This window comes from Aquimarina sp. MMG015, assembly GCF_018100855.1.
GTDB classification, from domain to species: domain Bacteria; phylum Bacteroidota; class Bacteroidia; order Flavobacteriales; family Flavobacteriaceae; genus Aquimarina; species Aquimarina latercula.
This window is the reverse complement of record NZ_JAGJEB010000008.1, coordinates 173,015-223,083: the sequence shown is the minus strand read 5'-3', so window position 1 is coordinate 223,083 and position 50,069 is coordinate 173,015. Positions and strand designations below refer to the sequence as shown.

Genomic DNA, 50,069 nt, shown 5'->3' with positions numbered 1-50,069 from the left:
AACTATGGTTACACATGATAATAGAATGATATATAACTGAACGATTTTAGTGAAGATACATGTCATCAGTTATGAGATTATAGGACTAATTGATTAGACTTTTATGTACGATATATAAAGACACTAGGGTATAATAGAGAATTAATTATAATCTGTGTTTATATATATTCGATATACCAAAAAAATGTAGAGTAATGTAAGCTAATTCTTTAGCGTTATAATAATAAAACCTTCAAATCATTGATATACAATTCGAGGTTTTGACAGCACATCTTAGTATTTATTAGTTTTATTTTATAACTATAAGGAGGTGAGTTTGTATTATTAAGGGTAATAGTAGTTATGATGCTTTTGAAATGGTTCCGTTAAGATTTGTTTCAATTTTACTAAAAAACTCTTGGTTTTTGTATGGTTTTCTAAGAAAGTCACTGAAACCAGAACTTGGATTAAGGATTGCCTGCACAGTGTCTTGGGTATCTGATGCGGTTAACGCTATAATAGGAATGTTAGGATCAAATTCTCTAATTATTTTAGTTGCTTCCATTCCTCCCATATTAGGCATGTTTAAATCCATTAATATAAGATCATAGGAATTTGTTTTAGCCATTTCTATAGCAATAAGACCGTCATCTGCAATTTGCGATCTATATCCTTTTGTTTTTAATACGTTCTGGGTAACTATCTGGTTTATTTTATTATCTTCGACAACTAGTATAGTATATTCTTCTTCATTTAATAAAGGAATACAATCTTTGGTTTTGTTATTTGTTATGTTACTTTCTTTATTAGATGCATCGATTTCAAAAGAAATTGTGAAATAGAAATTGGAACCTTCTCCTGGTGAACTTTTAATTTGAATATCCCCGCCGTGTAGATTCACTAATTTTTTCACAATGTTTAACCCTAAACCTGTTCCAGTTGTATGATCTTTGGAATCTGCTTGAGAAAATTTGTCAAAAATTAATTCCTGCTTATCTATAGGAATTCCTCTTCCGTCATCTTTAATTTCGAAAGTGATTTTTACTCTATTATCTATTATAACTGGGTTAATAAAGTTTAGCCAAATGTTTCCATTTTTTGTAAACTTATTTGCATTGCTAATAAGATTAATAAAAATTTGAGATAATCTTACTTGATCTCCTATAAGAGAATTAGGAATATTTTTATCAAAATTAAGGTGTAATGTATTGCCGTTTTTATCCGCTTGATACTCAAAAGAATTTTTTATATCATCGGCTAAGTTTTTAATATTATAAGGCGCTTCATCAAGACTTATTTCATATGATTCCATTTTAGTTACTTGAAGTACATCATTAATTAGGTTAAGAAGATGATCAGCAGAAAATTTCATTAATTTTATAAATTTGTGATTTTCTTCATCCTTAATTCGTTCCATAAGAATAGATGACAAACCAACTACACCATATAAAGGTGTTCTTAGCTCATGGCTTACTGTGGATATAAATTTTGTTTTTACCGCTGCAAGACGATCAGATTTTTCTTTTGAAATTTTTAATTCTTTATTTCTTAACGCTAATGATTCTCCAAGTACCTTTGTTTTTCTATGATTATAAATGAAAAAACAAAATAGGATTAAGCATAATAAAAGTAGTGATAAAGTAAAAATAGATACAGTTTGTGATTGTTTTGCTTTTTGAGTTTGAATACTGTTATTTTTATTACTTACTACTAATTTTTCTTTGAATTGATTAGTTTCTAATTTCTCAGTTTCTAATGCTGTTTCGTGATGTTTGGTATATTTTTTAAGAATTGCGTACGCTCTATCTTGTCTTCCAATTTTTACAAGTAGTTCTTCATATTTTTTATAAATGGTCATTGCTTGTCTAAACATTTTGTTTTTTTCTGCAATGGTTGCAGCTTCTTCAAAATGCTTTATAGCACTATTATAGTTATTATGAATTTTGTAATATTCACCGAAGCTGAGATATGTTATTAGCAGTTCGTCAATATATTCGGAATTCTTACTGAAATATTTTTGGCATTTTTTTAATAACCGATAAGCTTTTCTATAATTTCGAGTTTTTAGATAGATATTGGCTAGATTTAATTCTAAACTGTATTTGTAGTGACTGTTTAGATTCTCGGAATTTTCATAAATATGCTTAATTCTTTTTAATGCTCTAGATGGCTTATTAAATCCTTCTAGATAGACTAAAGCTATATTGTTATTGACATCGATAGTTAATTCAGAATGACCTTCTAACTCTTTTATAAATAGTTCTGCAATTTTATATTCTTTTAATGCTTTTTTATATTCTTTGTTTAGAAAGTGTATTTTTCCTAAGAGATTATAAGAATATCCTTTTAGATAATATTCCTGTTGTGTATTGAATTTAGAAGAAATGTCAATAATATTTTCAATTAGCATTACGCTATTAGCTCTGCCAATTGAATTTAGGTGTTCTTCTGTATGAATAATGGTACACTCCAATTCTGGGAATGACATTTCTTCATATTGATAGGCATAAAGATTAGGGAAAAATAAGTTAAGACACAGGAAGCATATAAAATGCTTTACTATTTTAATACTTTTCATTATTCAATACGGATTTGGGGCGTTCAAATATATAAAAAAAAATGAAATTAACGGCTTAAATACATTTAATATACGTTTAAAGCTTATTATTTTTATTTTTAACTTAATAAAAATAAGTTTATTCCTACTTTTTTTAAAAATATTTAATATTAACTAATATTGGTTGCCCTCAAAATTGATCACTTTGTTATTTTTGTCATCTATGAAAGTACAATCAGCTGTAGAGGAAAGATGGAATTGGTTGACACACGCTGTTGGCTTTCTTTTTTCTTTTTTAGGTTTGATTTTATTGATGTTTAGTAATACTAACAAAACATCTTATAGTACATTTTCTGTTTTAATATATTCTATAGCATTGATAATTCTTTATTTTTCTTCATCTGCTTATCATTATACTAATGATATTATTCTCAAAAACAGGTTTAGAGTAATGGATCATGTTAGTATCTATTTATTAATAGCAGGAACTTATACTCCTATAACTTTGATTACTTTATTAAATAGTAAAGGATTGTTACTTTTTACCTTAGTATGGTCATTGGCTGGTTTTGGGACAATCTTAAAGCTTTTTTTTACAGGAAAATTCGAGATTGTTTCTGTGATGCTATACTTATTAATGGGATGGTTAATTGTATTAGATATATCTACTTTGATTGATATTGTTGGTTATGAGGGAATTATGTGTTTGATTTATGGCGGATTAGCTTATACTGTAGGTATAGTTTTCTATGCTTTTAAGAAGTTGTATTTTAATCATGTAATCTGGCATCTTTTTGTATTAGCGGGTAGTATATTTCATTATATATTTATTTTAGAGTATATCATATAAAAAATAGGATAAACCATATTTTTATGGTTTATCCTATTTTTTAAATCATCCTCTACATCCTCTGATTACTCCAAATACGTAATCATCAGCTGCTTCGTTAAATTCATCTCCACAGTTTCTATCACCACTTCCGCCGCTAGCATTATTTACATTACTGCATTGATCGTGATCCATGCAGTCTTTAGTCCATGCACTTGGAATCCACCATCTACCGCAATCTCCTCCGCATCTTCCCATACATCCGTAGTTGGTTCTTGGTTTACTTCCAACTTTAACTCTGTCTTTATGATTCCCTCTGGAATCGTCATATTCTGCATTTACATAGGTGTTTTTTCTTATACAGGTAATGCCTTCATTTCTGCTTTTTAGAGCATTAGAATTGGAGGTAGATTTAATCTCTCTTTTACTGTATACGTAATCTGATGGAGATTTACCCCAATACTCAATAAGAGCAAGTAATGTATACTCGGCCATAGATATTTCTCCTTTCTTTGTATCCAACAAATATTCAGAAATAACTCTTCCGGTATTTAATAAGCCTTCTTTTTGCGTTTCAGAAAAGTTGTTATTATGACCATCAATTGAGATACCTTCATTTTCATAGTTAACAGAAGCTTCGATTGTATTTTTGTCAATCATTAAGACAACCATAAATTGTAGTTCAGAAATTGCTTTTACTGAATAGTCGATGTTACTATTGTTGGTGTAAAGTTTACCCGAAAAATGATTTTCATTCTCAATTTCGAGCCCAATTTCTTGTGCTTGTGGAGAGATATTTTCTTGAGTACATTGTACAAATAATAGTGCACATAGCAAGATTGCTATAGAGCTAACATAATTTTTCATAATTATTGAGTTTGTGTTTTAGTTAATCCCAAGATATGAAAAACTATTCAAAATAATTATTTGATAATGTTTTAATGCTAAAACTAAGAATTTGTTATAAATTAACCTTTGTAGTTATTATTAATCTAACTTTTAATAAAATCTTTGTATTCCAAAAAGAAAGCTTCAAGTTTATCCATGTGATTGTTTAGAAATACCATGGCTTCTTCCCAAGTTTTTCTATTATGGATACTTACGTTAGCTAATTCAATATATACTCTAGAAATAATTTTACCATTTTCTAATTCATATAATTCATCAAAAATTATATCGTTAATATACTCTTCTTTAATTATATTTTTTAAACTTAAAAGTTTATCAAAATAGTAAGCTTTTATTATGTCATCATGTGGTTCAATATCAATAGATACTTGAGCAAATTTTGTGGTAAAGGTAAATTTAAGGGTTACATCTTTGATTTTTGTGTTATATAGCAACCACTTTCTTGGATAGTTAGTACCAAAAGTGGTCCAAAATTCTTGTCTTATTTTTTTTGATTCTTCTTTACTAAACATTTTAAATAAAATATGCGCTAGCTGTAGCGGCTAGAATAACCATAAGTTTGGTGATATTAAATTTATGTCCTTCATTGCTTTCAAAAAGTATTGTGGTAGAAACGTGCAAAAATATACCGATAACAAGCGCTGTGATTTCTTTATAAAAGTTTTGAAGAGTTTCAAAATGTTCAGAGAGAAATGTTCCTAAAGGTGTCATTAATGCAAAGAGAAGAAGGATCAGTAGGATAATAGGTTTTTTTATTTCAGTATTGATTAAAAAGGTAGTCAATATCATCGCTATAGGAATTTTATGAATGATAATTCCAATAAGAATACCTTCTGTATGATGAATAGGAAATCCTTCTAAAACTGCGTGGATTCCTAAGCTTATAAAAAGTAGTTTGGGAATTTGAGTAGTTTCTTTATGAAGATGTATATGACCATGTTCGGCTCCCTTAGAAAAGTATTCTAATACTTTTTGAAGTAAAATACCAATCATAATCCAAACGCCAGTTTGTTTGGCATATTGATGATCTTCAAATACTTCTGGTAACAGGTTGAATATGGTTATCGCTAAAAGAAAAGCTCCGCTAAAAGCTAAAAGTAATTTTAACTTTTTTTGATTATTAGGCCTAAATATATATACTATTAAGGAACCAATAAAAATGGCTGATATGGATAATATATAATTATACACTATTTAAATATAAGAATAAGTCGAGGAGAAGTGGTTTTATGAAATTTTTCAAGTTGGTAATTACCAAAGATATCTAATAGATCAACTTTAGCTTCTTCAAAATAATTTTGAAAATCATTTAAAGTTAATGCTTTTACCCTTTCTGTAAAGAAAAACTCTTCATTATTATCAGTGAACTTTATTTCTTTAAATATATATCCTTCTTTTACATATCGTTTTATATGAAAAACAATACCCGAAACCTCTTTGGTTTCTTCTGGGATAAGATGATCAATAACATAATCTACATTCATAAAATCTATAACCCCTAATCCTTTTTCGTTTAGATCAGATTTTATAGCTTTAATAGTATTAAGATTACATTCTTCTTTTTCAAAATATCCAAAACTTGTAAAGAGATTAAAAATAGCTGAAAACTCTTTATTAAAAGGTTTAGACATATCGTGTACTCTAAATCTTAATGTTTCGTTTTCGAATTGACTAGCGTATTCAATACTATTTTTTGAAAGATCTACTCCAGTAACATCAAACCCTAGTTGGTTTAAATAAATGCTGTGTCTTCCTTTTCCACAAGCTAGATCCAGAATTTTTTCATCTGGTTCTAAACTAAGATAACCACTTAGGTTATCCATGAATTGTTGCGCCTCCGTATGACCTCTGTCTTTATATAGTATATGATAATATGGTGTATCAAACCAAGATGCATACCACATTGTAGAATCTTTTAGCATAGGGCGCAAAATTAATGTATTTTTGCGGTTTAATAATAGCGAATTAGAATATAGTGAGTAATTCATTTAAAATGGTAGCCAAAACCTTTTTTGGTTTTGAAGAAGTATTAGCAAAAGAACTACGAAACTTAGGAGCTCAAAAGGTAGAAATAGGTAATCGTATGGTTAGTTTTTATGGAGATACTGGTTTTATGTATAAGGCAAATCTCTGTTTGAGAACAGCCTTGAAAATATTAAAACCTGTTGCTGCTAAAAAAATAAGAAATGAAAAAGATCTGTATTCTTTTATACAATCCATTCGTTGGGATGAATATCTTGACACCAATGATTCTTTTGCTATTTATGCAACTGTTAATTCCACAATTTTTAGACATTCACAGTTTGTTTCTTTAAAATCTAAAGACGCTATTGTAGATAAGTTTAGAAAAGAAACGGGGAAACGACCTAGTGTTGATACAGACTATCCCGATCTTACGATTAATATTCATATACAACAAGATTTGTGTACCGTTTCATTGGATAGTTCCGGAGGTTCATTACATCACAGAGGATATAGAACAGCCACTAATATTGCACCAATAAATGAAGTTCTAGCTGCAGGTTTATTATTACTGTCTGGATGGGATGGGCAGTGTGATTTTCTAGATCCAATGTGTGGAAGTGGAACATTGGCTATAGAGGCAGCAATGATTGCGTGTAATATTCCTGCTAATCTGAATCGAAAAGAATTTGCTTTTGAAAAATGGTTGGATTGGGATATGGATTTATTTGAAAAGATTGAAGCTGCTTCTTTAAATAAAACCAGAGATTTTAGTCATACAATTAAAGGGTTTGATAAAGCTCCTTCGGCTGTTAGGAAAGCAAAGAAAAATGTAGAAAATGCCAATCTTACTGATTTCGTTAAAATTGAAGATGCTAATTTTTTTGAAAGCTTTAAAGATGGAGATAATAAACTACATATGGTTTTTAATCCTCCTTATGGCGAACGTTTAGAATTGGATGAAGAGAAGTTTTATGCTCAAATTGGAGATACGCTTAAACAGAATTATCCAAATACTAATGCCTGGTTTATTACTTCAAACATTGAGGCGTTAAAATTTGTAGGGTTAAGACCTTCTAGAAAAATAAAGGTGTTTAATGGTAAATTAGAATCTCGTTTGGTTAAATATGAGATGTATGCGGGTAGTAAGAAAGCTAAATTTCAGAATAAACCTTAATATTTTTAGAAGTTAAATGTTACCTTTTTCTTTTAATAAAAGGAATCAAATAGCTTATCGTATAGGTGTAACCTACACCAAATTCACTAAAATCATTAGTCCTTCCGTATCCTGGAATAAATAGATTCTCAAAACCTGCAGGATCTTCTTCATTTACCAATCTTCTTAAGGAAACGCTCGCTCCTAAATAAAGATTGTTTAGTACTTCTACTTTAAGCCCTAAAACAAATTCTATCCAACCAGCAGTTAGGTCTTTGGATTCTCGTCTTTCATTTCTGAAATTTTCAGGATTATTATCTAGATCGAAGAAATCCGTTCCGGTAAATATGTTGTAATTATTTAAAGTTTGATCAAACGTTGTAAATCCGTATCGAAGTCCAGCATAGATGTTGTTCTGCATTCCATACCAATTTTTATAGGTATTATAGTCAATTCCAAGTCTGATATAACTTCCAGACCCTTCTACTTCTATATTGGTTTCATCTCTTAATAAGGATTCATTACCAATTTCTGCAGCCAAATAATAGTTTTTATAAACTCTATAATCTGCATTTATTTCAAACCCAGAATAATCGTCATTGACAGCAGTTCTAATTAATCTACCAATATCTACTCCAACCCTTAATCCATATTTTTCTGATGGGGGCAACGTGTCTCTTGCAGAAATATTAGTTTCTTCTTGACCTAAAATAGTACCTGAAACCAGGAGACTAATGAAAAATAAGTACGTGTGCAGCTGTTTCATCTGTTACATTATCTTCTTCTATGATTATACTTTTGATCCAATTTTCATCACCATCTTCTACGGCAACACTAGCAGTAAGTCCATTATAGTTAACTTTAAAACCGCAAGCACTACTAACATATTCTTCTACAGGTGTATATTGAAAACTAACTACATCTGTATTAGGAGTATCAGAATCGGAATCAATGATAAACTCAAAATCTGTTAATAAACCTCTTGTTCTTAGAGGAATCATTATGGAATCTTGATTCGTTTCGTAATCAATAATGTTAAGAAACCCAGGAGACCCTATTTGTAATTCATTTGGTTGTTTGATATCAGATACTGTACCGTCTTCAATAAATTTAATAATTAGTAGAGGGGTAGTTAATGTATCTTCGGCACAGATATCATCTCGTTCGCAGCTGAAACTAAGATATATACCAACGATTCCGAGAATAATAGGAATAAAAGCTTTATGTAACTTCATTTATGATCTTTTTTCTAATAAAACTACGTTTTCCACATGATGTGTTTGTGGAAACATATCTACAGGTTGTACTTTACTAACCTTATATGTACTATCTAATAACGACAAATCTCTAGCTTGTGTTGCACTGTTACAACTAACATACACAATCTTATTGGGAGAAATGTTAAGTAACTGTCCTACCACATCCTTATGCATTCCATCTCTTGGTGGATCAGTAATTACAACTTCTGGTTGTCCATGAGTAGCTATAAAATCCGAAGTAAATACTTTTTTCATATCTCCTACGTAAAATTCTACGTTATCGATATTATTATGCTTAGCATTTTCTTTTGCATCAGCAATAGCTTCTGGCACAGCTTCTACACCAATTACTTTTTTTGCCTTTTTTGCTACAAATTGAGCAATAGTACCCGTTCCTGTATATAAATCATATACTAATTCATTTCCCGTTAGACCAGCGAAATCTCGTGTTACTTTATACAATTCATAAGCTTGCTTGGAGTTGGTCTGATAGAAAGATTTCGCGTTAATTTTAAAACGTAAACCTTCCATTTCTTCTTCGATATGATCTTTTCCGTGATAACAGATTACTTTCTGGTCATAAATTGTATCATTTCCTTTAGAGTTAATTACATATTGTAATGATGTAATTTCTGGAAATTCAGAAACTATGTAATCTAATAATAAGGTTCGTTTTTCTACATCTTCATGAAAAAATTGAACTAACACCATAATTTCTCCGGTAGATACAATTCTCATCATAAGAGTGCGAAGGAAACCACTTTGCTTTCTCGCATTATAAAATGATAAATCATTTTCTGTAGCAAATGTTTTTATTTTATTTCGAATAGCATTACTAGGATCCTCTTGTAAATGACATTTGTCTATATCCAAAATTTTATCCCACATTCCAGGGATGTGAAACCCTAGAGCATTTCTATTTTTAATTTCTGTGTCACTTTGGATTTCATCTAATGTTAACCAACGACTATCACTAAAAGAAAACTCCATTTTATTTCTGTAAAGGAATTGATCTTCAGAACCTAGTATTGGAGTTACTTCTGGTAACTCAATTTTTCCTAATCTAGTTAGGTTATTTATAACTTCCTGCTCTTTATAGTTTAGTTGATGCTCGTACCCCATAAACTGCCATTTACACCCACCACAAGTACCAAAATGAGAACAAAGAGGTTGGACACGTTTGTCAGATTTTTTATGAAAAGTAGTTGCCGTTCCTTCATAAAAAGCTTTTCGTTTTTTAGTGGTTTGAATATCCACAACATCTCCAGGTACTGCGTTATTTAGAAATATGATTTTTCCATCAGGAGCTTTAGCAATACTTTTTCCTTTTGCACCAGCATCAATCACTTCTATATTTTCAAAAACTTGCCTTTTATTCTTTCTTGCCATAGCGCAAAAATAAGAATAGAAACTATATACTTATTAAATATTCAATATATCTTATGAAAAGAATAAAAAAAATGAACCAAATTGATATTTCCATGTCCATTATTCTAAAGACTTCTAGATTGTAAATTCTTCAATTAATAGCAATATTATTTTGAATAATTAAAAATAGAATCTATTCCAAGCCTTAAAATTAAATAATAAATAAAGATTTAGTAATTTGCGACTCTCTTAGGGATGATTTCTCTCCCACGCTGAATTTTCGAGTCTTTTCGAAAGGATAAAGGTATAGAAGGAATGGTTATTTTATCAATTTAAATTATTAAAAATGGCTGTTTTAGAAAAATTAACTTCTCAACAAGCAATCGATTTAGAAAACAAGTATGGAGCTCATAACTACCACCCTTTACCAGTAGTTTTAAACAAAGGAGAAGGAGTATATGTTTGGGATGTAGAAGGAAAGAAGTATTATGATTTCCTAAGTGCATATTCTGCGGTAAATCAAGGGCATTGTCACCCTAAGATAGTAGGAGCTATGATGGAACAAGCTCAGACATTGACATTAACTTCTCGTGCATTTTATAATGATAAGCTAGGAGAGTATGAGAAATTTGCTTCTGAATTTTTTGGTTTCGATAAGCTGTTGCCTATGAATACAGGTGCAGAAGCTGTAGAGACCGCTTTGAAAATTTGTAGAAAGTGGGCATATGAGAAGAAAGGTATTTCAGAAAATGAAGCTCAAATAATTGTTTGCGAAAACAATTTTCACGGTAGAACTACAACGATTATTTCATTTTCTAATGATCCAGTAGCACGTAAAAACTTTGGACCTTATACATCTGGTTTCATCAAAATTGAGTATGATAACTTAAAAGCATTAGAACAAGCGTTAGAAAATAATAAGAATGTTGCAGGTTTCTTAGTAGAACCAATACAAGGAGAAGCTGGAGTTTATGTACCTTCTGAAGACTATTTGTCAAAGGCTAAAGGTTTATGCGAAAAATACAATGTACTTTTTATTGCAGACGAAGTACAAACTGGTATAGCTAGAACAGGTAGGTTGTTAGCTACTTGCGGTAATTGTTCTTGTAGTGATAAAAACTGTTCAGGTACACCAAATGTTAAACCTGATGTCTTAATACTTGGTAAAGCACTTAGTGGTGGAGCATATCCGGTTTCTGGTGTTTTAGCTGATGATCATATTATGGAAGTAATCAAACCAGGTAATCACGGAAGTACTTTTGGAGGAAATCCTGTTGCTGCAGCGGTTGCTGTTGCTGCTTTAGAAGTAGTAAGAGATGAAAAGCTTGCAGAAAATGCTTTTGAACTTGGTGAATTATTCAGATCAGAAATGAATGAGTATATCAAAACATCGAGTATAGTAAATCTTGTTCGTGGTAAAGGATTGTTAAACGCAATTGTAATCAATGATGATGAAGAGAGTGAAACAGCATGGAATATTTGTGTAGCTTTAAAAGAAAACGGATTATTAGCAAAACCAACTCATGGTAATATCATAAGATTTGCTCCACCATTAGTAATGACAAAAGAACAATTGCTAGAATGCGTGGCAATTATAACAAAAACGTTAAAAGAGTTTGAGTAAAACTTTTTTGATTGAATTAAAATAATAAAAAGAGTAGGAACAAGTTTTCTGCTCTTTTTTTATGGAGCTAGATGACAAAAAGGTGCACTACTAACATTACGCAATATCCAATAGGAAATAATAGAAATAAGAATGATATATGTGAAGTATTTGTTATAAGTCCAATCTTCGACTTTTTTATTTAAAAATCGTTTAGCTGTATAGTTATATAGTTTTATAAATAAAACTATGGCTAATATTACAAATAATAAATTATGTTGTAAAGCATGTAAGATTCTACCATTTAATAAATCATGAATTGCTCTTTGACTGCCACAACCGGGACAGTGGTACCCTGTTAGAGAATGGAAAGGACAACTGGGAAAAAAACCTTCACCAGCACTAGAGCCAGGATCATTTAAGTAGTAATATCTTATTAAAAAAAATATAGGTACTAACGCTAGTAAGTACCCATATTTTAAATATTTGTAATTTGTTTTTTTAGAAATTTCCATTAGCACCTAGAACACTAAATAATGCTACTCCATATACTAAAAACATTACAACCCAAATTAGAACTCCACCTATAATCCCTATAAGTCCCCATAATTTAGCATTTTTTGAGGCGGCAACAGCTCCTTCATAATCTCCTGCATCATATTTGGAATTTACTTGAGTTGAATAAATAATACTTACAATACCTGTGATTAGACAACATAAAATTGTAGAGATAATTGCTAAGGCAAGGTGATTGTTAGGTCTTGGTTGATTAGCTTCCATATAAATAAACTTAATTAGTAATTAATTTGTAATAAAAAAATGTAAAATGGGGTATTCGATAAATTTACGAGGTACAATATACACAATTTGAGTATTCCAGAAATTAATGTTTAGAAAAAAACTAATATTTGATACTTTTGCGTTATGAATAAATTGAAATTGAAAAAGATTATAAGTTTTCTTTTAATTTTAATGGGAGCGTTTCTTTTAATAAGTGAAATAGCTTCTGTAAAAAAGAATTATTATCTACAGGCCGGTGGTATCATTTGTTTGATGAGTGGAGTGTTTTTAATTAATGCAAAAGTTACATCTAGGTTTCCAGAAAATACTACTGAAAATCAAGAAATAAATGAAAAGGAATAGAAGGATATGATAAAAGTTGGAGATGTAGTTTCAGTGTTGGATGAACCAATATCAGGCAAAGTTATTTCAGTTGAAGGAAATAATGTTACTATAGAATCTAATGACGGATTTGATATGATGTTTTCAGTAAATGAATTGGTTAAAGAAGAATCCGATAATTTGATCGTTCCATCTTATGAAGAAGTGCAAAAGAATCTTCAGCAAAAAGAGATTTTTAAAAAGAAATCTAAAAAAAAGATCTTAAAACCTAAAGAAAGAAGTGTTCCTTCGATGGAAGTAGATCTTCATATTCATAAACTAGTAAAGTCTACAAAAGGATTGTCTAACCATGATATGGTTACCCTACAGTTGGATACAGCAAAAAGACAATTAGATTTTGCTATAAACAAACGTATTCCTAATGTTGTATTTATTCATGGAGTAGGACAAGGAGTGCTAAAAGAAGAACTACAATATTTATTTGGCAGATATGATAATATACGTATTTCTGATGCAGATTATAAGAAATACGGGTTAGGTGCTATGGAAATATATATCATTCAAAATCCAAGAAATTAACCCTAGTTTGGTATTATGACATTGTCTAAACCTAGTGTTAAAGATTGTTTTCTTATAGCAATTCCATTTCCCTCTAAGGTGATATCTTTTAGTGTTACTGTTCGAGAGTATGTTGTCTCTGTAGCAGAAGTAGTAAGTTCTTCATAACTGATTTCTGCAGTTCCATTAGAACTTATTAGCTCTTGTGTTACAGTAATGCCACTTACAGGAATACTATTACAAAAATATTCATCTCCGTCAATAGAAGTGTTAAATTCTCTATATATAAACTGATTGTTAGTAGTATTTAGTGTAATTACTGTAGCTTCATCTAATGATATCTCAGAAACGGCTGTAGGATTAATTTCAAAACTAGTATCTGTAAAGTTTAGAGATAAAGATCTATTTATACCTTGATCAATTACAAAAAACACAAAAGTATTATCATTTTCATTAGAACAATTTTCTAGATCGCCAGTTAAATCATCAACAGAAACTTCTATTAGATCACCTTCGCTGCAACCGATTAATAGCAGTGAAAAAAATAAAAAATACAGTCTTTTTATCATCATTCTAATCTTCATTTTTTGGAGTGGTTATAGAGATGGTTTCATCTCTAAAACCAAAAGAGAATTCATCGTTAGTAAATTGGTCATTAACTTCATTTAGAATAAGATTATCTATTGATAATGTAGTTCTAAAAATAGTAATAACCGTATTGTCAAGAATAGATGGGTTATCCACGTTGGTATTTGCTTCGTCGTTATCAGGATTATCGGCATCGAGATAATTTGGGATTCCATCACCATCAGTATCTTCATTCAATGGGTCGTTATTTGTGCCACTAACTTCATCGCGAGTCAAAATACCATCATTATCGTCATCTGGATCTAAATAATTCGGAGTTCCATCTCTGTCAGTATCGTCATCTCTGGGGTTTCCATTGCCATCCACATCTTCATCTAGTGTGTCAATACCATCATTATCATCATCAGTATCAAGATAGTTTGGTGTCCCGTCATTATCAGTGTCTAGAAAACTTTCATCATTAGGGTCACTATTAATTAACTCTACACTCGTTAACACGTTGTCATTATCATCATCTTGATCTTTAAAATTTGCGATTTGATCTCCATCAGTGTCATATCCGTCCTCAATCCCTAAATCATCAGCTGTTTGATCTGTATTTCCAATAGCACTATCATCCATAGCATCATCAAGGTAATTGGGAACACCATCACCATCTGGATCTGCTTCTGGATCAATTCCGTTAGGAGATTCTTCAGTAGATTCTAGTCCGTCATTATCATCTTCACTAACAATTTGATTGATGATAGTGGCTTGACCACTTACGCTTAAAAGTTCTTCTGTTACTATAATGTTACTATCAGGAATATTACTACAATAATAATCCGAAGTAATCGTATTATTAAATTTCCTGTATATTAAACCATTATCAGTGTCTTCTAGATCAATAATAATAGGGTTTTCAGTTTCAGTAGTTTCAGAATATGTAGCATCAATAAAGTTATAGGATATAGATTCATTGATAGAAGTATTGATCTTAAAGAAAACAAACTCATTGGTTGTAGCTCCTTCACAAAGTTGAAGATCAACATCGTCAAATTCAAAACTTGTTACAATAATATCACCATCATCACAAGAAGCTAATACTAGAAAGGTAAAAATATATAAAAGCTTTTTCACTGTTTGCATTTTGAAAATTAATAACAAAGTAACGTTTCGTTATAGAAACAATAACGTATTAAAAGTTTTTCTTTTTTATAAAGACGAATGAAATTTATAAATGTTCATTCTAATATTATTTTTGTACGTTTCGACAAAAATAATGGAATTGAAAGATTATAACGCTCGGTGTGGAAAATAATTTTATTTGAATTAGATTTGCGGTGTTATAATAAGGATATAATAAAATGAGTACTCTGTTACTGTGATTATTGTATTTTTTCGCCAATCATCAACTAAATTTTTATATTTAATGCAAAAGGTTTATTTCGATAGTGCAGCAACTACACAGTTGCGTTCAGAAGTAATTGATAAAATGACTACTGTATTAAGAGAAGATTATGGTAACCCTTCTTCTACTCACGGATTTGGTAGGTCTGCAAAAAATCATATTGAGCAGGCTCGTAAGAATATAGCTAAATATTTAGGAGTGAAAGCTTCTGAAATTATATTTACTTCTGGAGGAACAGAAGCGGATAATCTTGCTTTGAACAGTGCGGTAAGAGATTTAAATGTAAAACATATTATTACTTCTAAGATTGAACATCATGCAGTTTTGCATACTGTTCAAGAGATACAAGCACATGCTGAGATTGCAGTTAGTTACGTAGATATTACGTCTGATGGATCAATAGATTATAAACACTTGGAGAGCTTATTGGCTAATGCTTCTGAAAAAACATTAGTTAGTTTGATGCATGTGAACAATGAGGTTGGAACAATTTTAGATATTAATAGAGTAGGTGGTTTATGTAAGGAACACGAAGCGCTTTTTCATAGTGATATGGTACAATCTATTGGGCATTTAGATGTAAATCTAGGTGATCTTCAGGTAGATTTTACTGCAGTAAGCGCGCATAAATTTCATGGTCCTAAAGGAGTTGGTTTTGCATATATTAAAAAGAATTCAGGGCTTAAACCATTGATTTATGGAGGAGAGCAGGAGCGTGGCTATCGCGGTGGAACAGAAGGAGTGCATAACATAGCTGGAATGGATGAGGCTTTGAGATTAGCGTATGCACATATGGATGAAGAGAAAGCATATATTTCTGATCTAAAACAATACTTTGTAGATCAATTAAAGGATCAGATAAAAGGAGTTAAGTTTAATGCTAATTGTTGTGATTTAGATCATAGTACTTATACCCTCATTAATGTTTGTTTACCTATATCACAAGAAAAAGCCGGTATTTTGTTGTTTCAGTTAGATATTAAAGGAATAGCTTGTTCTAAAGGTAGTGCTTGCCAGAGTGGAAGTGGAAAAGGATCACATGTACTTGCCGAAATACTTTCTGAAGAGGATATGCAGAAACCTTCCGTTAGATTCTCTTTTTCCAGATATAATACAAAAGAAGAAGTGGATTATGTGATTAGTGTACTGAAAGAGTTTTTGGAAAGTTAATAATATTAAATATGAAAAAGGAGCGTAGTATTACGTTCCTTTTTTGTTTTAAACTACTATAAAGGAGATCCTGGGGCACAAATATTCCATTGAGGCACCCAACCAATACATAAGTATAATTTACCATCTAAAGAGGTTGCTTCTTCACAAGAATTTCTGTTACTACCACTATTAATTGATTTCTGAGAAGTTTTACTAATAACCTTAAAACTATTGTTTTTTAATAACTTTTATGTGAATAAAATTTTTAATAAAATTACTAGAATCCCCAAATTTTAAATGCATTGGGAGTTCTTTTTTACTTAATAATGCAGAATATTCCCTAAATGTTGCTGTGTGGTTTGCTTAAATTTTTGTTAAAAAAAATCATCTAAAATTATTCTTTTGTTAGTTTTCTTTATTGATAATTACTTCTCTGCCGTCTTTAAGTTTTACTGTTCTCGGACGTTCTAGTTTTTCTTTTAATAATATAAAATCTTCTTTATTTAGAATATTTTCTTGAGATGGTTTACGAATTGGTGGTTTGGTATTAAGCTGATTAGTATAAGTTGTGAATATTAATAATTGGTTACCAATCTCTACCTGAACAATAAGACCTGGAAGCCCCCAGTAACTTCTAGGGCCTGCTTTGATTGGAACTTCATTGGTGAACCAAACTAAAACCTTTTTTCCATATTCGTTAATCGTCTCAGCTGATTTACAATTAAAACCAAAAATGTTTTGTGTTTTTTCTGATAACTTCCATTTATAATTAGGTAAAGAATCTTTTACTAGAATATCTTTTCCGTATAATAACCCCCTGTAATTTTTGTAGTCCAATAGCAGTTCTCTTGTTTTATGGTTTTTATATCTTGAAGAAACTCTTTCTAATTTTGAATCTTTGTTGTGATCAGAAACATTTAGTTTATCATATAATGGTAAATCTTCTGTTTTGATATAAATAGATTCTCCATCTCTATAACGCAATATGAAGTCCGGGGTGATTTTTTTCTTACTGTTATTAATTTCTTCTCTTACGATATCTAATCCGTGTCCAGCTAACGAATAATATTCTTTATAACCTATTTCGAATGTTTGAGCGGTCAAAAAGTAATTAGAAAAAAGTAAAAATATACTTGCTATTAATGTTGTATTCATTTTATTCGAGAATTGTTGTAAAATTTGTTTTAAAACTTCATCCCTAATCGTACGTTAAAAACCCTCTGAGTTAAAAAGTTAGGAATAGCAAATTGACGCTGAGAAGCTGCATCTCTTACAAAAGTATTGGTAATAGAGTTAAGGTTGTCAAAAAGATTGAAAATTTCGAATCCGACATTCAATTCTCTAAATTTATTAAAGAAACTCCCTTCTTTACGTCTTATTTTTTGATCCACAACTATATATGAGATTCCTAAATCAGCCCTTCTGTAATCTCGCAATCTAGTCTGAAATTCATATGGATCTGCATTAGAAGGAGACCCGCCAGGTACACCAGTTTGGTATACTAAATTAAGGTACATTTTTAGGTTAGGAATTGTTGGTACATAATCCTGAAATAAAGCTCCTATTTTTACTCTCTGATCCGTTGGTCGATCAATATACCCTCTATTGTCAAGATTTTCTTCCGTCTTTAGAAGACCTAAACTAAACCAACTTTCAGTTCCAGGAACAAATTCTCCATTTAACCTAAGATCAAATCCTGCAGCATATGCCTCTGCGTTATTATTAGCACGATATCTAATTCTAACATTTTCGATGGTATATGAATTTACATCAGTAAGTTTTTTATAGTATAATTCTGTAGTAAGCTTAAAAGGACGATCCCACATATTAAAACTATAATCATTTCCAGCAACAATATGTATAGATTGTTGCGCTTTTACATTAGGTTGAACAGTTCCTTGAAGATCTCTTAATTCTCTATAAAAAGGTGGTTGATGATACCATCCTCCAGAAAGACGAAATATCATGTCTGATTTCCAGTCTGGTTTAATGGCAACTTGTGCTCTTGGGCTAAATACTGTTTGAGAAGAACTACTTATACCATCCCCAGAGACATTCCAATTATGTGCTCTTACACCAACATTTGCCCAGATTTCATGCTCTTTTATGTTTGTTCTTAAGCTATATTGAGCAAATCCAGAAAATCTATCGATATTTACCATATTAGTTGCTCTTACACTCGTAAAAGGGACTATAGGGCTAGCATTAGGATTGTAGGGTTGATCATTTACAAAAGTCCCAGGAGGACGAATTGAAAAACCTGCCGAATCAATAACTTCATATTCCTGAATTCGATCTCTGATATCTTCAGAAGTGTATTTTATTCCCCAATCAAACTGATGTTCATCGGCAGTATAGGTTCCTTTATGTTCTAGGTTGAAAATTAAAGCATCAAGGTCATTTCTTGCGTGTGTTAATTGTGAGCCAACACCTTCGCTAAATTCTACTTCGCCTAGGTCCTCTCCACCAATATCAGTGTTGACAGAACCTAAGAAATATGCTGCAAAAATATCAAAGTGTTCTTGCTCTTGGGTGTGATAAGCGGAACCAATTAATTTTAAAGTTAAATTGTCATTTGCCCTATATGTTCCTTTTAAAGCACCAAAATATGTTTCATAACGATCTTCTTCTTGCCCGTCATAAAAAACCGTTAAGGCAATAGGGTCTGTGATAGGTCCAAAATTAGTTTGACGTGTTAGTGGTTCGTAATCATATCTGTTTATTGCAATATTACCTAAAAAACCAAGCTCAAACTTTTTAGAAAAATTATATGAAAGATATGTCTGAACATCCGCAAATCTTGGTCTAAAATTGGTTTCCGTTTGTCTAGCATCTACGAGTAGACTATTGTCTCGATATCTTACTCCAACGACTCCAGCGAATTTTTTATCTTTTGTAATTCCTCCTGCAGATATGCTACCACCCAATAAACTTAGATTAGCTGATAAGTCAAACCGTGTTGGTCTGCGATAGGTGATATCTAATACAGAAGAAAGTTTATCTCCATATTTTGCTTGAAAACCTCCTGCAGAGAAATCTACATTTCTAACCAAATCGGTATTTACAAAACTTAAACCTTCTTGCTGTCCAGATCGTATCAAAAAAGGTCTGTATACTTCTATCTCATTAACATATACTAGGTTTTCATCAAAATTTCCTCCTCTTACAGCATATTGAGTACTCAATTCATTATTAGAACTTACTCCTGGTAAGGTTTTTAGTAAGCCTTCAACTCCTGCATTAGCAGAAGGGGTGATGCGTATGGTCTCTGGATCTAAAGTAGTAATACCTTCTACTATTTTTCGTTCTCGACCGGAAATAACCACCTCACTAATTTGTTCAATATCTGTTTTTAATATTGGATTTAACTCGTAAGTCTGATTTTCTTTTAGGTTTATAGTAAACGTAATGTCCTTTAGCCCTACGTGACTTATTTTAATGGTAATATCTTGATTAGAGGGTATGTTTAAGATGTATACACCGTTTTTGTCTGTTCTAGTTCCAGAATTTTCAAAAGATACATTGGCACCAGATATTGGTTGGTTGGATTCGTCCAAAACCACACCCTTAACAATTGCGTCTTGTGCTAATATATATTGATTAAAAGAGACTAGAAAAAAAACAAAAATAAAGAGGAGATTTTTCAAAGAGTATATCTGTTTATGGTTTTCTAAAGAATATTGTTTCAAATGTAGTATTATTTCCTACTTTATCTAACACAATAAGTTTAAATTTATTTTCTGTTTCTGAAATTATTTTATCTTCAAAATTATAAATAAGCATTCCTGTTTTGTAATCGTATTCCATTAAAATGAACTTTCCGTTAATGGTAGCTCTGTAACTTTTGATACCAGAATCGGTATCATCAATTTTAATTTTTAAAAAATTCGCTTTAGACATCCATTTTTTATTGGCCACATTTATAGGAACGATTGTTGGTTTTTCTAGATCTGTAAATAAGGAGTAGCTACCTAATGTTCTAGTTCTAGTAGAAAAACGATTATTTTTTTTGTTTGTTCTAACGTGGTAATGTTTGTTGTTGTATCCTAATCTTCCAATATATAATTTCTTCTTATCAGCTGGACTATAATTGGTGACATCAAAAACAATAGTCATATTTTTATGTAATGGAATTTCATCTTCATGAATTTTTATGGTATCACCATTAGTCTCAATATCTAAATACGCTTTTTCGTACAAACTACCTTTTGGAATATATAGGTCAAAAATCCCAGAGTTATACGTAAAATTTTCTGTTGGTTTCACAAGATGAGGAGTTTTGATAATCTCTTCTTTGGTGATGTGATCTATCTGTTCTCCTTTTACCGGAATGCTAATTTCTGTTGTATTGTTTTTGAAATCTTTAACGAAGACTTTTAATGTGTATGATAAGCTATCTTCAATAGTAAAAAAACCTTTATTTGTTACATTTTTATAGATGGAAAGTGGATTGTTTTTTTCAATAAAAAGTTTGGTTATTCTACTTCGATTCTTTTTGTAGTGCTTATAATCAATTAAGCGATTGATATAACGAGTTTCAGAAAAAGAAAATCGTTTCATTTCCATGGAAAAGTTTTCTTGCCCATTTAATTCTGTTGTTATCTTATAAACTCCATTTTTATTGGCAGCTAGATTTTGTTGATCTATTGTAGAGACACCAATCCCTATTTTTCCTAAAGCTTTTATTCCTTCAGCCTTAAAATCACCATTATCCATAGGTATTAACCTTAATTTAGTTGGTTGTTGGTTTCCATTGGAGTGCGAAGTGTCGTCTAAACTGTAAACCCATACACCATTGATTGTTGGTTTTTTGGTATCTTTTATGTCAATACCAAAGGACATTGGGTTCATAGGTCTTGCTTTAGCATCTCTTATTTCAAAATGCAAATGTGGTCCACCACTACCACCAGTATTTCCACTAAATGCCAGCACATCACCTTTTTTTACAGATAGTGTACCTGCTTTAGGAAAAAGTTCTATTTCATAGGATTCTTTAGCGTACTGTCTTTTTTTTATGTAAGCTTCTATTTCTGGGGAGAATTTTTGTAAGTGCGCATACACTGTAGTATATCCATTAGGATGCGCTATATAAATAGCTTTTCCGTATCCAAAATGAGAAATCTTTATTCTGGTAACATTTCCCGTTGCTGCAGCATATACTTTTAATCCCTCTTGACCTTCAGTTTTTAAATCTAAACCAGAGTGAAAGTGATTAGATCTTAGTTCTCCATAAGTACCCGAAACAGCAAGTGGGATGTCTAGAGGGTTGATGAAATAATCAGTTGGAATGTCTTTTTGGCAATATCCAATCGTAAAATTGAAGATTAAAAATAATATAATAACTCGCATAGAAGGTAAATGTAAATATTTAGACATTAAAATTAAAGTGATGTTTAATTAAAAACTAAAAGGCTATAAACGAATTACTTGATTGACTAGATATTGTTGCTATAAAATTAGTTTAAAAACTATTGGGTTTTTTCAATTGGTATGTTAACTTTGTGTAACGAAGTATTGCGTAAAATTATAATGAGTGATTTAATTGAAATTGTTGATTCTCTTGAGAATAGGATAAGTAAGTTGCTTCATAAGTATGATTTACTTAAGCAGCAAAATGCCGATCTGAAGGGAAAGATAAAGAATTTAGAAGAAAATTCTGAACTCCAAGTTGATCAATTAAAACAATGGGAAGAGAAATTCAGTGCACTCAAAAATGCAAATGCGATGCTGGGCAGTGATAAATACAAAAGGGAAACCAAGCTCAAGATAAATGCCTTAATAAGGGAGATAGATGTGTGTATAGCGCAGTTATCAGAGTAATTAATACTATGGCGGATAAATTAAAAATCAAACTTTCGGTTGCGGATAGAGTATATCCATTAACGATAAATCCTGATCAAGAAGAGGGGTTACGTAAGGCAGCTAAAAAGATTGAGGCCATGATTAAACAGTTTGAGCAAAGTTATGCGGTGAGAGATAAGCAAGATGTATTGGCGATGTGCGCTTTACAGTTTGCTGCACAAGTAGAACAAAAGGTTATAGATAAAGATAGTGATGAAATAAATGTTTTGGGCAGATTAGGTGCTTTAAATGATTTGTTACAAGATCATCTATCTTAGACGTTCATTAAAATAAATAAGGTTACTGCCTGCACTAGTTATTATTTTTTGATAAACTCAACAAGAATTATTTTAAAAAGGGTGAGTTTAAGTTGTAAAAGCAAGCCGTGCTGATTTTTCAGTTTCACGGATCCTTGATCAGCTTGTTAGCCCTAAACCTGTTTTTACAGAGTTTATACAAAACCCAAACTAGTGCAGGCTTTTTTTATATATAAACACTAACTAGGATTATGGATAATATTATATTTTTGATTATTGCGGCAGTTGCGGGATTAGTGATTGGCTTTGTCATTGCTAAGGTATTAGAGCGCAATAAAGCTTCAGAAATTATCAAAAGCGCTAAGAAAACTTCTCAAAGTATTATAAGAGAGGCAAAGAGTGAAGGAGAGACAATTAAGAAAGATAAAATACTTCAGGCTAAAGAAAAGTTTATCGAATTAAAATCTGAGCACGAAAAAGTGATTCTGTCTCGAGATAAAAAGATGGCTGAGGCAGAAAAAAGAACAAGGGATAAAGAATCCCAGGTTTCTAATGAATTATCTAAAGGTAAGAAGCTTAATGCCGAATTGGACCAGAAGGTTAAGGATTATAATCATCGTAATGATTACCTTGAAAAGAAGCAAAGTGAATTGAAGAAACTTCATAAAAGTCAGGTGCAGCAATTAGAAGTGATATCTGGATTGTCTGCAGAAGAAGCTAAGGATCAACTTGTAGAGTCTTTAAAAGAGCAAGCAAAAACTGATTCTATGGCTCTGATTCAGGATACTATTGAAGAAGCTAAGCTTACTGCACAACAAGAGGCTAAAAAAGTAATAATAAATACTATTCAACGAATTGGAACAGAGGAAGCTGTAGAAAATTGTGTTTCTGTATTTAATATTGAGAGTGATGATGTAAAAGGTCGAATTATTGGACGAGAAGGAAGAAATATTAGAGCAATAGAAGCTGCTACAGGTGTAGAAATCATAGTAGATGATACTCCAGAAGCTATTATATTATCTTGTTTTGATTCTGTAAGACGAGAAGTAGCACGTCTTTCACTTCATAAATTAGTAACGGATGGTAGAATACATCCGGCACGTATTGAGGAAATAGTAAAGAAGACTAGAAAACAAATTGATGAAGAGATTATAGAAGTCGGTAAAAGAACCGTTATTGATCTCGGTATTCATGGGTTGCATCCAGAACTGATTAAAACAGTGGGTAGAATGAAGTATCGTTCTTCTTATGGTCAAAATCTTTTACAACATTCAAGAGAGGTTGCCAAACTATGTGGAGTAATGGCTTCTGAGTTAGGTCTAAACCCTAAATTAGCTAAAAGGGCTGGGTTGTTACATGATATAGGTAAAGTTCCAGATACGGAAACAGAAGTTCCACATGCTATTTTAGGAATGCAGTGGGCAGAGAAGTATGGAGAGAAACCAGATGTGTGTAATGCAATAGGGGCACACCATGATGAAATAGAAATGAATGCACTTATTTCTCCAATAGTTCAGGTTTGTGATGCAATTAGCGGAGCAAGGCCTGGAGCGCGTCGTCAGGTTTTAGATTCTTATATACAAAGACTGAAAGATTTAGAAGATATAGCGTTTGGATTTAATGGAGTTAAAAAAGCATATGCTATTCAAGCTGGTAGAGAGCTAAGAGTTATTGTTGAAAGTGAGAAAGTGAATGACGAAAGAGCGGCTAGTTTATCATTTGAAATTTCTCAAAAAATACAAACAGATATGACATATCCTGGTCAAGTAAAAATTACTGTGATCAGAGAGACTAGGGCAGTTAATATTGCAAAGTAGAAAAAAGTTTTATGTTAAAAAGAGCATCAATTGTTTTAATTGGTGCTCTTTTTTTGTTGGTTTATTAATAGTAGATCTTCTTTTTTTTGTCCTAGAATTTCATCTTTCCAAGTTAGTGCAGATTCTAAATTTTCAAATTGTTTAAAATCTTTTTTAAAAAAAGACTTTTCGTAACTAGTTAGTGTCTTTTGTTTTGGATCATTGGATACAACTGCAAACCCCATAAGATTGGTGACTTCGGCAGTTTTTATATAAATAATAGGGTCTACAGCATAGGAATGAACTCTATGGGTTATATAAACAAAAGGTGTTTTTTTAAAATGTTTCTCTGCTATTTTAATGAGAATTGAATTTTTTAAAGTACATACCACTATTCCTTCATTCATAACCGCAATCATGTAGTTATGATAAATATCCAGTTTACAAAAATCTAAATTATATGATCTAATCATTGGGGGAGTTTAGATGTTGGGTTTAACAAGGATAAAAGTATTTAATAAAATTTATTCCTTTTTTAATATTTCATTTTTCCACTCTAAAGCATTGTCGATACTGGAGAAATACTTCAGTTTCTTTTCGAAAAATTTACTTTCGAGTTCTGTTAATTTTTTTTGTCTATGATTTTTAGATACCACTGCAATACCAACAAGGGTATCTATCTTGGTAGTTTCATGGTAAACTGTGGGGTCAACTGCGTATGTGTTAACTCTGTTAGAAATATACACAAACGGTTTATCCTTGAAGTATTTTGTTACAAATTCCAATAGTAGTTTGTTATGTCTTGGCATAACTAAAAACCCTTCTGAAATGGTGTTTTTTAAATAATCTTCCCGGATTTCCACCAAAGCGAAACCTAAATCATAGTGTTTTGACATTTTAGGTAAAACGATACTATTATTTAAGTATGGTTAATTTTCCATTAAGTTACAATAAAAGTATTGTTTTTAAAAATTAAAATTTAACTACCCAATGTATCTTCGGGGAAATTTTAGTAAAATGATTTTTCGTATTTATCTAGTAATTCATTTTTCCATTGTAGCGCAGATTCTATATCATCAAAACGTCTAAGCTCTTTACTGAAGAAGGCTTTTTCAAGTTTTGTTTGTTTTATTTGAATGGGGTTATCTGACACAACTGCGAAACCGATTAAGTTTTCAATTTTAGCAGTTTCTAGGTATATGGTAGGATTTACTGAATAAGAATTGATTCGATGTGTTAAGTACAAGAAAGCTTTGTTCTTATAGTGTTTTTCTACCATTTCTAAAAGAACATCGTTGTGCTCTGGTGATACTGTTACGCCTTCGTTTATAGTAACCTTTATATAGTCTTCGAATATTTCTATAAGACCAAAATCCAATAAATAGGAAGTAATCATTTTGGGGTATTTTTTAGGTAGAGCAAATATATATTTTCAGAAATTAAAAAGTAAGTGTTTTTTAATTTTATTTGGGATTTTTCCCTTGTCATTTTGTTTCTAATTTGTTCTTCAGGTGAACTTCTTGTATCTCCTTAAGAACGTGCTGGTTTTTTAATTGATTTTGTTTGATAGAAGTTAGTTAGCTATGTTGTAATTATTCATAAAAAAAACTCTGATATATCTATTATACCAGAGTTTTTTTTATAAATAATTTTTAATTGTAACCTAAGATTCTGTCGACTCTTCAGCTTTCTTTATTTTTATAGTCAATTCATTGGAATCATCATCAAGATCCATAAATATACTGTCTCCTTCTTGTAGCTGAGCGCTAATAATTTCCTCAGCTAAAGCGTCTTCAATATATTTTTGAATAGCTCTTTTTAATGGTCTTGCTCCATATTGTTTGTCAAATCCTTTTTCCGTAATATAATCCTTAGCTTTTTCACTTAGAGATAGATCATATCCAAGACCTTTAATTCTTCCGTAAAGTTTTTCTAATTCTATGTCAATAATTTTATGGATATCCTCACGTTCAAGCGCGTTGAATACAATAACATCATCAACTCTATTCAGGAATTCTGGAGCAAAAGCTTTCTTTAAAGCATTCTCAATAACTCCTTTGGCGTAACTATCTGATTGAGTCTTCTTGGCACTAGTCCCAAAACCAACACCTTGTCCAAAATCTTTTAGTTTACGTGCACCAATATTAGAAGTCATTATAATGATCGCATTTCTGAAATCAATTTTTCGACCAAGGCTATCTGTTAGGTATCCGTCATCTAATACTTGGAGCATCATGTTGAATACGTCAGGATGTGCTTTTTCAATTTCATCTAATAGAATAACAGCGTACGGTTTTCTTCTTACTTTTTCGGTAAGTTGTCCACCTTCTTCATAACCCACATATCCTGGAGGTGCTCCTATTAATCTAGAGACCGCAAACTTTTCCATATATTCACTCATGTCAATACGTATTAGCGTATCTTCACTGTCAAAAAGTTCTCTTGCGAGTACCTTGGCTAATTGCGTTTTTCCAACACCAGTTTGGCCTAGAAATATAAAGGATCCAATAGGTTTATTAGGATCTTTAAGCCCTGCTCTATTACGTTGTATTGCTTTAACTACCTTAGATACAGCTTCGTCTTGACCGATGACTTTGCCTTTTATAAGATTTGGTAGTTCGGCAAGTTTATTGCTTTCGGTTTGAGCGATTCTATTAACTGGGATTCCTGTCATCATAGAAACTACATCAGCAACATTTTCTTCGTCTACAGTTTCTTTATGTAGTTTAGAATCTTTTTCCCATTGCTCTTGAGCTTGACTTAATTCTTTTTCAAGATTTTTTTCATCATCTCTTAATTTAGCAGCTTCTTCATATTTCTGCTTTTTGACTACGCTATTTTTTAACTCCCGTACTTCTTCAAGCTTTTTCTCTAAATCCAAGATTTTCTTAGGAACATCAATATTTGTAATATGAACTCTAGATCCAGCTTCATCCAAAGCATCTATGGCTTTGTCCGGTAAAAACCGATCAGTCATATATCTATTGGTAAGCTTTACACATGCTTGAATTGCTTCATCAGTATAACTTACATTATGATGTTCTTCATATTTTTCTTTGATGTTGTTTAGGATTTCTATAGTTTCCTCAATGTTAGTTGGTTCAACTATAACCTTTTGAAAACGTCTTTCTAATGCACCATCTTTTTCAATATATTGTCTGTACTCATCTAATGTAGTAGCACCAATACATTGAATTTCACCTCTAGCTAAGGCAGGTTTAAACATGTTAGAGGCATCTAAACTACCAGTTGCTCCACCGGCACCTACAATGGTATGAATTTCATCAATGAAAAGAATAATATCATCATTCTTTTCTAACTCATTCATTACAGCTTTCATTCGTTCCTCGAATTGTCCTCTGTATTTTGTTCCAGCTACTAAACTAGCTAGATCTAAAGTAACAACTCTTTTGTCAAATAAAATCCTAGAAACTTTTCTTTTAACGATTCTTAGAGCTAAACCTTCCGCTATAGCAGATTTTCCAACTCCAGGTTCTCCAATTAGTAGAGGATTGTTTTTCTTTCTTCTACTTAATATTTGAGAAACACGTTCTATTTCTTTTGTTCTTCCAACAACTGGATCTAGTTTCCCTTCTTCTGCCATTGCAGTTAAATCTCTTCCGAAATTGTCTAATACAGGAGTCTTAGATTTTTTGTTAGTTTTAGCACCACCAGTTGGAGAATTAAATGGATTCTCTTTTGAAGTGTCTCCAGCCATATCATCATCATCAGAAAATGATTCGGCTTTTGGGTTTTCTATAAATTCTTCTTCGTTAGCAATCATAAATTTAAATTGATCTTTAACATTATCATAATCTACCTTAAGCTTGTTTAAAAGTTTGGTAGTTGGATCGTTTTCGTTACGTAAAATGCACAGTAATAGATGTGCAGTATTAATAGAAGAGCTCTGAAACAATTTTGCTTCTAAAAAAGTTGTTTTAAGGGCTCTTTCTGCTTGTCTAGTTAGGTGTAAATTCTTTTTTTCATTTGTAGCAACTGCTACATTAGGATTTGCGGGGCTGAGAATTTCAACTTTTCTTCTCAAATTTGTTAAATCAATATCTAACGCATCAAGTATACTAATTGCTTTTCCACTTCCATCACGTAATAGTCCCAACATAAGATGTTCTGTACCAATAAAGTCGTGCCCTAAACGAAGTGCTTCTTCTTTACTGTATGCAATTACATCTTTGACTCTTGGTGAAAAATTATCATCCATATAATTAGTTTCTTTCTTTTTCTGTATTTCTTTATTACTAAATATAGTAATTTTTTAAAATTAAACTGACAAAAACTATTCCTTTTAACCATCATTAACAGGAAAGCTGACATAATAGCCCTTAATGTCATATTTTCAGTAAGTCTAAAAATAAAATTAAAATCTCCCTCGAAATTTAGTAAATATAATCTTGGGTATTCAGATTTTTGAGTAAATAGACAAAAAATGCATTAATAATCAAAATCTATATTTATAGACTTATTAACCAAATTGGTCGTTTAAGTTGTTAATAAATTACGTATATTAGGAAGGGTATTGCCTGTTAAAACCGTCTTAATTTACTTAAATTAGCGCGTTAAATAAAATCAATTTTAGAATAAAATAATTTTTATGGCAGAAGGAGAAAAGCTAATACCTATCAATATAGAGGATGAAATGAAGTCTGCGTACATCGATTATTCGATGTCGGTGATTGTATCACGTGCACTTCCTGATGTTAGAGATGGTCTTAAGCCAGTGCATAGGAGAGTTCTATATGGTATGTATGAGTTAGGCGTTAAAGCTAGTAGTGCTCATAAGAAATCAGCGAGAATTGTAGGAGAAGTTCTTGGAAAATATCACCCACATGGTGATACTTCCGTATATGATACTATGGTACGTATGGCTCAAGAGTGGAGTTTACGTTATATGTTGGTTGATGGTCAAGGTAACTTTGGTTCTGTAGATGGAGATAGTCCAGCAGCAATGCGATATACAGAAGCAAGAATGCGTAAGATTTCGGAAGATATGCTTGCTGATATCGAAAAAGATACTGTAGATCATACATTTAATTTTGATGATACACTACAGGAACCAACAGTATTACCAAGTAGGGTTCCGGGATTGTTAATTAATGGAGCATCAGGTATTGCTGTAGGTATGGCAACTAACATGCCTCCTCATAATTTAAGCGAAGTTGTAGATGGAACTATTGAATATATCAATAATAATGATATTGAAATAGATGAACTTATACAGCATATTAAGGCTCCTGATTTTCCTACAGGAGGTATAATTTATGGTTATGATGGTGTAAGAGAAGCTTTTAAAACAGGTAGAGGTAGAATAGTAATGCGTGCCAAAGCTAGTTTTGAAGAGGTTAATGGAAGAGAGTGTATTATTGTATCTGAAATTCCTTATCAGGTGAATAAGGCAGATATGATTAAGAAAACTGCCGATCTTGTAAATGATAAGAAAATAGACGGTATCTCAACTATTAGAGATGAGTCTGATAGAAAAGGAATGCGTATCGTTTATATTTTAAAAAGAGATGCGATACCTAATATTGTTCTTAATCTTCTTTATAAGTATACAGCATTACAATCTTCTTTTAGTGTTAATAATATCGCACTGGTAAAAGGAAGACCTCAGTTGTTGAACGTAAAAGAAATGATTCATCATTTTGTAGAGCATAGACATGAAGTTGTCGTGCGAAGAACGAGATATGAATTAAGAAAGGCAGAAGAAAGAGCACATATTCTAGAAGGATTAATTATAGCATCAGATAATATTGATGAAGTAATTAAATTAATAAGAGCATCTTCTAATGCAGAAGAGGCTAGAGAAAAGCTTATTACTAGATTTAAATTATCAGAAATTCAGGCAAAAGCGATTGTAGAGATGCGTCTACGTCAGTTAACAGGTCTGGAGCAAGATAAATTAAGAGCGGAGTATGATGAGTTAATGAAAACAATTGAAGATCTTAAGGATATTCTTGATAAAAAGGATCGTCGAATGGATATCATTAAAGAAGAACTTCTTGAGGTTAAAGATAAGTATGGTGATGCACGTCGTTCTCAAATAGAATATGCTGGTGGTGATCTAAGTATAGAGGATATGATTCCTAATGAGAAAGTAGTTATAACTATTTCTCATGCAGGATATATTAAAAGGACATCTCTAACAGAGTATAAAAAACAGAATAGAGGAGGAGTTGGTCAGAAAGGAAGTACAACTCGTAATGAAGACTTCTTAGAGCATTTATTTGTTGGTACAAATCATCAGTATATGCTGTTTTTTACTCAAAAAGGAAAATGTTTCTGGATGAGAGTATACGAAATACCAGAAGGAAGTAAGACTTCAAAAGGTAGAGCAATACAAAATCTTATCAATATAGAAAATGATGATAAAGTAAAAGCATTTATTTGTACACAGGACTTAAAAGATGAGGAATATATTAATTCTCATTATGTAATAATGGCAACTAAAAAAGGTCAGGTAAAAAAGACTTCTTTAGAACAATATTCTAGACCACGTACAAATGGTATTAACGCTATTACTATTAAGGATAATGATGAACTATTAGAAGCTAAATTAACTGATGGTAAAAGTCAAGTTATGTTAGCTGTTAAATCCGGAAAAGCAATTCGTTTCGAAGAAGAAAAAACTAGACCAATGGGTCGTGGTGCTTCTGGTGTAAGAGGAATACGCTTAGCTGATGATAAAGATGAGGTAATTGGAATGGTTGCTGTAAATGATATGGAAAGTAACATTTTAGTTGTTTCTGAAAACGGATATGGAAAGCGTTCTAAATTAGAAGACTACAGAATCACTAATAGAGGAGGAAAAGGAGTAAAAACGATATCTGTTACGGATAAAACTGGAGAATTAGTAGCAATTAAAAATGTTACGGACTCTGATGATCTGATGATTATAAATAAATCAGGTATTGCTATACGACTTTCTGTAGAAGATCTTAGGGTTATGGGGCGTGCAACACAAGGAGTTCGTCTTATTAACCTAAAAGGCAAAGATTCTATTGCTGCGGTAGCGAAAGTTATGCACGAAGAGGACGATGTTGAAGATATTGATGAAAATATTGAAGAAATTGATATATCTTTGCAAAATAATAGTGATGCTAATGATGGCACAACTATTGATAAAACAGAAGAAGAAGAATAAAAAGAATCCCGTAAAAACAAAAGTAATGAAAACTAAATTTGTCGTAGCATTTTTTTTAACTATCAGTGCTATTGGATTTTCACAAAAGAAAGCACTAAATGCGGCTAAAAAAGCATTAAAATCTGGTGATCTAGAAGTTGCCAGTGATGCATTAAAAGCTGCTGAAGGGCAATTAGAAGCTGCAGATGATAAGCAGAAAGCACAATATTATTTCCTAAAAGGACAGGTTTCTTCGGCATCATCCGATAAGTCTTTAGATAAGATTGAGCAGGCAGCCAATGCTTATACGAAAGTATTGGAAATTGAAGAAGCTTCAGGTAGTAAAAAATATACTACTCAAGCTAATACAGGAATACAGGCTTTGCGCCAGTCTTTAGTAGAGCAAGCGGTAGCGGATCAGAAAGCAGGTAAGAATAAAGATGCCGCTGATAAATTGTATTTAGGGTATAAAACAAAAAAGAGTGATACGTCTTATTTATATTTTGCTGCTTCTAATGCAGTAAATGGTAAGGATTATGATACAGCTCTTAAGTATTACAATGAATTAATTGAAATTGGTTACAAAGGAGTTGAAGAACGTTTTACGGCAACTAATAAAGAGACAGGAGAAGTAGATCCATTTGATTCAAAAGAATTAAGAGATTTTTCTGTAAAAGCAGGAACGCATATCAAACCAGAAGTTTCTAAAACGAAATCAAGACAAGCTGAAATAACTAAAAATATAGCTCTTATTTATATTACTCAAGGTAAAGATGAAGAGGCTATTAAAGCAATGGAGGCTGCTAAGGCTCAAAATCCTAATGATCCAGCTTTAATGCAAGAAGAGGCTAATATGTTTTACAAACTAGGTAATTTGGAAAAATACCAAGAGTTAATGCAGGCGATAGTTGCAAACGATCCAGAGAACCCTAATTTATTATATAATTTAGGTGTAAGTGCATCACGATTAGGAGATAATGAACAAGCAATTACGTATTATAAGAAAGCTTTAGAGATCAAGCCTGATTATTCTTCTGCTCAAATAAATATTGCTGCTATTATTTTAAGTGGCGAAACTGCTCTTAATGAAGAAATGAATAGTCTTGGTGGATCTAATGCAGATTATAAAAGATTTGATGTTCTTAAAAAGCAAAAGCAAGATTTATATAGAGAAGCTGTTCCTTATTTGGAAGGAGCTCTACAATCAAAACCTGATAATGTAGAAGCTGTTCGTACGTTAATGCAGATTTTCTATCAACTAGATGATCCTAAAGCGGATGATATGAAAAATAAATTAAAAGCTTTAGAAGGCGGAAACTAGGCTTCACTAAAGTATTTTAAATAATAAAAAAAGCGGATCAAAATTTTGATCCGCTTTTTTTATTAGAATAACACATATTGCTTAATATGTCGTAATCGGTTTGTCTAATAATTGAATATTACTTTGTAAACGTTCTCTAACGATATTCATCATTCTTTTGTTTAGGGATGACGAATTTTCAATGTATATGAGATACTCATCTACTGTAAATTGTCCAATAATCATTCCTTTTAAACTGTTTCTGAATTTCATGTCCTTTTGAACAGCATTCTCAATAAATAATAGTCGTTTTTCTATAGAAAGCTCAAAAAAAGTATTTTTTCTTTTTTTGATATAATTTCTAAACACTTCAATTAATAATTCATTTTGTAATTTAATGATTGGTCTAATTGTTTTGTTTTGAAATTGCTCGTCATTTGACATGTTTTCAGAAACTCTTGCATTTAAAATTTGTGGCCGTATAGCCAATAAATTTGATTCCCTGTTTTCCATAATAAAGAGTGTTTACTAAAAATACAGAATTGTTTCATCTAAATTTCAGAACACTTACCAGAGTTTTAAACCAGTTATGAACATTTTCTTATGAATAGAAATAATGTTTAGGTTTTATTCAAAAAAAATAAGACTTCCTAAATGGAAGCCTTACTTTTTTGAAATTTATTTTTTAAGGAATTCTGCTTTTGATTTAATATCTATGGGCGCAATTTCATTTTTCTCTAGATATTTCACAAGTTTAGATATTCTTTTATCCTTTATCTTTTGAAAATCTACAATTGCTTTTTTTAATTTCTCATTCAGTGTTTTTTGATTGTTTAATTGAGCACTTGACGGTTTTTCAAAATTATTTGTTACTGCATTATATAGATTAGAAATCTTTTCTCGCAATTCCGGTTCTGCTTCCTGAACATAATTATCTCCTGTAGTAATAACCAAAGACTCTTTTAATTCAGTTAATTCTTTGATAACAGGTGTCGCAATTTTTGAAGATTTTTCTTCAATTGATTTGGCTTTTTTTACTGTTTGATCAATTTCATGAACTAAATAAGCTAAATCTTCTATCATAACATAAAGTTCTTTAGAAGTTTTACGTTGCGATTTTCTTTCAGCTTCAGTCACTTCCGAATTTTTATCTTGTTCAACATCTATAGTATGTTCATAGGTGTTTTTACCTTTTGTGAGTACTACCTTGTATTTACCAGCAGCAACTCTTGGAGCAGCTCCTATTGAAAATGTTTTACCTGATGCAGATTTTGGAGAGATACTTCTGTAATTCCATCGAACTATATTAATTCCTTTGGCTTTTCCTGGAGGTAAATCAGTGATTTTATTTCCATTTAGATCCTGAATTTCCATGCTCATTTTTCCAAAAGTATGTCTCTTTTTTAGATAGTACATAATTTTTAGATTGCTACTTGGGTTCTGTCCTACGAACTGAGTTTCTGTGCTTCCTCCTCCAAACCCATTATTTTCTTTTATAATTCCAGGTTTAGTGTTGAAAAAATGTACATTTTTAGCCAATACTTCTTGATTGATCTGACGTAAAGAAGAAATGTCGTCCAATATTATTACACCTCTTCCATGAGTACCTAAAACAAGATCATTCGTTTTTTTATGAAGATCTATAAAATGTACTGCAGTTGCTGGCATATTATTAGTGAATCTAGCCCAATTTTTGCCACCATTAATAGTAACAAATAGTCCAAATTCTGTTCCTACGAACAATAAATCTTCTTGTTCATAGTCTTCTTGAATATTTCTGGCAAAACCTATAATATCATCGGTTGCAATAGATTTCCAGTTTTTTCCATAATCGGATGTTTTGTATACATATGTATTCATGTCTCCAGAAGTATGTCCATCAAAAACTGCGTATGCAGTTCCTGCATTATGAACACTTGCTTCTATATGATATACCCAAGTGTTGGCAGGTAAATTAGGAATATTACTAACGGTATTTGTCCAGTTTTTCCCACCATCTGTAGTGACTTGTACATTTCCATCATCAGTTCCAACCCAAATTACATTTTCGTTCACTGGAGATTCGGCTATGGTAAAAATGGTTGTGTGTGTTTCTGCTCCTGACTTATCTTTAGAAAGACCTCCAGATTCTTTATCTTGTTTAGTAAGGTCATTAGTTGTTAGGTCTGGAGATATTTTTGTCCAGTTATTACCCATATCTTCAGATTTATGAAGGTATTGGCTCCCCATATAAAAACGATCTGGTTTGTGAGCACTAATAGCCATTGGAGCATTCCAATTAAAACGTAGTTCTTCGTCACCATCAGGTATTGGTTCTACATTTTTAGTGGTGTTTTTCTCAGTATTTATTCTCCATACGTTTTGAGCTCCTTGCATTTCAGAATATATAATAGGTTTTGTAGGGTGCTTTAATACTCTAAAGCCATCTCCATAACCAATTCTTTTCCAATCTCTAGCTTCGATTCCTCCAGGAGAAGAGGAAGGACCATACCAAGAACCATTATCTTGTAATCCACCATATATATTGTATGGCTCTGCGTTGTCTAAACTAATTTGATAAAATTGTGATACAGGAAGATTTTCTACTATTTCCATAGTTGCGCCACCATCCCAACTTCTGTATACTCCTCCATCTGTTCCTGCATACATTCTATCACTATCATTGATATCAAAAAGAATATCATGAATATCAGCGTGCATGTTTCCAAGATTTTTAAAGGTTTTTCCTCCATCTTTAGAAATAGCTCCAAGAAAACCACCTTTTACAATAGTTTCAGGGTTTTTTGGGTCAACGACAAGACGAGAAAAATAAAATGGTCTTACTACTAATTCAAAATCATTATTTAATTGCTTCCAATTTTTTCCAGCATCGTCAGATCTATATAACCCTTTACTTTTATCATCTTCACTTTCAATCGCTGCGTATAATATTTTTGTATTAGATGGAGCCACTGCAATACCAATTCTACCTAAATTTCCTTCAGGAAAACCTGAATGAATTTTATTCCAGTTTTTTCCACCATCTATGGATTTATATAATGCACTGTTAGCACCTCCGGAGTTAAAAGACCATCCAGTTCTTCTAAATTCCCACATAGAAGCATAAAGAGTATTCGGATCGTTTGGATCCATTAAAAGATCAGAAATACCTGTAGATGTATTGGTATATAGTATTTTTTTCCAAGTCTCGCCGCCATCAGTGGTTTTGTATACACCACGTTCATCACTATCCCCCCATAAAGCTCCTAGTACACCAACATAAACTTCTTTTGAGTTTTTTGGATTGATCACAATACTACTAATGCGCTCGGATTTTTCAAAACCAATTTTATTCCAAGTGTCTCCTCCGTTAGTGGTTTTATAAAGTCCATCTCCAATAGAAACACTATTTCTTGTCCATATTTCTCCGGTCCCGACCCATATAGTTTTGTCTGGATCGTTTGGATCAACGGCTACAGCTCCAATGGATTGAGCGTGTTCGTCAAAAATGGGATTAAATGTTGCACCTCCATTGGATGTTCTCCATACTCCACCACCAGCTGTTCCGGCATAGATTACTCTAGCGTTAGTAGGGTGTGCTTCTAGATCAATAATTCTTCCACTCATTAAGGCAGGGCCTATATGACGTGCTTTAATATCACCAAAAAGTTCTTTCCCTTTTAATGATATTTCTTGTGCTTCTAAGCTCATGTTTATACATAATAAGCAGCATAAGATTTTAATGTATTGTTGCATAATAGTTGTTTGTGTGATTAAAAAAAAGCCTCAAACTTAGATGAGGCTTTTTTATAAAAGTATGTTTTTTATTTCTCTGCAGGAAAAGCGAATAAACTAGATTCTATTTCAGGATTTAGTACAATCTCTTTGATTTCAATAGGCTGTGGGCCTTGAGACATAGAGAAAGGGAAGTAAAGACCATCCACTTCCTGGTAGTCACTCATAGTAACAGTAGTTTTATTAGCGCCTTGAGTTGTTTCAATCATAATAGGTACATAGTTTTCAGTTTCAAAGTAGTAGTAGCTAATACTTGGAGACTCTACACCATTTAGAGATACAGGCTCAGTTGTTAATTGAATTTTGAAGGTTTCAGTACCTTCTTTTGTTTCTTTACCTAAATATTCTACCGTATACCCTTTTTCTTTATAATCTATAAAAGCGTTTGGAAAATCATTTGTTGATAATTTCATGTTATCGGTAGTTTCCTTGTCACTTTTTTCTGCTTTCATGGTCATAAAGTTCGTGGACCACATTGTTTCGCCATCAAAAGCAAATTGAGTGATTGTTTTACCTTGTAACTCAATAACTACGGCTTGTTCACCTTTGTTTCCAGAATATATAGTTACAGGTATAACCATTCCTCCTTGGTTTACTTGGGCTACCATTTTAGTACCAGTAAGCTTTTTCCAGTTTTCCTTACCTCCGGTATTTTCTAAATATGTATCGATAATTTCATCAGCAGTTTGTGCCTGTGTGGGAGTAATAATTGCTATAATTAGTACTACAATTAATGATTTCAAAGTATTCATTGTTAAATTTTTTATTATTGTTACTGCATAGTTAGTCATTCGAATCCTATTTTTGTTACACTATTTACAGTAAACTTTTTAAATAAATATTATGAAATTTGGTAAAGTAGAACGCCCAGAAAGTATAAACTTTGTATTGCCAGAGGATCATCAGGATACTTTAAAAGTTTTACAGAAAGGAGGAAGTAATGATGTTTCTGTATATGTTGGTTGCGCTAAGTGGAATAAACAAGATTTAAAAGGTTTTTACCCTAGAGGTACAAAAGATGAATTATTTTACTATTCTAGACAGTTTAATTGTATTGAATTAAATGCTACTTTTTATAGAATCTTTTCTGAAGATCAATTCAAGAAGTGGTATGATAAAACACCTGAAGGGTTTAAGTTTTTTCCAAAACTTGTACAAAATATATCGCATCTTAAGAGACTTAATGAAGATGTCCAGCCTTATGTAGATCAATATGTAGCAAATGCGGTTCATTTAAAAGAAAAACTAGGAACAATCTTTTTGCAAATGCATAGTAATTTTGCTCCTAAGTATTTTGAAAGAGTTATACGTTTTGTCGAAAAATGGCCAAAGGAATTATCATTAGCTATAGAGTTTAGACATACAGATTGGTTTAATGATGAGGTGGTCGCAAGCGAATTGTATGATTTGTTAGAGAGTTCTAATGTATCGAATATAATTACAGACTCAGCAGGAAGGAGAGATTTATTGCATATGAGATTAACTAATAAGGAAGCTTTTATTAGATACGTAGGAGCAAATCATGAAACAGATTACACTAGGCTGGAGGAGTGGGTGACTAGACTGAAAACATGGAAAAATCAAGGGATTGAAGATATTCATTTTTTTGTTCATCAAAACATAGAAAAAGAGTCACCTCTGCTTTCTAAATTTTTTATAGAACTAATAAATAATAGATTAAATACAAAGCTTAATTTACCGAACCATTCTTCTGACGGAACTACCTTATTCTAATTACAAAAGGGTTGAATTACGGTTTTAACTTTCTTGTTGTAGTCTTAATCACTCGTAAATAGTGTTAAATGTGTAAAAAAAATTGCATTTAATCTTGTTTATGTGTATTTTGCCGATGTTTTTAAATAATACTGCTCAGAAATACGCTACTTATTTTTAATGTAGAATTAAATTTGAATTTGTATTAATAAGCCAAAAAATATACATATGACTAAACTATTACGCCCCGCTTTATTATTTGTTTTTGTATTGTTTTCTTTTATTATTCAGGCACAGGAGGATGTTTTAAAAGAAACTATAGGCCAGTTTAGTGGCAGTATAACTACTTTTGATTTTTCAATTCATCAAAAAAATATAATCGAACAGAGTGAGAAAGTTTTTTCTTACGAAAATTGTAATCATGATCACTTGACTCATAATGATCATAATGAATTCCATTCCGAAAGTATTTCTCTTATGGATATTATATCTCCGGATGAAGGTGCAGACGTTAATTGTTCCGGTGGTTTTTGTATGCACGAATCGCACTTTCATAAAAAAGGATTAACTTTAAGAAGACAATTATTCGATTACTTCATGAAAATATCTTGCTAATCATCTAATTAATTTTATCTATTGATTGTTTTAGTTGGGCAATGAATTTATTCATCTATTTTTGCACTATAAAAAATAGAGGATGAAATTTTCAGAATTAGGTGTTCCCAAAGATCTAAATAAAGGTCTTAAAGAAATGGGAATAATAGTACCTACAAAAATTCAAGAGCAATCGATACCTGTACTTATCAATAATAAAGTAGACTTTATTGGTAAAGCTCAGACTGGAACTGGTAAAACAGCCGCCTTTGGTATTCCTTTATTAACTACTATAGACTCCCAGAAAAAAGAAGTTCAGGCATTAATCTTAGCACCTACAAGAGAACTAGGTCAACAAATTGCAAAACAGCTTTTTAAATTCACTAAGTATACTGATAAAATTTTTACAGAATCTGTATATGGTGGAGAAAAAATAGAAATTCAATTATCGAGATTAAAAAGGCCAACCCATATTGTGGTTGCAACTCCTGGTAGATTAATTGATTTAATTGAAAGGAAAGCAGTTGATATTTCCAAAATCAAAACGATCGTATTAGACGAAGCTGATGAGATGTTGAGTATGGGATTCAAAAAGGATCTTACTACTATTTTGAGTAAAACTAAGGGATATAGAAATGTATGGCTTTTTTCTGCTACAATGCCATCAGGATTAAATGAAATTATTAATTCTTATGTTGACAAGGATGCTGTAAGAGTGTCAATTGATAAAAATGACGCTGTTAATAAAGGTATTGATCATCATTTTGTAGTTGGAGAAGAAGTAAATAAATTAGATACACTTACTTATTTTCTTAAATCTCATAAGAATCAAAGAGGAATAATTTTTACTAAAACGAAAGCTGCGGCTCGTAAGTTATCTAAACAGCTTATAGCAAAAAATTATGAAGTCGGCTTACTAGAAGGTGATATGACTCAAAAAGATAGGGATAAAGTAATGCGTGCATTTAAGAAAGCTACTTTAGAATTATTGGTATCTACCGATGTAGCTGCTAGAGGAATTGATGTAGCAGATTTAGCATTTGTAGTGCATTATCAGTTGCCAGATCAAATAGAATATTATACGCATAGAAGTGGCAGAACTGCAAGGGCAGGAAAAACGGGGTTATCATTAGCGCTTATAGTAAAGCAAGAATTAAAAGTGATTAGAGATTTAGAAAAAAACCTTGGAATTAGATTTTCTCAGATCCGTTAAAGATTTTTAATTTTTTACCTGAAAACAGGGGGGTCTTTTACCCAGATACTAGGTAGGTATAATCGATATTTAATTATATTTTTGGTTAAGCTAAAGTATTTTTTACTTTTTGAGGGAAAAATCACTCATAATGCATAAAAATCGAATTTTATTTTCAGCAATTTGATAATTTTTTGCTAATTATTAGGTTATTTATTTACTTTACGAAAAACCAACTTCATGCAAATACTAGATTATACATTATCATCAAAGGTTGATAATGCGATTCACATAGCACAATCAATTGCAAAAGAGTATCATAATGATGAATACAATGCTGCACATTTATTGAAAGCTCTTTTACACAAAGATGTAGGATTAAAAGATTTTTTTAATCAGATTGATGGCGATATATATTATTATGAAGAATGGTCAGAAGTTAGAATTGAGGCATTACCAAGAGTTGTAAATATTCCGGATGCTGTTCAAGGAGATAAATCTATAGAAGCAGTTTTTAATGAAGCGGATACCCTAAAACTTAAATTGGGTAAGGATGAAATAACGCCTCATGCAGTTTTAATTGCTTTGTGTACTCCAGGTGTAGGATTTTCTTATGAACAATTAAAGACACTACCGCTTAAGGCTGATGAAATTTTAATAGCAGCAACCCAAGGGAAGACTGGTGGTGGAAAAGCAGTTTCTACTAATGGTGGATCAACAACTTCTCAAGTGCAAAAAGGTGATTCAGGAATACTAGATGAATATTGTTTTGATAAAACTTTTGCTGCAAAAAATAAACAATTGGATGATGTTTTTGGAAGAGATGCGGAGGTAAAGATGATTACCGAGATCTTAGGAAGACATTCTAAACCAAATGTATTGATAACAGGTGAACCTGGTGTTGGAAAAACGGTTCTTTTGGATGGTTTTTCAGAGGCTGTTGTGAATGGGAATGTGCCTGATGGTTTGCAAGATGCTCAAATTTATGAGTTAGATTTTATTAACCTTGTTTCTGGAGCAAGTTATAAAAGTGAAGTAGAGGATCGTTTTAAAAAGATTTTAGTCGCATTAAAAGAATATGATAAACCTATCTTATTAATTGATGAGATTAATAATTTGACAGATAAAAATAGTGGGAACCAAGGGTTGGTAAACATTTTAAAATCTGAATTAGCAAAAGGAGAAGTTACGTTCATAGTTACTGCTACAAATGACGCCTTTAGAAAACATATCGAAACCGACGAAGGACTTACTAGGAGGTTTGAGGTTGTTGCGCTAGACGAACCTTCAGAAGAAGATGCACTAACCATGATTTCTAATACTATTAATAAGTATAAAGAACACCATAGTTTAGACATTATAGATGAAACGATTGCAGAAGCTATTAGACTTTCTAAACGATTTAATAAAGATAGAAGTCTACCCGATGCTGCTATAGATCTTATAGATAGAACAATGTCGGCTTCTAGATATATGATCGAGACAACAGCAAATAATGTAGAGTCTTTACTAAAAGATGTAAAAGATATAGGAGAGAAGAAATCCGAGGAAGCCGATAAAGTAAATGCAGTAAGTTGGATCTACAATAATCTAAAAAGTAAGTTTAGTTATCTTTTGTTTAATGAACTTGGAGAGGATGAAATGGTTCTTGGAGAAGAAACATTTGATAATTATAAAACAAAAATTGTTTCCATTTTGGATCAATTTTTTAAGAAAGCTTCAGAAGAGAAAACCTTTATAGATAAAAATGATGTTTCTGCCACAATTGCAAATAAAACCGGAATTCCAGTAGGAAAACTTCAGGCTGATGAAAAAGAAAGGTTACTTAATATGGAAGATCATCTAAAGAAAAGAGTGATTGGACAAGATCATGCAATCAAAACAATTTCTGAAGCGGTACTGGAATCGAGATCGGGCTTGAGTAAACCGGGACTTCCGACAGGTTCTTTTTTCTTTACAGGTCCTACAGGTACAGGTAAAACGGAATTAGCAAAATCTCTTGCTGAGTTTCTTTTTCAGACTGAAGATGCTATTATTAGGTTTGATATGTCTGAATTTAAAGAAGAACACTCTGCCGCACTATTATATGGAGCTCCTCCAGGATATGTAGGATATGAAGAAGGAGGGTTGTTAGTAAATAAAATAAGACAAAAACCATATTCTATCGTACTTTTTGATGAAATAGAAAAAGCACATCCATCAGTTTTTGACATTTTTCTTCAAATTTTGGATGAAGGAAAGTTGAATGATCGATTAGGTAAAACAGGAGATTTTTCTAATGCTGTTATTTTATTTACTTCTAATATTGGGAGTGAGCACGTTGTAAAATCATTTACAGATGGAGAAATTCCTAAATCATCAGATCTATTAGAATTGATGTCTAGACATTTTAGACCAGAGTTTTTAGGAAGGTTAACAGAAATTGTTCCTTTTGCACCGATTACAAAAGAGAATGTAGTAAAGATTTTTAATATTCAATTAAAAGATTTACACAAAGCCCTTAATAAGCAAGAAGTAACATTAGAGCTTACAGAGGCTGCACAAGAATATTTAGCTTATAAGGGATTTACCCCCAAATATGGGGCGAGACCTTTAAGAGGAGTTATTAGAAATGATTTAAGAGGTCCTTTGTCTAAAATGTTGATTACGGGTAAGATAGGTAAAGGGAGTAAAGTCAGTCTTGATATAAAAGATGAAAAAATGGAATGGTCCTATGAATAAAGAACCATATCCTGCAATAAAATTAGTATATTTATAATTCACAATCATTATTTAGAGAAAATATGAGCAATAACACATATGGATTAGGAGGAACAGAGGTAAAAACCGATGCTAGTGAAGCTATATTGGAAATCGGACAAAATAAAACACTTCTTGTTCAGAAATTAACTCAAGATCAGCCTATTAAGCCGCAGATTGTAAACGGTTTGACATCTATTGATCATGTATTTGAAAATTATAAGCCCGAAGTAGAGGTAGAGTTTGAAGATGCGGATGGAGTAGAAAGCAAAGAAACTTTGAAATTTAGCCATTTAGGTAATTTCGGAAAAAAAGGAATTATAGATCAGAGTAAATTTTTAAATGATTTAGATACTGAAAAGGATCAGTATTTGAAGGTGGTGAAACAACTTAAATCCAATAAGATCTTAAAAACTGCTTTAGCAGATCCAGATGCAAAACAAGCGTTGATAAGATCAATCGAATCATTATTAGCAGAATTACAGCAAGGTTAAAAGATAAAGACACATAAATCACATGGCAGCAGGAAAACAAGCTCAAGAGAGTGTTAAAATAGAAAATCCAGCAAAGGAATTAAAAATAAACGAAGAAAAGTTAGCTAGATATGGCGGTTTTGATCTTTTAGAAGCGTGTATCGATGATGTTCAGAACATGAACCCAGATCGTAAGGCCCGTAAAAAGATTTTTCTTACAGAATCAACCAAAAAGTTAGAAAGAGCTAAACTTCAAAAAACGTTAGAAATTTGGAGAGATGTTTTATCATCATCAGATGATATCTCTGAAATGGTTGAAGAATCAGAAAAACGTTCTGAAATTGCTGGAAAATCTTTGGAGAAAAACTTAGGTGCAGCATTAGAGCAGACTAGAGAACTAGAACAATCATATAGATCTGTGGCTTTATTCTTTAAGAATACAGAATCTCAAAAAGTTAAGAATATTAATATCATGAATGCTGAATTGGAGCAGTTAAAAGATCTAGACAATACTAGATTTATTGATGCAATCCAAGAAGAATTAGTTCAAGGGTATGACCGTCTTGATTTAAGAGATAATTATGGTATTTTAGTAATACCTGGTTACTTAGGATCTAACAAAGTAGTAGAAAAATGGGCTAAGATTGCTCATGAGAACAAGGTAATGATGATTACTGATTTCGAACATCTTGATGAGCCAGATGATGTTATGGAAATGTTTGAAGCTGCTAATCTTACTGGTGGAGATAAATACAGGTCTAATGTTATGATGGCTTGTAACTGGTTAGTAGGAAGAGGAAAACATGATGAAGTAGGAGAAGAAGACGATCTTTTTGTACCACCTTCTAGTGCGTTAGCAGGACAGGTATATAGAACATTGATGTCTCAGGTTGCTGCGGGTAAGAAACATGGTGGGATTAATGAGGTAGATGGTGTTCGATTTGACCTAAAGAAAAGTGAGATTGCACAGTTAGAGAAATTGGGATTAGTTCCTATGGTTAATGAGTATGGAAAAGTAATGGCGTTTTCTGCTAAAACCTTATTTAACGGAGATAACTTAGGATTACAGACATATTCTGTTGTTAGGGTATTTGATTATGTTACCAAAGTATTAATGGACTTCTTAAATAGAAGAGCTTTCGAAAACTTTAATGCAAGAACACGTAAGGAGTTGATGGGACAGATCGTTAAATTCTTAGATGGAATTACAGGTCCAGATCAATTAATTGAAGATTTTTCGATTAAGCGTTTCGAACAAGATCCGAACCAAAAGGATAGAGTATATTTAGATATACACATGAAACCTTATTTCCCAGCTAAAAACTTTATGATAAAAATGGATGGACAGAAAGGTGATGATGGTACCGATTGGGATTCTGATTATGAACAGCAATAGTTATAACTATAATTAAATAAAAAAAGAGCACTAATAATTATTAGTGCTCTTTTTTTATTTAATTTTTGATTTTACTTTTGAAATAGCAGATAAAAGTTTATCGAAATTAACAGGTTTAGAGAAGTATTTATCAAAGCCTATTTTGATGAATTTTTGAGCATCACCTGGCATGGCGTATGCAGTGACTGCGTATATAGGGATATTCTCTAGTACATCTAACTTTTTAAAACGTTTTAATAGTTCGCATCCATCCATTTGGTTTAGACCAAGGTTTATATCTACTAGAATTAGATCGAGGGTAGATTCATTAACCATCTTTAAAGCTATCGGACCATTTTCTGCAATAATTACATTAGATGAGTTTTTAGATAACATCCGATTCATAACCATTGCATTAATTTTATTGTCTTCTACGTAAAGTATATTCATATATTTTTTGGGATTGTAATAATGAATTTTGTTCCCTGATTCAATTTACTTATAACTTTTATTTTTCCTCCAAGGATTTCAATATATCTTTTTGATAAACTTAAACCAATTCCGGTTCCTTCGTATTTTCTACTCAGACCAATACTTTCCTGTATAAAAGGATCGAATATCTTTTTTAGACTGTCTTTTCCGATACCAATTCCAGAATCCTTTATTGTAATTTTTATTTTTTCTTCTTGTCCTTCTACTTTAACTAATACCTTTCCCTTATCCGTATATTTAATAGCGTTATGAATGATATTGTTTATAGCAGTTCGAAAAATATCTTCATCTATAGAAGCAGATGGACAATTTTCATCAAGTTTTAGAACGTAATTTAGATTTTTAGAGTTGGCAAAATGTCGATACTCTCTATAAGAAGTCTCTATGGTATAATTCATGTCGACTTCTACGTAATTTAGATTTTTCTGAATTGTTTCTATTTCACTAAAATGGGATAAGTTGTTTATCGTTGCAAGAAGCCTTTCTTTACTTTCATCAAGATATGCACTCAATTTTTTTCGCTCTTCAGGGTTTTCTTCACCTGATAATAAGATATTACTTATCGTAACAATTCCATTAAGTGGTGTTCTTATTTCGTGACTAAAATTGGATAGAATGTTAGATTTTAGATTACTTAATTCCTGTTCTTTTATGTGAGCTTCTTTTCTAGCAATTTCTGCAGTTTTTTGCTCCGTTATATCGTGAAAACTAACTAAGATAGAATTTACTTTATTTTCTCCATCTTTAATAGGAGTGTATTTGGATTCTAGCCATTGAGACGCCCCTTTATATGTGGTTCTTTCTATTTCTTTTTTTACAATATTGCCTTTTAAAGCTTCATTAAATTCGTGAAAAAATGTAGTTTTAAAATTTACAGGCATTACTTCTATAAAAAGAGTAGGTTCTTTTGTTGGATCTACGTTAAAATCTCTTTTTATAATTTTTAAAGAATCTTGATCTGCCATTAATATTTCCCCCGAAGTATTTAATAAAATGGTATAAGCAAAACCATTATTGATCATAGCTAATAATCTACTATGATTTTCTGTTATCGTATGCTCGTTTAGTTTTCTTTGATGAACATCGATAAGGTTACCTATCATTCTGGTCGTTTTGTTGTTTTTATCCTTTTTCCGGTATCCGTGGATTTCGTAATATCTATAATCTCCCTTTTTATTTTTTATTCTATAATGATTAAAATAATGATTCCCCGTTTTTTTTAAGCCCTCTATATGTCGCTCAATAGAATCTTCTATATCATCTGGATGAATTAATTTTTGTAATAAATCAGTTGATATAAAATCTTTATCTAGTGGTAAACCTAACATTTTTTTAAAATCCGTACTATAATATGTAGCATTTATATCAAAGTGATGATCAAATAAACCAGAACGTATACCTTTTAATGCTAGACGTTTAGTTTCTTCGTTATATTTTAATTTTTCTAGATAATTCTGTCGTTCTGTTATATCTGCAAAACTTCCATTAATAAAAACTACTTTATCATTATGAATAATAGGTTCTCCTAATACTCTAATCCATTTTTCTGTACCTTTTTCGGTAATTATTTTTTCTGTGTAATCTGTTGGTTTTTTGTTGATTAGATCTTCAAGAAACTTCCAAATTTTTGGTCTTGATTCTGGTCGATAATAACTTATTGCTTTTTCCATTGTAATAGGAGTCCCCGGTTCTAAGTCATGTAAGTTGTAACATTCTTTAGAAAAAAACATTTCTTCACTAATGGGGTTATAATACCAAGCACCAGTTTTAGTTAATTTTGATAATGAAATAAGCGAATAGTGTTCTTTATTCTCCTCAGTAATATCAATTCCAGAAGCATAAATAAGATCTTCATAGAGAATGAAATCAAATTTAAGAGTAAGTATTCCTGTATTTGACTTAGGAGAAAATCTAAATGTATAGTTCTGCGGAGATTTAAGGTTACAGCATTTAGATATAATTTCTTCAAATTTACTTTCTTCTTCATCGATAATATAATCTCTAATCGATGACCCTATTATTTGATCATTAGGTAACTGAAACAATGCTTCACAGCGTTTATTGGCATAATGTACGTTTCCTTCTTTATCCATAATAATAAGATAAAGCATTGTTTTTTCTGTCAAAGTAACAAATTCTTGTCCCGTAAATGCCATAAATAATGTAGGTGATTAGCTTTTTAAAGTTACAAAAATGATTTATATAAAGAAGCTTTAGACTTCTTTATATCGAATTGCAATTTTTTTGTAGGTTTTTAATTATTGTTTTTTTTATAATTAATATGGGAGTATTGATATATAAAGAGGTACTTATTTAGGTCTTTTTATAAATCTATAAATTAGAATAATTACTCCGATCAGTATAAGTATGTATAATCCATAAGATTGCCAAAAGGAATTACTTTTGGTAGTGAGTAGGAGTGGTGTTTCTTTATTATATAAAATTTTAATTGTATCTCCTTCATTGTCTAATGGACCTATAAACGGGATATGCATTAGTTTTACGGTACTTGTGAGACTATCACCTTCTAAAGTTTTATAAGCAACTTTGGCAGTTGCAGAAGATCTTCTAGATCTAACTTTGAAATTAATTTCTTGGATTACCGCCTCGGTTTCAATATATTCTGTAGTAGTATCTTGAGCTATTAGTGAAAAAGAAGAGCAAATAAAAAAAATATGGATGTAATAGATTTTAAAATTTTTCATTGTTGGTCAATTAGAATTCTAAATATACTACATCGATATTGGATTAAGAAATGATACTTGTAAAACGTCTTTTTTATTTAAATAAATTAAAAATATAATCTAAATAATAGTTCTAGTGATATCAACTTTTCTTTGCTCTCCAAAACTTAATTATTTTTTTGATCTGAATATCACCTTTCGGAATATATGGTGGATATCTATTATCATCGGTACTATCTTTTTCTTCTTTATTACCAAAGATATCTATTAAAGTAGGATTACTTTGATCTCCATATTCAAATTTAGTCGTTTCATTTTCAGGAGGTATGAAGTTCTTATTTTTATCTTTTACATCCCAATCGCCCTCTTTACCAAGCCAAAACAGAGAATGGGAATCAATAATTTGAGGTTGAAGAAGTCTAGAATCATAATTTATATTTAAATATTCATTCGGGTTATCACCAATATGATTAAAGATCTCTATGCAATGACCTATGCTTAGTTTAGATAATACTCTTGCAAATGCATATTCATTATTACCTAAATTAATACTTAAAATATCACCGTTTTCTAATTTTATTTTTTTTGCTTTGGCATATTTTATTTCTGAATATTTATCTCAAAAAAACTATTAATCTTGGATAATTTTTATGTTGTTGCCTTTAGCTGTAGCTGAAAATATTTTTTTTTCAATTTTCTTGTAGGTTATCATGTCTTAAACTACCAACTAGCTTCCATTTTTTTTATGATTTCTGGTTTTGATTTTTCAGTATCTAGCGAGTTTTCTTTAAACCATTGTATAGCAGTACTTTTATCAGTAACAAGAAGATGCATTGCAGAAATTCGTACTTGGCGTCTTATTTTTTTAAACTTATGGTAATCATTAAGCCATTCATGTTTGTTGTCAATTTCTTTTAAAATACTTTCTAGTGTTGGAAACTTGTTGAATAAATTAAAACCACCATCTTTAATATTTTCAATAATTTCATTGGCAACACTTTCTACTTGATCCGAATTATTAATAGGGATTGAAATAAAGTTGTTATCCGTATCTTTAAAGTGACCGATAGATCCAGTAATTATAGGATACGAATTTAGAAAATCCTGAATTATCTTTTTGTCTAAAGAATTCACTTCCTTATAATAAATACCCGATGTGACACCTATATATGTTTGATCTGTATGTGGAGCTCTTCCTTTTCTGGAAGAAAAGGAAATCACTTCTTCTCTTTTATGAAGTTTTTCTTTCTTAATAAAATCGTTTTTACCTCTTTTTGTATATCCTTTATCTATTAAAAAAAGGCCTACTTTATCTTTTACGGCTTCTAAAAGTTCATTCATGCTTAATTACATCTTATTACTGTTACTTTATCGATTCCATCTACTCCGGCTACTTTTGCTTTATTACCAGTTGGAACTATATTGTGATTCCCGCTATTAACTTTTCCGTCAAAAGTTTTTTGAGCTTTTCCATATGATGCCGTTTGCGAATTTTTGACTTCAACACCAATTATTTCTCCAGTATCTACATCTTGAACTACGATATCATATCTTCTGCGCTGTCCTGTATCTTGATCTTTGAAAGATATTTCTTCTCCAAGAACATCATATTTTGGATCAGATTCAAAATCTTTTACAACATCAGCAGCTGCATCACTACCAGGTACAGAATCTCCAGGATTCTTTGGTAAAAATTTTCCTTGAGCATCTCTACCTTGCTCGGCCAAACCAAAAATATCAATCCAAGAATTAGTGTCTCTTACGTATGAATAATGATTTTTATTGCCTCCTTTCAGACCCATCGGATCTTGACTTAAATACACTCCTTCATCAGCCGAATAATATCTAAATCGATTATAATATAAACCTGTTTCGATATCTTCATACTGACCTGGATATCTAAACGGACAATCATTCAATGAACCTTTTACAAGTTTACGTACTTTTCCATAAATATCATACTCTACTTGCCAGGTTTTTTCTCCTTTACTATTATACATCTCTACAGGAGTACCTAGGTAATCCGTTATGATAGAGTAGGAGTCTTCTGCTGTTATCTTAGCAGCAGGTTTAAAAGTGCCTTCATCAAATACCCAAGTAATTAAATTTTCAATAGGTTCTGGTTTACTTTCTTTGAGCATACCATATTCATCTACTACTAATTCGGGTCTTTGATTGAGATCATATTTCCATTCATGGAGAGGTACGTTGCCATCCCAGACGAATCTTGTTATTTGCTTATTGGCCTTCGACAGGCTCAGGCTGACAT

45 protein-coding genes and 1 other RNA gene (1 of these 46 cut by a window edge) are annotated in these 50,069 nt (G+C 31.5%); 18 read left to right on the top strand and 28 right to left on the bottom strand.

Translation table 11 applies throughout. The annotated features are described in order from the left end of the window. Positions 1-340: 340 nt before the first annotated feature. Complete coding sequence (locus J8L88_RS16700; RefSeq protein ID WP_211061316.1) at positions 341-2,557, bottom strand: ATP-binding protein; 2,217 nt, start codon at positions 2,555-2,557, stop codon at positions 341-343. Between the two features lie 202 nt (positions 2,558-2,759). On the opposite strand from J8L88_RS16700, the gene J8L88_RS16695 reads away from it, so the two are divergent. After that, positions 2,760-3,386: a hemolysin III family protein gene (locus J8L88_RS16695; RefSeq protein WP_118386579.1), complete on the top strand. Its 627-nt coding sequence runs from the start codon at positions 2,760-2,762 to the stop codon at positions 3,384-3,386. Between the two features lie 45 nt (positions 3,387-3,431). On the opposite strand, the gene J8L88_RS16690 is transcribed toward J8L88_RS16695, so the two are convergent. From J8L88_RS16690 to J8L88_RS16675, 4 genes are all read right to left on the bottom strand, one after another. Then, complete coding sequence (locus tag J8L88_RS16690; protein ID WP_027392946.1) at positions 3,432-4,232, bottom strand: hypothetical protein; 801 nt, start codon at positions 4,230-4,232, stop codon at positions 3,432-3,434. 125 nt (positions 4,233-4,357) lie between these two features. After that, positions 4,358-4,786, bottom strand: a complete 429-nt coding sequence (locus J8L88_RS16685) for a DUF4268 domain-containing protein (protein ID WP_211061315.1) — start codon at positions 4,784-4,786, stop codon at positions 4,358-4,360. 1 nt (position 4,787) lies between these two features. Then, the gene (locus tag J8L88_RS16680; protein ID WP_342667683.1) at positions 4,788-5,465 is read right to left on the bottom strand and encodes a ZIP family metal transporter; all 678 of its coding nucleotides are present in this window, start codon (positions 5,463-5,465) and stop codon (positions 4,788-4,790) included. Then, positions 5,465-6,196 (bottom strand): cyclopropane-fatty-acyl-phospholipid synthase family protein, encoded by a 732-nt coding sequence (locus J8L88_RS16675; protein ID WP_027392943.1) that lies wholly within the window; start codon positions 6,194-6,196, stop codon positions 5,465-5,467. The genes J8L88_RS16680 and J8L88_RS16675 overlap by 1 nt, the downstream gene beginning before the upstream one ends. 71 nt (positions 6,197-6,267) lie before the next feature. Between J8L88_RS16675 and J8L88_RS16670 the strand changes: the two genes are divergently transcribed. Next, positions 6,268-7,413, top strand: a complete 1,146-nt coding sequence (locus tag J8L88_RS16670) for a class I SAM-dependent RNA methyltransferase (protein WP_118386577.1) — start codon at positions 6,268-6,270, stop codon at positions 7,411-7,413. A 19-nt stretch (positions 7,414-7,432) separates the two neighbouring features. Here the strand turns inward: J8L88_RS16670 and J8L88_RS16665 are convergent, their stop codons facing one another. From J8L88_RS16665 to rlmD, 3 genes are read right to left on the bottom strand one after another with little or no spacing between them, the layout of a single operon-like run. After that, on the bottom strand, positions 7,433-8,158 hold the full coding sequence (locus J8L88_RS16665) for a DUF6048 family protein (protein ID WP_027392941.1): 726 nt from the start codon (positions 8,156-8,158) through the stop codon (positions 7,433-7,435). Further along, the gene (locus J8L88_RS16660; RefSeq protein ID WP_211061314.1) at positions 8,124-8,627 is read right to left on the bottom strand and encodes a DUF6452 family protein; all 504 of its coding nucleotides are present in this window, start codon (positions 8,625-8,627) and stop codon (positions 8,124-8,126) included. The genes J8L88_RS16665 and J8L88_RS16660 overlap by 35 nt, the downstream gene beginning before the upstream one ends. Continuing rightward, positions 8,628-10,040, bottom strand: coding sequence for a 23S rRNA (uracil(1939)-C(5))-methyltransferase RlmD (rlmD, locus tag J8L88_RS16655; protein ID WP_211061313.1), 1,413 nt, complete (start codon positions 10,038-10,040; stop codon positions 8,628-8,630). 325 nt (positions 10,041-10,365) lie between these two features. Between rlmD and rocD the strand changes: the two genes are divergently transcribed. Beyond that, positions 10,366-11,643 carry an ornithine--oxo-acid transaminase gene (gene rocD / locus J8L88_RS16650; RefSeq protein ID WP_027392938.1) on the top strand — a complete coding sequence of 426 codons (1,278 nt, stop codon included), beginning with the start codon at positions 10,366-10,368 and terminating at the stop codon, positions 11,641-11,643. Between the two features lie 59 nt (positions 11,644-11,702). Here the strand turns inward: rocD and J8L88_RS23795 are convergent, their stop codons facing one another. Together J8L88_RS23795 and J8L88_RS16640 are read right to left on the bottom strand one after the other, a co-directional pair. Then, the gene (locus tag J8L88_RS23795) at positions 11,703-12,137 is read right to left on the bottom strand and encodes a DUF2752 domain-containing protein (protein ID WP_035085146.1); all 435 of its coding nucleotides are present in this window, start codon (positions 12,135-12,137) and stop codon (positions 11,703-11,705) included. Further along, on the bottom strand, positions 12,124-12,402 hold the full coding sequence (locus J8L88_RS16640; protein WP_027392936.1) for a CD225/dispanin family protein: 279 nt from the start codon (positions 12,400-12,402) through the stop codon (positions 12,124-12,126). Before J8L88_RS16640 ends, J8L88_RS23795 begins: the two co-directional genes overlap by 14 nt. 159 nt (positions 12,403-12,561) lie before the next feature. On the opposite strand from J8L88_RS16640, the gene J8L88_RS16635 reads away from it, so the two are divergent. Together J8L88_RS16635 and J8L88_RS16630 are read left to right on the top strand one after the other, a co-directional pair. Beyond that, positions 12,562-12,765, top strand: coding sequence for a hypothetical protein (locus tag J8L88_RS16635; RefSeq protein WP_211061312.1), 204 nt, complete (start codon positions 12,562-12,564; stop codon positions 12,763-12,765). A 6-nt stretch (positions 12,766-12,771) separates the two neighbouring features. Next, a complete protein-coding gene (locus J8L88_RS16630) occupies positions 12,772-13,323 on the top strand; it encodes a Smr/MutS family protein (protein ID WP_211061311.1) in 552 nt (183 codons plus the stop codon). A 2-nt stretch (positions 13,324-13,325) separates the two neighbouring features. Here J8L88_RS16630 and J8L88_RS16625 read toward each other — a convergent pair whose 3' ends face one another. Next, on the bottom strand, positions 13,326-13,886 hold the full coding sequence (locus J8L88_RS16625; RefSeq protein WP_027392933.1) for a hypothetical protein: 561 nt from the start codon (positions 13,884-13,886) through the stop codon (positions 13,326-13,328). Further along, positions 13,876-15,009, bottom strand: a complete 1,134-nt coding sequence (locus tag J8L88_RS16620; RefSeq protein WP_211061310.1) for a hypothetical protein — start codon at positions 15,007-15,009, stop codon at positions 13,876-13,878. Before J8L88_RS16620 ends, J8L88_RS16625 begins: the two co-directional genes overlap by 11 nt. A 292-nt stretch (positions 15,010-15,301) precedes the next feature. Between J8L88_RS16620 and J8L88_RS16615 the strand changes: the two genes are divergently transcribed. Further along, positions 15,302-16,450 (top strand): cysteine desulfurase family protein, encoded by a 1,149-nt coding sequence (locus tag J8L88_RS16615; protein ID WP_211061309.1) that lies wholly within the window; start codon positions 15,302-15,304, stop codon positions 16,448-16,450. 387 nt (positions 16,451-16,837) lie between these two features. Here J8L88_RS16615 and J8L88_RS16610 read toward each other — a convergent pair whose 3' ends face one another. The 3 genes from J8L88_RS16610 to J8L88_RS16600 are packed head-to-tail and all read right to left on the bottom strand — an operon-like array spanning position 16,838 to position 21,808. Next, positions 16,838-17,587 carry a GLPGLI family protein gene (locus tag J8L88_RS16610; protein WP_118386566.1) on the bottom strand — a complete coding sequence of 250 codons (750 nt, stop codon included), beginning with the start codon at positions 17,585-17,587 and terminating at the stop codon, positions 16,838-16,840. Between the two features lie 29 nt (positions 17,588-17,616). Further along, complete coding sequence (locus tag J8L88_RS16605; RefSeq protein ID WP_211061308.1) at positions 17,617-20,079, bottom strand: TonB-dependent receptor; 2,463 nt, start codon at positions 20,077-20,079, stop codon at positions 17,617-17,619. Between the two features lie 13 nt (positions 20,080-20,092). Then, positions 20,093-21,808, bottom strand: coding sequence for a M23 family metallopeptidase (locus J8L88_RS16600; protein ID WP_240337550.1), 1,716 nt, complete (start codon positions 21,806-21,808; stop codon positions 20,093-20,095). A gap of 153 nt (positions 21,809-21,961) precedes the next feature. Here J8L88_RS16600 and J8L88_RS16595 point away from each other — a divergent pair, with 153 nt between their 5' ends. From J8L88_RS16595 to rny, 4 genes are all read left to right on the top strand, one after another. After that, a complete protein-coding gene (locus J8L88_RS16595; RefSeq protein ID WP_027392928.1) occupies positions 21,962-22,252 on the top strand; it encodes a hypothetical protein in 291 nt (96 codons plus the stop codon). 8 nt (positions 22,253-22,260) lie between these two features. Continuing rightward, on the top strand, positions 22,261-22,551 hold the full coding sequence (locus J8L88_RS16590; protein WP_027392927.1) for a cell division protein ZapA: 291 nt from the start codon (positions 22,261-22,263) through the stop codon (positions 22,549-22,551). A gap of 55 nt (positions 22,552-22,606) precedes the next feature. After that, positions 22,607-22,726: non-coding RNA, 6S RNA (gene ssrS / locus J8L88_RS16585), on the top strand. A 55-nt stretch (positions 22,727-22,781) separates the two neighbouring features. Continuing rightward, complete coding sequence (gene rny, locus J8L88_RS16580) at positions 22,782-24,347, top strand: ribonuclease Y (protein WP_027392926.1); 1,566 nt, start codon at positions 22,782-22,784, stop codon at positions 24,345-24,347. A gap of 35 nt (positions 24,348-24,382) precedes the next feature. Here rny and J8L88_RS16575 read toward each other — a convergent pair whose 3' ends face one another. The 4 genes from J8L88_RS16575 to J8L88_RS16560 form a co-directional block, all read right to left on the bottom strand. Further along, positions 24,383-24,799 (bottom strand): hypothetical protein, encoded by a 417-nt coding sequence (locus J8L88_RS16575; protein ID WP_211061307.1) that lies wholly within the window; start codon positions 24,797-24,799, stop codon positions 24,383-24,385. Between the two features lie 51 nt (positions 24,800-24,850). Then, positions 24,851-25,222 (bottom strand): STAS/SEC14 domain-containing protein, encoded by a 372-nt coding sequence (locus J8L88_RS16570; protein ID WP_027392925.1) that lies wholly within the window; start codon positions 25,220-25,222, stop codon positions 24,851-24,853. A 113-nt stretch (positions 25,223-25,335) separates the two neighbouring features. Next, positions 25,336-25,722, bottom strand: a complete 387-nt coding sequence (locus tag J8L88_RS16565) for an STAS/SEC14 domain-containing protein (protein ID WP_027392924.1) — start codon at positions 25,720-25,722, stop codon at positions 25,336-25,338. Positions 25,723-25,989: 267 nt separating this feature from the next. Then, entirely contained in the window at positions 25,990-28,545 is a 2,556-nt protein-coding gene (locus tag J8L88_RS16560; RefSeq protein ID WP_027392923.1) for an ATP-dependent Clp protease ATP-binding subunit, read from the bottom strand. A 390-nt stretch (positions 28,546-28,935) separates the two neighbouring features. Between J8L88_RS16560 and gyrA the strand changes: the two genes are divergently transcribed. Further along, positions 28,936-31,485 carry a DNA gyrase subunit A gene (gene gyrA, locus J8L88_RS16555; RefSeq protein WP_027392922.1) on the top strand — a complete coding sequence of 850 codons (2,550 nt, stop codon included), beginning with the start codon at positions 28,936-28,938 and terminating at the stop codon, positions 31,483-31,485. 25 nt (positions 31,486-31,510) lie between these two features. Then, positions 31,511-32,785 carry a tetratricopeptide repeat protein gene (locus J8L88_RS16550; protein WP_211061306.1) on the top strand — a complete coding sequence of 425 codons (1,275 nt, stop codon included), beginning with the start codon at positions 31,511-31,513 and terminating at the stop codon, positions 32,783-32,785. A gap of 81 nt (positions 32,786-32,866) precedes the next feature. On the opposite strand, the gene J8L88_RS16545 is transcribed toward J8L88_RS16550, so the two are convergent. The 3 genes from J8L88_RS16545 to J8L88_RS16535 all read right to left on the bottom strand — a co-directional run bounded on the left by J8L88_RS16545 (position 32,867) and on the right by J8L88_RS16535 (position 37,290). Beyond that, positions 32,867-33,277, bottom strand: a complete 411-nt coding sequence (locus J8L88_RS16545) for a hypothetical protein (RefSeq protein ID WP_027392920.1) — start codon at positions 33,275-33,277, stop codon at positions 32,867-32,869. Positions 33,278-33,442: 165 nt separating this feature from the next. Next, entirely contained in the window at positions 33,443-36,454 is a 3,012-nt protein-coding gene (locus J8L88_RS16540) for a hypothetical protein (protein ID WP_240337549.1), read from the bottom strand. Between the two features lie 113 nt (positions 36,455-36,567). Further along, on the bottom strand, positions 36,568-37,290 hold the full coding sequence (locus J8L88_RS16535; protein WP_118386563.1) for an outer membrane lipoprotein-sorting protein: 723 nt from the start codon (positions 37,288-37,290) through the stop codon (positions 36,568-36,570). A 91-nt stretch (positions 37,291-37,381) separates the two neighbouring features. Here J8L88_RS16535 and J8L88_RS16530 point away from each other — a divergent pair, with 91 nt between their 5' ends. From J8L88_RS16530 to J8L88_RS16505, 6 genes are all read left to right on the top strand, one after another. Next, the gene (locus tag J8L88_RS16530) at positions 37,382-38,272 is read left to right on the top strand and encodes a DUF72 domain-containing protein (RefSeq protein ID WP_211061305.1); all 891 of its coding nucleotides are present in this window, start codon (positions 37,382-37,384) and stop codon (positions 38,270-38,272) included. Positions 38,273-38,479: 207 nt separating this feature from the next. Beyond that, positions 38,480-38,866 carry a hypothetical protein gene (locus tag J8L88_RS16525; protein WP_027392916.1) on the top strand — a complete coding sequence of 129 codons (387 nt, stop codon included), beginning with the start codon at positions 38,480-38,482 and terminating at the stop codon, positions 38,864-38,866. Positions 38,867-38,948: 82 nt separating this feature from the next. Continuing rightward, positions 38,949-40,058 (top strand): DEAD/DEAH box helicase, encoded by a 1,110-nt coding sequence (locus tag J8L88_RS16520; protein ID WP_027392915.1) that lies wholly within the window; start codon positions 38,949-38,951, stop codon positions 40,056-40,058. A 219-nt stretch (positions 40,059-40,277) separates the two neighbouring features. Beyond that, positions 40,278-42,758, top strand: coding sequence for an ATP-dependent Clp protease ATP-binding subunit (locus tag J8L88_RS16515; RefSeq protein ID WP_247666501.1), 2,481 nt, complete (start codon positions 40,278-40,280; stop codon positions 42,756-42,758). A 62-nt stretch (positions 42,759-42,820) separates the two neighbouring features. Beyond that, positions 42,821-43,270 carry a hypothetical protein gene (locus J8L88_RS16510; protein WP_027392913.1) on the top strand — a complete coding sequence of 150 codons (450 nt, stop codon included), beginning with the start codon at positions 42,821-42,823 and terminating at the stop codon, positions 43,268-43,270. Positions 43,271-43,292: 22 nt separating this feature from the next. Then, positions 43,293-44,645, top strand: coding sequence for a DUF5458 family protein (locus J8L88_RS16505; RefSeq protein WP_027392912.1), 1,353 nt, complete (start codon positions 43,293-43,295; stop codon positions 44,643-44,645). A gap of 54 nt (positions 44,646-44,699) precedes the next feature. On the opposite strand, the gene J8L88_RS16500 is transcribed toward J8L88_RS16505, so the two are convergent. The 6 genes from J8L88_RS16500 to J8L88_RS16475 all read right to left on the bottom strand — a co-directional run. After that, on the bottom strand, positions 44,700-45,074 hold the full coding sequence (locus tag J8L88_RS16500; RefSeq protein ID WP_035085140.1) for a response regulator: 375 nt from the start codon (positions 45,072-45,074) through the stop codon (positions 44,700-44,702). Continuing rightward, on the bottom strand, positions 45,071-47,272 hold the full coding sequence (locus tag J8L88_RS16495; RefSeq protein WP_211061304.1) for a PAS domain S-box protein: 2,202 nt from the start codon (positions 47,270-47,272) through the stop codon (positions 45,071-45,073). The genes J8L88_RS16500 and J8L88_RS16495 overlap by 4 nt, the downstream gene beginning before the upstream one ends. A gap of 153 nt (positions 47,273-47,425) precedes the next feature. Next, positions 47,426-47,821 (bottom strand): hypothetical protein, encoded by a 396-nt coding sequence (locus tag J8L88_RS16490; RefSeq protein WP_118386559.1) that lies wholly within the window; start codon positions 47,819-47,821, stop codon positions 47,426-47,428. 121 nt (positions 47,822-47,942) lie between these two features. Then, positions 47,943-48,359 carry an Imm26 family immunity protein gene (locus J8L88_RS23790; protein WP_371813682.1) on the bottom strand — a complete coding sequence of 139 codons (417 nt, stop codon included), beginning with the start codon at positions 48,357-48,359 and terminating at the stop codon, positions 47,943-47,945. A gap of 161 nt (positions 48,360-48,520) precedes the next feature. Further along, on the bottom strand, positions 48,521-49,141 hold the full coding sequence (locus tag J8L88_RS16480; protein ID WP_211061303.1) for a hypothetical protein: 621 nt from the start codon (positions 49,139-49,141) through the stop codon (positions 48,521-48,523). Between the two features lie 2 nt (positions 49,142-49,143). After that, a protein-coding gene (locus tag J8L88_RS16475; RefSeq protein ID WP_211061302.1) for a DUF6531 domain-containing protein crosses the window boundary here: on the bottom strand, positions 49,144-50,069 show its 3' portion. 3,181 nt of this gene lie beyond the right edge of the window; 926 of the gene's 4,107 nt are visible here — the last part of the coding sequence; its start codon lies off the right edge, out of view — the gene reads right to left on this strand; the stop codon is at positions 49,144-49,146.

What these genes read in the sequence shown, in the direction of transcription:
- J8L88_RS23795 (WP_035085146.1), bottom strand. Translation starts at nt 12,137, where the DNA reads ATGGAAATTTCTAAAAAAACAAATTACAAATATTTAAAATATGGGTAC.
- J8L88_RS16595 (WP_027392928.1), top strand. Translation starts at nt 21,962, where the DNA reads ATGAGTGATTTAATTGAAATTGTTGATTCTCTTGAGAATAGGATAAGT.
- J8L88_RS16495 (WP_211061304.1), bottom strand. Translation starts at nt 47,272, where the DNA reads ATGGCATTTACGGGACAAGAATTTGTTACTTTGACAGAAAAAACAATG.
- J8L88_RS16590 (WP_027392927.1), top strand. Translation starts at nt 22,261, where the DNA reads ATGGCGGATAAATTAAAAATCAAACTTTCGGTTGCGGATAGAGTATAT.
- J8L88_RS16560 (WP_027392923.1), bottom strand. Translation starts at nt 28,545, where the DNA reads ATGGATGATAATTTTTCACCAAGAGTCAAAGATGTAATTGCATACAGT.
- gyrA (WP_027392922.1), top strand. Translation starts at nt 28,936, where the DNA reads ATGGCAGAAGGAGAAAAGCTAATACCTATCAATATAGAGGATGAAATG.
- J8L88_RS16665 (WP_027392941.1), bottom strand. Translation starts at nt 8,158, where the DNA reads ATGAAACAGCTGCACACGTACTTATTTTTCATTAGTCTCCTGGTTTCA.
- J8L88_RS16565 (WP_027392924.1), bottom strand. Translation starts at nt 25,722, where the DNA reads ATGATTACTTCCTATTTATTGGATTTTGGTCTTATAGAAATATTCGAA.
- J8L88_RS16535 (WP_118386563.1), bottom strand. Translation starts at nt 37,290, where the DNA reads ATGAATACTTTGAAATCATTAATTGTAGTACTAATTATAGCAATTATT.
- J8L88_RS16545 (WP_027392920.1), bottom strand. Translation starts at nt 33,277, where the DNA reads ATGGAAAACAGGGAATCAAATTTATTGGCTATACGGCCACAAATTTTA.
- J8L88_RS16480 (WP_211061303.1), bottom strand. Translation starts at nt 49,141, where the DNA reads ATGAATGAACTTTTAGAAGCCGTAAAAGATAAAGTAGGCCTTTTTTTA.
- J8L88_RS16660 (WP_211061314.1), bottom strand. Translation starts at nt 8,627, where the DNA reads ATGAAGTTACATAAAGCTTTTATTCCTATTATTCTCGGAATCGTTGGT.
- J8L88_RS16550 (WP_211061306.1), top strand. Translation starts at nt 31,511, where the DNA reads ATGAAAACTAAATTTGTCGTAGCATTTTTTTTAACTATCAGTGCTATT.
- J8L88_RS16600 (WP_240337550.1), bottom strand. Translation starts at nt 21,808, where the DNA reads ATGTCTAAATATTTACATTTACCTTCTATGCGAGTTATTATATTATTT.
- rocD (WP_027392938.1), top strand. Translation starts at nt 10,366, where the DNA reads ATGGCTGTTTTAGAAAAATTAACTTCTCAACAAGCAATCGATTTAGAA.
- J8L88_RS16615 (WP_211061309.1), top strand. Translation starts at nt 15,302, where the DNA reads ATGCAAAAGGTTTATTTCGATAGTGCAGCAACTACACAGTTGCGTTCA.
- J8L88_RS16500 (WP_035085140.1), bottom strand. Translation starts at nt 45,074, where the DNA reads ATGAATATACTTTACGTAGAAGACAATAAAATTAATGCAATGGTTATG.
- J8L88_RS16520 (WP_027392915.1), top strand. Translation starts at nt 38,949, where the DNA reads ATGAAATTTTCAGAATTAGGTGTTCCCAAAGATCTAAATAAAGGTCTT.
- J8L88_RS16695 (WP_118386579.1), top strand. Translation starts at nt 2,760, where the DNA reads ATGAAAGTACAATCAGCTGTAGAGGAAAGATGGAATTGGTTGACACAC.
- J8L88_RS16515 (WP_247666501.1), top strand. Translation starts at nt 40,278, where the DNA reads ATGCAAATACTAGATTATACATTATCATCAAAGGTTGATAATGCGATT.
- J8L88_RS16670 (WP_118386577.1), top strand. Translation starts at nt 6,268, where the DNA reads ATGGTAGCCAAAACCTTTTTTGGTTTTGAAGAAGTATTAGCAAAAGAA.
- J8L88_RS16510 (WP_027392913.1), top strand. Translation starts at nt 42,821, where the DNA reads ATGAGCAATAACACATATGGATTAGGAGGAACAGAGGTAAAAACCGAT.
- J8L88_RS16575 (WP_211061307.1), bottom strand. Translation starts at nt 24,799, where the DNA reads ATGATTAGATCATATAATTTAGATTTTTGTAAACTGGATATTTATCAT.
- J8L88_RS16570 (WP_027392925.1), bottom strand. Translation starts at nt 25,222, where the DNA reads ATGTCAAAACACTATGATTTAGGTTTCGCTTTGGTGGAAATCCGGGAA.
- J8L88_RS16630 (WP_211061311.1), top strand. Translation starts at nt 12,772, where the DNA reads ATGATAAAAGTTGGAGATGTAGTTTCAGTGTTGGATGAACCAATATCA.
- J8L88_RS16490 (WP_118386559.1), bottom strand. Translation starts at nt 47,821, where the DNA reads ATGAAAAATTTTAAAATCTATTACATCCATATTTTTTTTATTTGCTCT.
- J8L88_RS16685 (WP_211061315.1), bottom strand. Translation starts at nt 4,786, where the DNA reads ATGTTTAGTAAAGAAGAATCAAAAAAAATAAGACAAGAATTTTGGACC.
- J8L88_RS16675 (WP_027392943.1), bottom strand. Translation starts at nt 6,196, where the DNA reads ATGCTAAAAGATTCTACAATGTGGTATGCATCTTGGTTTGATACACCA.
- rlmD (WP_211061313.1), bottom strand. Translation starts at nt 10,040, where the DNA reads ATGGCAAGAAAGAATAAAAGGCAAGTTTTTGAAAATATAGAAGTGATT.
- J8L88_RS16640 (WP_027392936.1), bottom strand. Translation starts at nt 12,402, where the DNA reads ATGGAAGCTAATCAACCAAGACCTAACAATCACCTTGCCTTAGCAATT.
- J8L88_RS16540 (WP_240337549.1), bottom strand. Translation starts at nt 36,454, where the DNA reads ATGAGCTTAGAAGCACAAGAAATATCATTAAAAGGGAAAGAACTTTTT.
- J8L88_RS16690 (WP_027392946.1), bottom strand. Translation starts at nt 4,232, where the DNA reads ATGAAAAATTATGTTAGCTCTATAGCAATCTTGCTATGTGCACTATTA.
- J8L88_RS16530 (WP_211061305.1), top strand. Translation starts at nt 37,382, where the DNA reads ATGAAATTTGGTAAAGTAGAACGCCCAGAAAGTATAAACTTTGTATTG.
- J8L88_RS16505 (WP_027392912.1), top strand. Translation starts at nt 43,293, where the DNA reads ATGGCAGCAGGAAAACAAGCTCAAGAGAGTGTTAAAATAGAAAATCCA.
- J8L88_RS16525 (WP_027392916.1), top strand. Translation starts at nt 38,480, where the DNA reads ATGACTAAACTATTACGCCCCGCTTTATTATTTGTTTTTGTATTGTTT.
- J8L88_RS16700 (WP_211061316.1), bottom strand. Translation starts at nt 2,557, where the DNA reads ATGAAAAGTATTAAAATAGTAAAGCATTTTATATGCTTCCTGTGTCTT.
- rny (WP_027392926.1), top strand. Translation starts at nt 22,782, where the DNA reads ATGGATAATATTATATTTTTGATTATTGCGGCAGTTGCGGGATTAGTG.
- J8L88_RS16610 (WP_118386566.1), bottom strand. Translation starts at nt 17,587, where the DNA reads ATGAATACAACATTAATAGCAAGTATATTTTTACTTTTTTCTAATTAC.
- J8L88_RS16625 (WP_027392933.1), bottom strand. Translation starts at nt 13,886, where the DNA reads ATGAAGATTAGAATGATGATAAAAAGACTGTATTTTTTATTTTTTTCA.